Origin of the sequence: Pseudomonas sp. SMN5, assembly GCF_052041925.1 — a bacterium.
GTDB lineage: Bacteria > Pseudomonadota > Gammaproteobacteria > Pseudomonadales > Pseudomonadaceae > Aquipseudomonas.
The window spans coordinates 1-53,915 of sequence record NZ_JBKGGX010000033.1 but is presented as its reverse complement, the minus strand read 5'-3'; the positions used below and the strand labels follow the sequence as shown (position 1 = coordinate 53,915).

Genomic DNA, 53,915 nt, shown 5'->3' with positions numbered 1-53,915 from the left:
CCCCCCCCCCCCCCCCCCCCCCCCCCCCCCCCCCCCCCCCACAGGGGTTCAGCGTCGTACATCAGATTGATGACCACTGAAGATCCACTGTGGGAGCGAGCCTGCTCGCGATGAGGCCATCAGCCTCACCACTCCCTCAAGGTATGGCCCTGGCCGCCCCAAACAGACTCACCCGCACCAATTCTCCACTCTCTTCCTGCAACAGAATCGGCGCCGTGCCGCCCGGCATCACTACGCTGACCGGCCCCGCTTTCACCCAGCCCACCCGCCACGCGGCGCAGGCCACGGCGCTGGCACTGGTGCCCGAGGAGGCGGTAGGCCCTTCGCCGCGCTCGAACACTCGCGCCGCCAGTTGTTTTTCGTCTTCGCGCCAGACCCATTGCAGGTTCACCCCCAGCGGACAGGGAACCCCGTCGCCGCCGGGCGCGGCGAACGCGATGCGGGTCAGCTCCTGCAAGAGTGGCGCAGCGCCCATCTGCGCATTGGCCGGCAACGCCTCGGCATGCTCAACCAGCGTCACGCAGTGCGGATTACCCAGGTTGACGAACTGACTGTGGCCCCAGGCCGGGTCCAACTCACGGAGCGCAGGTACTCGACTGAGGTCTCGTTGATCGAAGGTCACACTGTCCACCCCTTGGGCACCCACCGCCTGCGGCCCGAACAGTGGCTGCCCCAGGTCCAGCCAGAAGCCTTGCAGGCCCTCGAACTCAGCGGCCCGCACCGAAGTCTGCAACGGTGAAAAGCCTTGGCGCTTGTCATGATGAACCTGTAGCACACATTCACCATCGTCCGGCATCAAGCCTTGCTCTCGCAGCGCCTGGGAGAAAATCGTCAGACCGTTGCCGCTGCGTTCGGCCAGCGTGCCGTCGGTGTTGACGATTAACACATCGAAAGGCGGTTCCTCCTGGAAGGGTCCGATCAACAGACCATCGCTGCGATGGTCCTTGGCTCCCACCGGTTTCCCGCCCGGCGCCCAGGCACAGAACGCCTGTATCGCCGCCGCGGCCCAAATTTCTCGTACCTGCGCGGCAAGGGTCGCCGTCGGCGGCAAGGCCACACCGCAAGCCCGCACCTGTTGAGGGGAAACCACCCCGTAGAGATTGCCGCGTGCATCATAGAACTGCGTCATGAATCGGGTCCGGAAGCTGCCAGATGAGCCGCCACTTTAAGGGCCCAGCCCCAGAAGCGCATCTCATACACGCAAAAACAGCGGTCGTAACCTGTCAGTTCCGACAGGTGCGCACCGACCGGAAGAACCCGTATTTTGGCTCTTCCAATCCCAGGCACAAGGACGCCCCCATGACCCGCAAAGCCTCCTCCAGCCCCATGGCCGAGCTCTACAACGAAGGCCGCAAACATTTCATCGAACTGGTGCCAGACGGTGGCGCGCGCCTCGATGCCCTGTTCCACACCGCGCCGGCGCTCGGCGAACTGGCGGTGGGCGTGGTGTACGGTCATCTGCAGAGTCGCCCCGGCCTCGATCCACGCTTGCGAGAAGGCGCAACGCTGGCCGCCATCGTTGCGGCCGGCATGGTCGGGCCGCCCCTGAGCGTACATTTCAGGACCGGGCTGGCGTCCGGCCTCGCACCGGGGGAAATCGTCGAACTGGTGGTACAAGCCTCGGCCTTCACCGGTTTCCCCAGGGCCGTTTCCACCGCCGATCAGCTCAACCGGTTGTTCGCGGAGATTGGCCTGGCTTCACCGCCGCCGCCCACCCCACGCGAGGTCGCCCTGACCTTTTGCGATAACGTGCGCAAAGGCCGGCCACCGATACCGGTGGATCCCGCCGTCAAGCGTGCGTTGCGCCGGGCCAAGCACTTGTCGGCCCATGCCACGTCGGCGCGAAGGGTGATCGTCGAATGCATCGATGAGCCCGCATCCCTGGCCGCCCTTCTCGCTCTGGATATCGAGGCGGACCAGGTGGCGCGCATCCAATTGTTCGAGGAACGCTAAAGCCACAGAATGCAAGGAGGACAAGGCGGCGTTCTGGCACCTTGGGGTCGCGGCGCGGTCAGTGGATATGCAAGCATAGGCCGCTACCCGCCTCACCGAACCGCACGAAACCAAGGACGTTGCATGACCGCCATTACGCCCCCGCCAACCTTTGCCCCCGGACGCCTGGAACAGATGTCCACCCGCATTGCCTATCTCATCGCTGGTGTCGGCATTGCCGCCTGGGCGCCATTGGTGCCGTATGCCAAGGTGCGGGCGAACCTGGACGAGGGCACCCTCGGATTGCTGTTGTTGTGCCTGGGGGTCGGGTCGATTCTGGCGATGCCGATTTCCGGCGCACTGGCGACGCGGTTCGGCTGCCGGCGGGTGCTCAGCGGCGGCACGATTCTGATTTGCCTGGCGCTGCCTTTGCTGGCAACGATGACGACGCTTCCCTGGCTGGTGGCGGCGCTGTTCGTGTTCGGCGCCGGGCTCGGCACCGTGGATTCGACGGTGAACTTGCAAGCAGTGATCGTCGAACGGGCCAGTGGCAAGACCATGATGTCGGGCTTCCACGGCATGTTCAGCCTCGGTGGCATCATCGGCGCGGCCGGTGTCAGCGCCCTGCTTGGCCTGGGCCTGTCGCCGCTGGGGTCGACGCTGGTGGTCAACGCGCTGTTGCTGGTGGCGCTATTCAAGGCCGCCCCGCATCTGCTGCCCTATGGCAGCGAAAGCTCGGGACCGGCGTTTGCCATTCCCCACGGCGTGGTGCTGTTTATCGGCATTCTGTGTTTTATCGTGTTCCTGGCCGAAGGCGCCGTGCTGGATTGGAGCGCGGTGTTTCTGGCCAGCGAACGTGGCGTGGAGACCGCCTACGCCGGGCTGGGGTATGCCGCGTTCGCGCTGACCATGACGGTGGGCCGGCTGACAGGCGACTCCGTAGTGCGTCGCCTGGGCCCCAAACGCATCATCATCTACGGCGGGACCCTCGCAGCGACGGGGTTCCTGCTGGCGACCCTGGCACCGATGTGGCAAGCGGCGCTGCTGGGGTATGCGTTGGTGGGGGCCGGTTGCTCGAACATCGTGCCGGTGCTGTACACCGCGGTCGGCAAGCAGACGCTGATGCCTGAGGCCATCGCCGTGCCGGCCATCACCACCATCGGGTATGCCGGCATCCTGGCCGGCCCGGCACTGATCGGGTTCGTGGCCCATGGCAGCAGCCTGAGTATTGCCTTCGGGTTGCTGGCGATATCGCTGGTGGCGGTCGCGGCCAGTGGGAAAGTGCTCAAGGTCTGAACCCTGCACAATCCTCCGGTGGCGAGGGAGCTTGCTCCCGCTGGGTCGCGAAGCGGTCCCAAAACTTGCTCGATCGCGACCACAGGTTCACGACTGCTTCGCAGCCGAGCGGGAGCAAGCTCCCTCGCCACGGGTTTGTATTTCATTTTCAGAATTATGGGCTCCTCCCCAGCGTCGTTCTCCGGGGTTACGGTGCAACTTCCGTCAGAACCCCACACTCGCCTGCACAAAGAACGTACGCGGCGCCCCTACATAGATACCCGAATTGTTGTCGCTCGAACGGGTGTAGTACTGGTGATCGAACAGGTTTTTCACCCCGGCGCCGATTTTCAGGTTCGACAATTGCTCACCGAAGTCATAGCCGCCGCGTACGTTCCACAACACGTAGCCGGGCATGTCGCCGTACTGCCCGTCGGCGGTGCCGTCGGTGATGTAGTCGCCACTGAAGCTGCCATCGGCGTTCACGCTGTTGCCGGGTGAGCGCTGCTTGGACTGGGCAAAGGCGTCGAGGTTGTAGGTCCAGCGGTTGACCTCGTAGCGCAGGCCCAGGTTAGCCACCTGGCGCGAGTAGAACGGCAGGTCCCGCCCCTTGAAGCTGGGGATCTGGCCTTCATAGGTCGCACGGGTGTAGGTGAACCCGGCACTGGCGGTCAAGCCTTCCAGGCGTGGGTCCAGCGCAGCCATGTCGTAATGCACCGAGGCTTCCAGGCCCTGGTGCTTGGTGGCGCCCATGTTGGTCCAGCCCACGTCGTTGCTGATGTATTGCAATTCATCGTCGAAGTCGATGTAGAACAGCGTCACTTCACCGCCCCACACGTCGTCGTTGTAGCGCGTGCCGATCTCGTAGGTCTTGGCCTTCTCAGGGCTCAGGCCGTTGGCGGTGTTGTTGCCGTCGCCGCCCTGGCCGAGCTGGAAGTATTGCAGGCTGCCGAATGAGGTCTCGTAGTTGGCGAACAGTTTCCAGGCATCGGACAGGTGATACATCACGCTCAGGGCCGGCAGCGGTTCGTTGCTGTCGATGCTGCGACGTTTTTCCTGCACAGGACGTCCAGTGGTATCGAGCACCGGGCGGTCGTGCCATTCTGTGCTGATGCTTTCGAAGCGCAGGCCAGGAGTAATGGTCCATTTGCCCACGTCGATCTTGTCATCGATGTAGACCGCGTGGGCTTCCGTGCCACCGGTACGGTCCTGATAGACGTGCCCGTCGGACCCCGGCCGCACCACCGGCTGGTTGTCCCGCAACGCCAGGCGGCTGGCCTCTTCGTGCATGCCTTCCTTGAGGTAGCGATAACCGACGCTGGCCTCTTGGGTCGTCGGGCCCAGGTCGAACACATGGGAGACCCGCGGCTCGATGCCGAAGGTGTAATAGGTGCGCGGGTAGGACACCAGGTTGCGTTGGTCCCGCGAAGCAATGGTGCTGCCGCGGTAGCTGTCGGAGTAATAGGTCAGCACTTCGGCCTGGGTGCGGTCGTCGATCTGGCGCAGCCACTTGAACGACACATCCTTGCGCCGGCCGCTGAAATTGTCCCAGTCGCGGTCGGACTGGAAAGGATCGGCATCGTACTGATTTTGTTTCAGCCCGCCGGGCATGTCGGCCTTGGCGTCGTAGTAATGGAAATTCAGCGAAAAATCGTCCACCTCGGTCGGCGCCCAATGGGTCTTGAGGATGACGTCGTCGATGTCGTTGTCGTTGTTGCTCTTGCGATAACCGTTGCCGTTGACGCCGGAATATAGCAGCGCCACGCCCAGGCCGTTATCGGCGGTCCCTCCGAGGAAGGCCGTGTCGATGTGTTTCCAGCCACCGCGCTGGGAGGTTTCCAGGGTCGAGCCGATTTCACCGGTGGCTTTTTCCGGAATCGCCCGGGTCACGAAGTTGATCACCCCGCCGACGTTCTGCGGCCCATAACGCACGGAACCGGCACCGCGCACCACGTCGATGCTGTCCAGGTTGCCCGAAGAGATCGGCGCCATGGACAGCTGGGGCTGACCATAAGGAGCGAAGGCTGCCGGTACGCCATCGATCAACACCGTGGAACGCGGCGACAGGCGCGAAGTGAGACCGCGCACGCCAACGTTCAGGGAGATGTCGCTGCCACCGGTGCCGTTGGCGTCCTGCACTTGCACGCCGGGCACGCGCCGCAGCACGTCGCCGACGTTCATCGCGCCCTGCTCCTGCATCGCTTCGCGGCGGATCACCGTCCGCGCGCCGGGATGATTCTGTACCACCTCGGCGTTGGCGTCGCCGAGCCAGTCACCGACCACCTGGATTTCGGTTGCGCCCAACTCTATCGGGCCAGCGCTGGACGCCGTTGGCGCCGGCACCACGGTGACCGAACCCTCATCGATCTGGTATTGCAGGCCGCTGCCCTGAAGCAACTGACGCAAAGCCGCTTCGGCAGACAGGTTACCGTCCACCGCCGGCGCTTGCTTGCCGGCCACCAGCTCGGGACTGAAGAACACCTGCAACGAGGTCTGCTGCCCCAGCTGGCTCAGGGCCTGGCCCAACGGCTGCGCCTGGATGTGGATGGAGGTCGCGGCCTGGTCGGCATAAACCGGGGCCGTCGCCGTGCTGACGGCCAGGGTCAGGGCCAGTGGCAACCAGGGTGCGGCGGTACGGTTGTTGTTTTTGGCGGGGGTTTTCACGTCGAACCTTGTCCTGTTGATCGCAAGAATACGCGTCTGTTAATGCAAACCAGTTGCAGTTGGACAAGAAGACGAAGAACTCGGAAAAAACCTGAATCTATCGCGCAATTATTTCCTGGCTGCCGTCATCCAGGGTACGAACGGCCACCGGGAGTATGTTCGGCAAGGCCTTGAGCAGTGCATCGGTGTTACCCACGCTGAACACGCTGGTCAGACGCAGGCTGCCCACTGCCGGGCTGCCGACGCGCAAGGGTTTGGCGCGATAACGGGAAACCTCTTCGGCCACCTCACGCAACGGTGCATCGTTGAACACCAGTTTGCCGTTGCGCCAGGCCGTGAGTTCATCGGCGTTGATCGCATAAGGGACGGCGACCTTGCCTTGGGCATCGATCTGGGTACCCAGCCCGGCCGTGAGTTTGACCGGCACGTCGCGGCCCTGGACCTTGACGCTGCCCTGCTCCACCGCCACCCGGGTTTTATCGGCGTCCCGGCGTACGTCGAAGCGTGTCCCGGTCACCGTCACCTGGCCGTTGCCGGCATCCACGGTGAACGGCCGGCCGGCGTCATGCTCGACACGGAACAACGCCTCGCCTTGCGCCAGTTCCACCCGGCGTTGACGGTGGGCGAACTGCACTCGCACCCGGCTGCTGCTGTTAAGGTCGATAACTGAGCCGTCCGGCAAGGCAATGTGCCGACGCTCGCCGAGCGCCGTGGCGAACTCAGCGCTGTAGTCGGCGGGCGAACCCAAGCCACTGAACAGCCCCAGGCCGACCGCCACCGTCAGGACACCGGCTGCCACCGCGTAGCGCAGCAGCGGACGGCGCTTGGGACGTTGGACCGGCGGTTCGCAGAGGGCTTGCAGACGTTCCCTGGGCAACAGGTCCGTGGCGCTCCAGATGCCTTGCAGCAACTGGATTTCATCGCGGTGGTTGGGATGTTCGTCCAGCCAGGCCTCGAAACGCTGGCGCTCATCGGCCCCCATGGCAGGCGCTTGCAGGCGTACGAACCACTGCGCGGCGTCATCGCGAACCCTGTCCTGCCCGCACGGGCATGCACGGCTGTCCATCATGGAAGGTCCTGTGGTTCGGGTGAAAAGTAGGCGCAGATCATGAGTCGGGTCCGTCCAGCCGATCACGCAGATGCCGCAGGGTGCGGATCATATACTTTTCCACCATGTTTTTTGACAGGCCCAGGCGCTCGGCGATTTCCGCCTGGGTCAGGCCTTCGATCTTCTGCCAGACAAACACCGTACGGCAATTGGCCGGCAGCTCGGCAAGCGCCCGTTCGATGGAGTCCGCCAGCTGGATCGCGTGCATGAAGTGCTCCGGGTCGCCCGACAGCGACTGACGATGGTCAAGGACCGCCTCCTCCATGGCTCCCCGTCGATCTTCGCGCCGATAACTGTCTACTGCAATATTACGTGCCGTCTGATGCAGATAGGCCCGCGGCTGCTGGACCGTCGCCGAATCGGACTCGAGCACCCGCACGAAGGTGTCATGGGCCAGGTCCTCGGCCTGTTCACGACTGCGCAGGCGACGGGTCCAGGTGCCGATCAACTCTTCGTAATGCTCGAAAAAGCCGGGCCTGCGGGGCAACTTGGGGGTCATCGCGGTGTGCTGCTGGGACGGGGCGGGAATAGTAATCTTTCCCATTAAGGGGAAGCAAACCTATTGCGGTGGCGATGCCAAAAGAATGCAGGAGGGAAGCCGACCTCAGGGGCGGCAACGCTGTTTTGTGGGAGCGGGCTTGCTCCGGGCGGCGATCCGACGAAAGCGTAGTGTCAGCCGCCTTGATTCTGACAGGCCTACCGCATTCGCGAGCAAGCCCGCTCCCACATTGGATATCTGTCGTATTCAGATCCGGAGGTTCATGCAACCCCCTGTGGGAGCGAGCCTGCTCGCGATAGCGTCGTGTCAGTCAACATCAACATTGCTGATCCAACGCTATCGTCGGATCGCCGCCCGGAGCAAGCTCGCTCCCACAGTTTTTTGGGTGGCGGTTAAACGGAACCTGGATACCAGACTATCGTGGAGGGCTCCCCGTGCCCCACTTCAACAGGTGAAACAATCAAGCCTCCGGCATCTTCCGAAAGCCCACCGCCAAACGGTTCCAGCCGTTGATGGCGTTGATGGCCACGGTGAGGTCGACCATTTCCTTGGGGGTGAAATGCTGGTTCAGCAGTTCGTAGTCGGCGTCCGGGGCGTGGGTGTCGCTCAGGCGGGTCAGGGCTTCGGTCCAGGCCAGTGCGGCGCGCTCGCGGCCGGTGAAGAACGGCGCTTCACGCCAGGCAGTCACGGCGTACAGGCGGCGTTCGGTCTCGCCATCCTTACGGGCATCGGCGGTGTGCATGTCGATGCAGAAGGCACAGCCGTTGATCTGCGAGGAACGCAGCTTGACCAGCTCCAGCAGGGATTTTTCCAAACCCAGTTTCGAGACGGCGGTTTCCAGTGCCAGCATGGCTTTGAAGGCGTCAGGGGAAGCGGTGTAGAAATCGATACGCGGTTGCATGGTGAACTCCAGAGCAATGTGGTGTGGCGCTACGTTAGCGCTGCGCTGGCGCACTACAAATAGCCAATTGTTGGGAAGTTCGGGTAGCCAATGGACCCATCGGTGCGGGTTTTGCGCAGGGGCCATGAACCCAAAAGGGCTGGCAAATATCGCCCCTGTGGCGAGGGAGCTTGCTCCCGCTCGACTGCGCAGCAGGCGCAAAGATTTTGGGGTCGCTACGCAACCCAGCGGGAGCAAGCTCCCTCGCCACAGGGGGTCGGATTCGACCTCGGAAGTTGCTCAAGCCCGGCTACGCAGCCATTGCAGGAAACGCTTCTTGGCCACCGGCTTGGGCGCTTCGCGGGTGAGGTTCTGGGCCAGGTGCATGCGGAAATCCAACAGGTTTTTCATCGCATCGTTGATATCGCGACGGGCATCCAGGCAGGGTTTGAGGTAGCTGTTTTCGATGCGATAAAGGGTGCAGAAGGTCTTGGCGGAAAAGTCCGCCAGGGTGGCCTGGTCGGCGACGATGCCCGCTTCGCCAATCACCTCGCCCGGTCCCATGCGCCCACCTTCCAGTACCTGGCCATTGCGCACCATCGTGACGCTGACCACCCCCGACTCAATGATGAACAGATGGTCGCTGACCTCCCCGGCCGGCAGGATCATTTCCCCGGCGCGGAAGGTCTGCAGGGTCATGTTCTGGCTGAAGGTCTCTTTCTCTTCCTGGCGAAGGGTGGAAAAGATGCTCGAGCTTTCCAGCAGCGCCCGAGGCCGCGAAAAGGCACTGGCCGACGCGCTTTCAGTAGTGGACAACAGGCTGATGCCTGACGCCCGCAGATGCCGGAATGCCAGGTCGAACAGCTGATTGCGCACGTCACGTTTCTGACTCATCGACGCCACGAAGCCACTGATTTCGTATTGCGCCCCGTCACTGCCGGAGCTTTTGAGCGTCACGCAGGGCGCCGGGCTGGCCAGCAGGCTCCGGCAGCCGATCATCGCCCGCTCCAACGCTTCGATGACTCTCTGCGGCCGGGCGTGCGGGCTGACCTGGACGCTGATGGACAAGCCGTGCACATCGCTGGGTCGGCTGAAGTTGACGATCTTGGCCTTGGCCGCCAGGGAGTTGGGAATGACCGCCATGCTGCCCTGGGAGGTCTGCAAGCGCGTGGCCCGCCAGTCGATGTCGGTGACCCGGCCTTCCGTGCCGTCGATGGAAATCCAGTCATCGAGTTGGTAGGGCTTGGTGGTGTTGAGCACGATCCCCGAGAACACGTCGCTCAGGGTGCTTTGCAACGCCAGGCCGACGATGATCGCCATCGCTCCGGAGGTCGCCAGCACGCCCTTGACCGGCAGATCCAGCACATACGCCAGCGCCGCGATGACGGCGATGAGGAAGATCACCGCACCGAGCAGGTCTTGCAACAGCCGCCCGGTGTGGCCGACCCGTTGCATCATCGCCGCGCCGATCATCACCGTCAGGGTACGTGCGGCGAACAGCCACCAGGCGATCTGCAAGCCAGTGGCGGCCAGGTGCCGCGGCACGTCGTCGGGCCACTGCGCCGGCACCATCGGGTTCAGACCCTCGTTGAACAGCAACATGCTGAACAGCGAGAAAATCACCAACCGCCCACCGATTTTCCAATAGGTCCGGCTGGCACTGACCAGCCGCCACATCAGCAGGTCGAGCACAAGCAGCACCAGGGCACAGAGCAACGGGTGGTCGGAGATCAGGGACAGCATCGGGACAGCTCCAGGAAGATCATCGACGGCTAGAGTGGCACAAGTTAAAGATACTGTAGATACACCATAAAACAGTGTGAGCGAGCCTACTCGCGATGGCGGTGCGACAGTCGCCCTATCTTTGACTGTCATGCCGCCATCGCGAGCAAGCTCGCTCCCACATTTATTTCGGCGTGGCTGGTTTCAGCCTTCCATCCGCCCAAAGCGACCCGAATGGAAATCGCTGAACGCCTGGTGAATCTCCTGCTCGCTGTTCATCACGAACGGGCCATGGCCGACGATGGGTTCGTCAATCGGCTCGCCGCTGAGCAGCAGCACCGCCGCGTCGTTGTTGGCTTGCAGACTCAACTGGTCGCCCGCTCGCTCGAACAGTGCCAGTTGTCCGGCCTCGACACGTTCGCGGTCATTGACCTGGACCGAACCTCGCAGCACCACCAAAGCGGTGTTGTGGCCCTCATGCAGGTCGAGTGTGAGGTTTTTCCCGGCATTCAGGCGGATGTCCCAGACGTCGATCGGGGTGAAGGTCTTCGCCGGGCCGTGCTGCCCGTCGAAGTCACCGGCGATCAATCGCAGGCTGCCGGCATCGTCCTTGAGGGCGATGTTCGGAATGTCAGCCTTGAGCAGCGTCTGGTAGCCCGCCGGGGCCATCTTGTCCTTGGCGGGCAGGTTGACCCACAGCTGGACCATTTCCATGAACCCACCCTGCCGGGCGAAGGCTTCGGAGTGAAACTCTTCATGGATGATGCCCGAGGCGGCAGTCATCCACTGCACGTCGCCCGGGCCGATCGTACCGCCGCTGCCAGTGGAATCACGGTGCTCCAGTTCGCCCTGGTAGACGATGGTCACGGTTTCGAAACCACGATGGGGATGTTGGCCGACGCCGCGACGCTCAGGAGTCGGTGTGAATTCGCTCGGGGCCGCGTGGTCCAGCAGCAGGAACGGACTGATATGCTTGCCCAGGCTGTCGTAGGAAAACAGCGTGCGGACTGGAAAGCCATCGCCCACCCAATGAGGCCGCGGGCTGGTGTAGAGGCCGATGATGTTTTTCATGCTGTGTCTCCAGATCAGGGTAGCGATGCTATGGACACAGCTTAAAACCGGCGTTTTTAACGCACTAGATCGCAAAAACCGATCTTAGCGTTCTATTTGCAGAACGCCCGTTCCCCACTCTACTGTGGGAGCGAGCCTGCTCGCGATAGCGGTGGGTCTTGCATGAGTGTTGAAGGTGCCGACGCTATCGCGAGCAAGCTCGCTCCCACAAGGGGATTTGTGATGATGAAGAATCTATAAACATCCGCCCCAACAAGCCTACAGATGATTACGCCTGGCAAACTCCGACAGCCCCACCAATGACTTCAAGCCGAGCTTCTCCAGCAAACGGGTCTTGTAGGTGCTGACGGTCTTGGGGCTCAGGAACAGGCTTTCGGCGATGTCTTTGCCGCGCATGCCCATCGACAGCATGCGCAGGATCGACAGCTCGCGGGTGGACAGGCTTTCCAGCGCCTGTTGTTCGGTGCGCTGCTGGAAATCGAGCCTGACCGACATCTGGGGAAAATAGGCATAGCCGGACTTCAACGCATGGATCGCCTTGATCAGCTCCTTCAGGTCGCTTTTCTTGGTCACGAATCCCCGGGCGCCGGCCGAGATGCAACGGTTGCAGAAGTGTTGCGCATCCTGGGAAGTGAACACCAGCACGCCGCAGTCAGGAAATTGCTCCATGATCCAGACCAGCAGGTCCAGGCCGTCGAAACCGTTCATCACCAAGTCCAGAATCACCAGATCCGGCGCGCCTTCCTTGATAAGGGTCCTGGCATCGGCCGCGCCACTGGCGTCGCGCACGCGGGTGAACCCTTCGTTCTGGCAGATGAGTCGCAATGCGCCTCGTATGACAGGGTGGTCATCCACGATCAATACGTCTTTCAAGGCAATTCCCCCGGTCGGTATCCATGGCACCGATGCCACGACGGCAGCGGACTCTTGCACAAATGTCCGGTCCGGCCACCTGTCAGGTCTGACAGTTCGGACCAACGGTGCGGCTCAGCTTCCATAAGCCTGCCGGAGCACTCGCGCCAGCGGTGCTTGCGACGCGTCGACCTGCACATCGACCCGCGCCATCAGCCCACGCAGTGACGCCAGGTCCGGCAGCGGGGCCAGGCTCCAGTGCATGCTCGACCGACGCCCGACAGGCACTGGTCGCACACCGGTCGCGGGCGCGTTATAGACCCATCCGTGACGAACCTGTGGGTTATAGATAACAAAATCGTGCAAGTCCAACGCCCCGCTCGCCATCCCGGCGTTGATCACCACCAGGTCGAATGGCTCGCTGCCATACTCCACCAGCGTCAACAATTCCTGCAGGTGACTCACGGGGACAATCCGGAAATAGCCCAGTTGATTGAACAGGCGCTCCAGCACCACTCGATGGGTATGTTGTGGGTCGGCAATCAGGATACGTAGTGCTTTGTTAGGCATCGGGGTATTCCAGTAGCAACGCAACGGGTAGGAAACTGGGGCGTCAGGCTAGAGGAAGGTTTTGAGAGGCGCTGTAGGACAAGTCCGAAAAAGCAGAAGGAAAAGAGTAATCCCGATCAAACGAGAGAAATCGTGTGGATGACCTGATCCTGTGGCGAGGGAACTTGCTCCCGCTCGATCGATGGGCTGGCGCTTCAGTGCGAGGCGTTCACAGACTTGGGCCTGCTGCGCAGTCCAGCGGGAGCAAGCTCCCTCGCCACAGGAGTTTGGGTGTTCTTGAGTCATTGCCCATCGGCCATGGTTTCCAGACGCTCTGCCAACTGCTCCATCGCCTGCTGCACATCCTCCACCGCCTGGCCGAGCGATACCCCTTCGGCTCCGCGACAGGCATTTTCCAGTGCTTCGCAGGCATTGACCAGGCGCCGCGCCTGGATGATCCGGGCGCCGCCCTTGATCCGGTGCGCCAAGTCCGCCAGGCCGGGCATATTGTGCTGGCTGAACAGGTGCCGCAGCCGGTCGGCATCTGCGGCATTGCTGCGCACCAGCTCCTGCAACAATTGCTGGATGGCATCGGTGCCGCCACCGGTCAGTTGTTCCAGGCTGCTCAGGTCGATATCGGCGCTGCCTGTCGCTTCAACGGCATCCGGCACGACTGAAGCCAGGCGCGCGCTCAGTTGCTTGAGGCTGATGGGCTTGAACAGGCAATCGTCCATACCGGCCTCGGCGCAACGCTGCTTTTCCTCAGGTTGGGCATTGGCGGTAAAGCCCAGGATCAGCCCCGGTGACAGGCCCTGGGCGCGCTCTTCGGCGCGAATGGCCCGGGCCAGTTCGTAGCCGCTCATCAACGGCATGTTGCAATCGGTGATGACCACATCGAAGTGCTCGCCGCGCCAGGTGTGCAGAGCTTCGACACCGTCCTGCGCATCCTGGACCCGGTGTCCCAGGTAATTGAGTTGCTGCGCCAGCAACAGGCGGTTGGCCGGGTAATCATCCACCACCAGAATGTTCAACGGCCGCAGCGGTGCGGGCGCCTCGTCCTCGGTTGGCGGCGGGTCTGCCGGCGTATCTGCCAAGGTGTCGAGCGTTGGCAGGCTGAGGCGGACTTCAACCTGGGTGCCCTGCCCCGGCACGCTGCTCAATGTCAGGCTGCCGCCCATCATTTCGCACAAGGTGCGGCTGATCACCAGCCCCAGCCCGGAGCCGCTGCGGGCCGACTGGCCGGCATGGCTGGCCTGGGTGAAAGGACTGAACAGGCGCCGCTGGTCTTGCGGCGAAATCCCGCTGCCGGTGTCCTCGATCCTCAGGCAGATACCTAGCTGTCCCTCCACCGCGCCCGTTTCGCCACGCACACTCAGGCGCACCAGGCCCTGGTCGGTGAACTTGATCGCGTTGCCCAGAAGGTTCGACACCACCTGCTTGAAGCGCAATGGGTCGATCAACACGTCGCGCCGAATTGACGCGTCCAGATCCAGTTGCAGATGCAAATGTTTCTGCCAGGCCAGGCCTTCGAAGATGCGTGCCACCGACTCGACCAATTCGTGCAGATTGGCCCGCTCCGGGGTCAGCGACAGTTTTCCCGATTCGATGCGGGCGATGTCGAGAATGTCGCCGATCAGGTCCAGCATGCCCCGGGCGGCCCCCGAGGCGACTTCAATGGCGAAACGGTCGACCACGCCCCGGTCGGCTTTTTTCAGCGCCAGTTCCAGCATGCCGATCACCGCGTTCATCGGCGTGCGGATCTCATGGCTCATGGTCGCCACAAAGGTGGTCTTGGCCCGGTTGGCCTGCTCGGCGTTCTCTTTTGCCGCCCGCAGTTGCGCCAGCAGACGCCGAAGGTACAGGCCCCACCCCAGCGTCACCAGCAGCAGCAACGCGGCGATGGCGAACCCCTGGACGATGGTCGTGCGGTTGCGCAGCCAGTAGCTGTCGTCGATCACCACCTCACTGCGCCAGCGGTTGGTCAGCTCGTCCATTTCTTCGGGGGAGATGCTCAACAGTGCCTTGTCCAGGATCGAATACAGCTCCACCGAACCGCGGGGGGTCGCCAAGGCGATGCGCGCCGGCAAAGTGCCGACGGTACTGGTGATTTGCAATCGGTCGCGGTACTGCCGAGAGATCATGTAGCGGGCGCTGATCAGCGAATTGATCGCGCCGTCCACCGTGCCCGCGGCGACCATGGCCATGGCCTCGGGGACGTTTTCGGCGGGCACCCGTTGTACCTCGGGAAAATGTTCTTGCAGGTATTGCTGCAGTACGTTGCCGCGCACCAGCGCCAGGCGCTTGCCGGCCATCTGGTTCAGCGTCAGTGGGGCCTGGGCATTGGGTGGCGCCACCAGCACGAACGGGTTGGTCAGGTACGGGCGGGTAAAGCGCAGCGCGTCTTCATCGTCCGATTCGGTGCTGACGGTGATGGCCGCCAGCATATCGGCCTGGCCGCTCTTGACCTGCTCGATCAGGTCGTACACCGACTTGCCCCGCTGGATGTCGAACTTCAGGCCGGTGCGCAAACCGATCCTGGCCAGCACATCGGCGCTGATGCCGCGGAACTGGCCTTGCTGGTCGATGAATGTCAGGGGCAGGAAGTTTTCGTCGATCACCACCCGGATTCGCGGATGGGTATCCAGCCAGCGTTGCTCGTTGACGCTGAACTGCAACGCTTGCTGTCCCGGCATGCTCGCCCCGCCCGCACTCCAGCGGCGCAGGATGTCCATGCGTTCGCCGGCGGGAATGGCTTGCAGCGCGGCGTTGACGATGCGCAGCAAACGCAGGTTGTCGCGGCGCAGGGCAAAAGCGAAGGGTTGGACCTCCATGCGCGAGAAGTCCGCCAGTTGCACGTTGTTCAGGTAGTTCTTGCTGATCAGGTAATTGGCGCTGATCGAGTCCCCGAGGTATACGTCGGCCTGCCCGAACGCCACAGCGCCGATGGCGTTGAGGGTCGAGGGGTACAACTGCAAGGTGGCCTCGGGATAAAAAGCCTTCACCGTGTCCGGGGGCAGGTAGTGATAGAGCATCGCCACTCGCTTGCCCGCCAGGTCCGAGGGCAAGTCCTGGCTGTCGTCAATACGCGCCACCAGGGTGGGCAGGTCATCGGCGTAGGCTTGGGACATGCTCAGGTCCGGCTCTGCGGCTTCGAAACCGTTGGCGGTGTCGAGCAAGTCGATCTCGCCGCTGCGCAGGGCCTCGAGCGATTCGGCACGGGATCGATAGCGCTGCACCTGTACTGAGACGTGCAGCAGTTGACCGAGCAATTGCGCGTAGTCGGCGGTCAGGCCTTCATAGTCGCGGCCATTGCCAGTGATGCTGAACGGTGCGTAGTCCGGCGCCGAGGTGCCCAGCACAAGCGTGCCCTTTTGCCGCAGCCAGGCCCAGTCAGCGGCGCCCAGTGACGCCGCATAGTCATCCACATGGGAACGCCCGAGCACCTGCAACGTCTCGGGGGCTCCGGCCACCGGCGGCGACATACTCAATGAGCCCAGCAACAGCACCGCCAGGCCTGCGCATAAAGACAGCTTCATCGGGTTCAAGTGTTGCGCTTGGCGTAATCGGCCCGGAACACCACCGACTGCATTCAGCCAGGGCAACCGGCGGATGGGTTCAAACTGCCAATGCGAGGGAACAGCGAACCGTCAAAGCCTGCCGAACCGTGGCAGGCGTGAGATGAGTGTAGGAAATTTCTGAGGAATTGCCTGAAGAACTCACAGGGGCTCGGGGTTGAACAGAAAAATTTTATTTACCCCGGACTCATTGTGGGAGCGAGCCTGCTCCCACAGGATCCGGGTGGGTCAGGACATTCGGGCTCTACACCGCAGCCAACAACTGGTCACGCACCGTACGCCCCTGGCCGCGAAGCTTGCCGTGCTCATACAGCGAGCCGGCGATCTCATCGGCGCGTACTGGCAGGATCGACAGCAGCGTATCGCTCAGGCCGTGGCTGGCCTGGCAGAAGCCCTGCATGTAGATCGCGGCCTTGCAGCGCTCGTCGGTGATCAGCTTGTAGTGACGGTCCACTTCGAAATCCCCCAGGTACTGGGCGAGCGGTTCCAGCAGGGTACGGTGCATGTGCCGCTCGTAACCGGTGGCCAGCACCACCGCATCGTAGCGGCGCACCGTCAATTCGCCGGTCGCATTGTTGCGCACGGCCAATTCGACGCCGGCTTCGGTGGCCGTGGCTTTCTCCACCGTGGTCAAGGTGCGGAACGCATGGCGGGCGATGCCGGAGACTTTCTGGCGATAGAAAATCCCGTAGATGCGTTCGATCAAGTCAATATCCACCACCGAATAATTGGTGTTGTGGTACTCGTTGATCAAGCGCTCGCGCTCCCCGTGGGGTTGCTGGAACACCAGGTCGGTGAACTCCGGCGAGAACACTTCGTTAACGAACGGGCTGTCGTCCGCCGGCTTGAGGGCCGAACCGCGCAGGATCATGTCGACTTGCACCGAAGGGAAACTGTCGTTGAGGTCGATGAACGCCTCTGCCGCGCTTTGCCCACCGCCGATGATCGCGATGTTCATCGGTTGCCCGTTCACACACGGCTGAGTCGCCATGCGCTCCAGGTATTGGGAGTGGTGGAACACCCGAGCGTCATCCTTCAGCGCCTTGAATGCCTCGGGAATGCGTGGCGTGCCGCCGGCACTGACCACCACCGAACGGGCGGTGCGCACGAATTCTTCGCCCTGGCTGTCGCGGGAAATCACCCGCAGGGTTTCCACCTGCTGGTTATGCAGGACCGGCTCGATGCGCAGTACTTCTTCGCCATAGCGGCTCTGCTCGGCGAACTGCGCGGCGACCCAGCGCAGGTAGTCGTTGAACTCCATACGGCACGGGTAGAAGGTGCCCAGGTTGATGAAATCCACCAGGCGGCCGTGGTGCTTGAGGTAATTGACGAACGAATAAGGACTGGTGGGATTGCGCAGGGTTACCAGGTCCTTGAGGAAAGAAATCTGCAGTTCGCTCTGGGTCACCAGGGTGTTGCCGTGCCAGCGATAGTCGGCCTGCTTGTCGAGGAACAGCACATCCAGTTCGCCCTGCACGGGCCCTCGTTCTTGCAGCGCGATGGCCAGCGCCAGGTTCGAGGGGCCGAAGCCGATGCCGATCAAGTCGTGAACGATGGGCGCTGCAATTGCCTGTGTCATGTCCAGTGTCCTCTGGAAAAGCCCCTCAACAGGGCGCGAAAAGCCTGGGTGACCTACCGACGCCGTGGCGGTAGGTGCCCGGGGCGGTCAGTCGTCTGTTGAGAGGAACGAGGACAGTGAAAAAAAATTTACCGCCGTGGGACCGGCGGGAGATAAATCAGCATGCGTCCCACTGTCGCACGCGAACGCGGCAATGTTTCATGGCGTTGACGATGTGTTTTTCCACCAGCGCTCGGGAAATGCCCAGCCGCTCGGCGATCTGCGGGTGGGACAGGCCTTCGAGCTTGCGCAATAGAAAGCTCTCGCGGCACAGCGGCGGCAATTCGGCCAGGGCCCGCTGCAGCATGTCCAGGCGCTGGCCATGATCGAGGCTGGTGTGGGGCGACGGCGTGAAGAAGCGCTCTTCGTTATCCAGCACGTCCAGGGATTCGACCTGGCGCAGGGTATTGCGTCGATGCCCGTCGATCACCAGGTTCAGCGCCGTGCGGTACAAGAAAGCCCGCGGCTGTTCGATGGGCGTGTCGCTGGCGCGCTCCAGCACCCGCACATAGGCGTCATGCACCACATCCTCGGCCGCCTGGCGGTTGCCGAGCCTGGCGTTGAGGAAACACACCAGTTCGCGATAGTAGTTTTCCAACCTGACTCCCGTGCGCAGTGCCTGCGACCGCTATCCCTGTGCCCCTCGGCGTGCCTGGATTCGGCAGTGGCACGATGGTGGCAGCATCAATCGCGTAATTTATAGTAATTCTCATATAGATTTAAAGCTTTCCTTTATCTCAGCGTTCGCCCCGCAATAAATGGCGCGACACAAAGCCCCTGTGGCGAGGGAGCTTGCTCCCGCTGGGGCGCGAAGCGGCCCTCATCTGCAGCTCCATCTCGACAGCGCTAACGGCGGCGCCTGCCTTGGGCCTGCTGCGCAGTCCAGCGGGAGCAAGCTCCCTCGCCACAGGGGCCATCCTGTCCCTGGGTAGCGATCCTGCTACCAAGTGTTTCAACCAGTAAATTCCCGCCCAAAGCGCTCGTTTACCAGAACAGCCTCCCGTCCCCGACACGCGTGCGACGGGCTCGATACCACCGGCCGGAACCCTGCATGAAACCTCCCCGCCCTACCCGACGCGCCTGGCTCATGACCTTCGCCTTGCTTCCGGCTGTCGCCTTCGCGGCCTGGCAAGCCGTGGCCCCCAACCGCGAAGCGCCGGCCACCGCGCTCGTCACCCGCGGCGATATCGAAAACAGCGTGACGGCCCTGGGCACCCTGCAACCGCGACGCTATGTCGACGTCGGGGCTCAGGCGTCCGGGCAGATCCAGAAGATCCACGTCGAAGCCGGCGACGAGGTGCGCGAGGGCCAGTTACTGGTGGAGATCGACCCTTCCACCCAAAAGGCCAGGCTCGACGCCGGACGCTTCTCCATCGAAAACCTCAAGGCGCAGTTGCAGGAGCAAAGGGCCCAGCACGACCTGGCGCAGCAGAAATTCCAGCGCCAGCAACAACTCAAGGCCGGCGGCGCCACCCGCGAAGAGGACGTGCAGACCGCCCGCGCCGAGGTCCGGGCGACCCAGGCACGCATCGACATGTTCCAGGCCCAGATCCGCCAGGCCCAGGCCAACCTGCGCAGCGACGAGGCCGAGTTGGGCTACACGCGGATCTACGCGCCGATGAGCGGCACCGTGGTCGCGGTCGGCGCCCGGGAAGGCCAGACCCTCAACGCCCAGCAACAAACGCCGCTGATCCTGCGCATCGCAAGGTTGACCCCGATGACCGTCTGGGCCGAAGTCTCGGAAGCGGACATCGGCCACGTCAAACCCGGGATGAACGCCTATTTCACCACCCTGGCCGGCGGCGCCCGACGCTGGAGCAGCACCGTGCGCCAGATTCTCCCGGTGCCGCCGCGCCCGCTGGAGGCCAGTCAGGGCGGCAATCCCAACGGCGGTCGCAGCGGCAGCGAACGGGTGGTGCTCTACACGGTGTTGCTCGACGTCGACAACGCCGACCGCGCCTTGATGACGGACATGACCGCCCAGGTCTTCTTCGTCGCCGCCCAGGCCAAGGATGTGCTGAGCGTGCCCAGCGCCGCATTGCAGGAAGCCACCGGCCAGGTCCGGGTGCTGGCCGACAACGGCGAGGTCCAGCCACGGGCCGTTCGCACCGGCGTCAGCGACCGTTTGCGCACCCAGGTGCTCGATGGCCTGAACGAGGGCGAGCGGGTGCTGATCGGTCCGGCCGCCGGAAACGGAGGCTGAATGAACACACCGCTGATCGAACTGCGCGACATCCGCAAGGCCTATGGCGGCGGCGACAGCCCTCGGGTCGAAGTGCTGCGCGGCATCGACCTGTCGATCCACGCCGGCGAGTTCCTGGCGATCGTCGGCGCGTCCGGCTCCGGCAAATCCACGCTGATGAACATCCTCGGTTGCCTCGACCGCCCCACCAGTGGCGAGTACCGTTTTGCCGGCGAAGACGTCGCTCGCCTGGGCAGCGACGAACTGGCCTGGTTGCGCCGCGAAGCCTTCGGGTTCGTGTTCCAGGGTTATCACCTGATTCCTTCCGGCACCGCCCAGGAAAACGTCGAAATGCCGGCGATCTACGCCGGCACCTCGGCGGCCGAGCGCCACGCCCGGGCCAGCGCCCTGCTCGCACGCCTGGGCCTGGCGAGCCGGACCGGTAACCGACCGCATCAATTGTCCGGCGGGCAACAGCAACGGGTGTCGATCGCCCGGGCCTTGATGAACGGCGGCCACATCATCCTCGCCGACGAACCCACCGGTGCCCTCGACAGCCAGAGCGGCATCGAGGTTATGGCGCTGCTCGATGAACTGGCGAGCCAGGGCCACGTGGTGATCCTGATCACCCACGACCGCGAGGTGGCGGCCCGGGCCAAGCGCATCATCGAGATCCGCGACGGGCTGATCATCAGCGACAGCGCCGTGGCCGATGCGCAACCCTCGGCGGTCAATCCGTCAGCCTTGCAAGCGGTGGACCTGCGCCAGCGCCTGAGCGCCGGCAGCGAACACAACGGTGCCTGGAAAGGCGAGCTGCTCGACGCCGTGCAAGCGGCGTGGCGATTGATGTGGATCAACCGCTTCCGCACCGCCCTGACCCTGCTGGGCATCGTCATCGGCGTGGCTTCCGTAGTGGTGATGCTGGCGGTGGGCGAAGGCAGCAAGCGCCAGGTCATGGCCCAGATGGGCGCCTTCGGCTCCAACATCATCTACCTCAACGGCACCGCGCCCAACCCGCGCGCGGCCAAGGGCATCATCAGCGAACAGGACCTGGCGGCCCTCGCCGCCCTGCCCGAGGTGCAGCAGATCATGCCGGTCAACGGTGCCGAAGCCAGCGTGCGCTTCGGCAACCTTGACCACACCAGCTACGTGGGCGGCAACGACACCCACTTTCCGGCCATTTTCAATTGGCCGGTGGTCCAGGGCAGCTACTTCAGCGACGCCGACGAACGCAGTGCCGCAGCGGTGGCGGTGATCGGCCACAAGGTCCGGCAGAAGCTGCTCAAGGACGTCGCCGACCCCATCGGTCGCTACGTGCTGATCGAAAATGTGCCCTTCCAAGTGGTCGGCGTGCTGGCCGAGAAGGGCGCGAGTTCCGGCGATTCGGACGCCGACAACCGCATCGCCGTGCCCTACTCCGCCGCCAGTGTACGGCTGTTCGGCAGCCGTCATCCCGAGTACGTGGTGATCGCCGCCCGGGACGCGGGCAAGGTCCGGCAGGCCGAGCAAGCCGTCTCCCGCACACTGTTGCGCCTGCACAACGGCAAGCAGGATTTCGAACTGACCAACAACGCCGCGATGATCCAGGCCGAAGCGCGGACCCAGGGCACGCTGTCGCTGATGCTAGGCGCCATCGCGGCGATCTCGCTGCTGGTGGGCGGCATCGGCGTGATGAACATCATGCTCATGACCGTACGCGAACGGACCCGGGAAATCGGCATCCGCATGGCCACCGGCGCCCGCCAGCGCGACATCCTGCGCCAGTTCCTCACCGAAGCGGTGATGCTCTCGGTGGTCGGCGGACTGGCCGGCATCGGCCTGGCGCTGCTGGTGGGCGGTGCGCTGCTGCTGGGCAAGATCGCCGTAGCGTTCGAATGGCTGGCGGTGTTCGGTGCCTTCGGCTGCGCCCTGGTCACCGGAGTGGTCTTCGGTTTCATGCCGGCCCGCAAGGCGGCTCGCCTCGACCCGGTCGCGGCCCTCACCAGTGAATGAATCGCACCCTATGAAAGCGCACCTGACCCTTCTGGCCGCGAGCCTCGTGCTGGCGGCCTGTGGCTCGCCGCTGCCGAAACCGGACAGCGGCATCGAACCGCCGCCGGCCTGGCAAAATGTCGAAACGCCAGGCGCTCGCACTGACAACCAGCAATGGTGGACGCACTTTGGCAGCCCGCAGTTGAACCGGCTGATCGAACAAGCGCGCCTGGACAGCCATGACCTGGCCGCCGCCATGGCCCGGGTTCGCCAGGCCCAGGCCAGCGCGGTGATCGCCGGTGCGCCACTGTTGCCGGAGATCAAGGCCGGGCTCAACGGCAATCGACAAGAGTTGCTGCGGGGCAAAGGCTACAGCCAACTGGACGTGAGTCGGGAAAGCCGCACCATCGATTACTACGACGCGAACCTCAGCGCCACCTATGAACTGGATTTCTGGGGCGGCAAACGGGCGGCGCGGGACAGTGCATTGGGTAGCCTGTCGGCCAGCCAGTTCGACCGGGCGACGGTGGAGCTGACGCTGCTCAGCGGGGTTGCCAACAGCTATACCCAGGCGTTGTCCCTGGGCGAACAGCAACGCATCGCCGAATTGAACCTCGCCAACGCCCAAAGCGTGCTCAACCTGGTTCAGACCCGCTACGACGCCGGCAGCGCCACGGCGTTGGAACTGTCCCAGCAGAAAAGCCTGGTGGCGGCCCAGCAACGCCGATTGCCCCAGGTGCAGCAACAAGCCCGGGAAGCACACATCACTTTGGCGACGCTGCTGGGGCAGCCGGTGCAATCGCTCAACCTCGCCGATGAACAGTTCGACCGCGTGCACTGGCCCGCCATCGAGGCCGGCGTGCCCAGTGAACTGCTGCGTCGCCGCCCGGACATCGCCGCCGCCGAAGCGCGCCTGACGGCGGCCGAGGCCGACATCCGCGTGGCCCGCGCCGCCCTGTTGCCCTCCGTCACCCTCGGACTGAGCCTGGGCACCGGCGCCGACATCGCCGACCAATTGCTGCGCAACAACGTCTACAACCTCACCGCCGGCCTGACCGCACCGATCTTCAACAACGGCCGCCTGAGAGCCGAACGGGACAAGGCCCGTGCCCGCCAGGAAGAACTCCTGGAGCTGTACCGCGCGGCCATCATCAACGGCTTCGCCGACGTCGAAAAAGCCCTGAGCAGCATCCGCGGAATCGACCAGCAACGGCGGTGGCAGACCGAAGAACTGCAACAAGCCCAGAACGCCTTCGACATCGCTCAAAGCCGCTACCAGGCCGGCGCCGAAGACCTGCTCACCGTGCTCGAAACCCAACGCACGCTTTATGCGGCGCAGGATATGAATGTGCAACTGCGCCTGGCACGGGTCCAGGCGAGCGTGGCGTTGTACAAGGCGTTGGGTGGGGGTTGGCAAGTCAACTAAGCCGCCCTTCCCGCACTGATGCGGATCCGGACTAACCCCCGTGGCGAGGGAGCTTGCTCCCGCTCGGTTGCGCAGCGACCGCTAGATTTTGGGGCCGCTTCGCAGCCCAGCGGGAGCAAGCTCCCTCGCCACATTGGATCTGCTTCAACCCGAAACCGGCTCCACCCCAGCCCCCCTGTGGGAGCGAGCCTGCTCGCGATGGCGGCGTATCTGTCACCGCGATGTTGGACGTGCCGCCGTCATCGCGAGCAAGCTCGCTCCCACAGGTTTTTCTGTCGTTCGCCAAGCCTGAGCGCGGCGCCCATCCACTGTGGAAAGGGCCGGCTCAAGTTTTGTTAACGCTGCAACGTAGAACGCCGCTCCCCCGTTAACCGCACCCAAGCCAAGTGCCACCTGTGGCGAGGGAGCTTGCTCCCGCTGGACTGCGCAGCGGCCCCCAGCTTTTTGCGGCTGCTGCGCACCCGAGCGGGAGCAAGCTCCCTCGCCACGGTGGATCTGCGTCAACCCAAACCTGATTCCAACACCGTCCCCCTGTGGGAGCAAGCTTGCTCGCGATGGCGGTGTCTCTGTCACTGTGATGTTGACTATGCCGCCGTCATCGCGAGCAAGCTCGCTCCCACAGGGTTTTCGGTCGCTCATCAAGCCCGGGCGCGAAACCCTGAACGGCCTGGGATTACCCCGCCGCCGCAGGCACCTTGATCGCGGCCGTGGCGAGGTCAATCAGTGCTTGGCTGTCGGCCACATCCACGTCGCTGTCGCCATCGATATCCCCGTGCACCGAAACCTTGTCGAATGGGCCTTCCGGCTTGGTCCTGGTCACGCGTACGCCGTAGGAGGAGATGATCGAATCGCGAAACTCATTGTCGGGGTTGTCATCGACAAAACCCGTCATGCGGGTCACGAAGTCGATTTCCACTGCCCGGTAGGTTTGTCCGGTTTTCTCGGTGAGAGTGATCAACACGCCTTTGCTGGTTTCCATGGCAAGTCCTCATTGCAGATGAGTCGCTGGCATTGGCAGCAATCTATCCCCAGCGACGAGCAGCGTCTCCTGTAAGAACTAACAGGTGCACACCGCGCGTCAAACCGGCTTGGCCTTGAGATTGCGCGCATACCATGGCCGTTGCGGCACGCGGCGAAACAGTTCGGAGAGTTTCTTGTCATCGTTGCCGAAGGTGATGCGCAGGGCCAGTTTCATGGTCTCCGGGTCCATTTCCACCGAGCGCCCGGCCTGTAGCCCCGGCGTGGTGCTGCAGCCATGGGTGTCCGGACCCAGCCACGGGTCGGCGATTTCCACCCAGCGGCCAGGGGCGAACCAGGGCACGCCGTTGACCGTCAGCCGGCTCACTTCGCCGGGATGGAAACGTTCGTGGGCGCGGAACCAGTCTTCGAGGCGGTCGTCGATCCAGCCGTGGAAGGCCCAGAACACCGGGTTGACGTGGGATGAGAACGGGTCCCCGAGAAAGTCGTTTTCCGCCGCGAACCAGCGCTGGGCGAAGTCGGCGGGGTCGCGGGCGAATGGCACCGGATGGCCGTTGGACGGATCGCGAGGCACCGAGGCCCAGCGCATGTGCAGCCAGTCGTGAAGCCCCAGCTCCACTTCCGAACCGAACTGGCCCAGGGTCAGTTTCGACAGATAGCGTGGGTCACGGTAGCGTGATTCCCAGACCTGGAAATTGCTGTGGTAAGTCTCAGCCGTCTTGATGTCACTCACCCACTGGGCGTATTGCTCGTCGCCATCGGCCAGCCAGGTGGGCGGCAAAGCGGTGCCATCGTGATTATCGAAATACCGGGCGAACCCGAGGCGATCACGTTCCAGCTCCGGTTGCGGCAACGGGAAGCGCGGCCACGAGGGCAACGCCTGGAACGAACGGGCCGTACCGAGCATGTGCCGGTGCATGAAAAAGAAATCGATGCCCGAGCCGTTGCGGTCCTTGCGCGGACCGCGGGCATCGCGCTCCTGATCCCGCGGGCCGGGCTGCCAGCCGATGCCGCGCAGGGCGTTGCGCTTGTCTTCGTCCAGGGTGTGCCACTTGTCCCGCGTGGCATGCCAGAGCTGGTGAAACAACCGATGCTCAGGCGACACCAACCAGGCCAGCAGTGCCGGGCCCAGCGGCGTACGCTCCCGAGCCTCGGGAAAGCGCTGCTTGACGGCGATCACCTGAAGGTCCTGCTCAGGCAGGGCCAGCGGACGATCCAGACGCAACACCCGACCGCTGAGGGTCGCGCTGCCGGCATTGCCGAAACCGGCCCAGACTTCATCCAGGGTCATGATGAACTCGTAATCCGGCACACCGTCCGCAGCCCCAGTGCCGATCAGCCGCCAACTCACCTGCTGGGGGTCTGTCCCGGCCAGGTCTCCCAACACCCGATAACGCGGCTCATCCCCACCGCGCAGCCGCTCGGCGGTGTCGAGATACCCCACCAGGCCACGGCCCTTATGGGCGATGTCGAGGAACAGTTGCAGACCTTCATCCGGCAAACCGTCGAGGGCCGTTGCGCCTCCAGTGAAGCGAATAGACCAGATCCCCCGCAACGTATCCGCCCGGCGCTGCCCCGCCACATCCGCCACCTCGAATGAAGCCTCGCCAGGGGTGATGGTCGGATCCGGCCGCGTCAACTCACGATGCCCGTAAAACACCGCCGGCACAGCGGCACCGGTCAGCGCCAGGCCTGCCATGAACCATCGTCGAGAAATCGTCATTGCCTTACCTGTGTCAGCCTTTGAGGGTGGGCTTTATCCAAGCTAGGACGAGGGGTGGGTTGGCAAATTTAGGGGGTGCCTGTGAAGACGCCATCGCGAGCAGGCTCGCTCCCACAGGTGGATTGGGTATGGCCGGGAGAGATGGGTCGGCTGGCAGGCCGCCTTCGCGGGCAAGCCCGCTCCCACAGTTGGATCGGGACAACACCGGAGATATAGGTCGGCTGTCAGGCCGCCTCACTTTTGCTTTGCTTTTGCTTTGGCTTTTGATCTCGGACGCCCCATCAACCACAAGGGCCGAACGCAGGCATTGCGTAGTGGGCAACCCGGCATGGATGCCGGGTTAGCCGCGCAGGGCCATGGATGGCCCATCGAGGCGGGCCCACGGAGCAATGCCGGAGTGAGGGAACACCGAGCGTAAGCGAGGTGCCCAGTGGTGGGGCAAGAGCGTTTTGCTTACTTTTGCGCTTCTCAAAAGTAAGCCGCCGTAAAGGCGGAACCGTAAGAAGCCGTTATCGCAGCAACGGATATACCCCCAATCCACAACCCCACACCGCCTAAATTTCCCCGCCATCTACTCGTCCTCCCCACATAGCAAAGCCCCCCACGCCCGGCAAACCTGACTGAGATCGGCAATGACAACACGACGTTCGAAAAAAGCGCTACTCACCGGCGTGCCCCTGGCCCTGGCGCTGGTGATCGGCGGCAGCCTGGCAGCCTGGGACCACTGGTGGCGAGACAACCCCGGCTACCCAGTCAAAGTCATGAAACAAGCCAAGGCCCTGCACGACCGCCTGCTCTCCTTCGACAGCCACATCACCGTCCCACTGGATTTCGGCACCGCCGGCCACGAGGCCGACAAGGATGGCAGCGGCCAGTTCGACCTGGTGAAAGCCAACCGCGGCCAATTGTCCGGCGCCGCCCTGACGATCTTCGGCTGGCCCGAGCTGTGGAACGGCCCCAACGCCCCGCACAAACCCACCGCCGGGTTCGTCGAGGAGGCGCGCAACCAGCAAGAGGTGCGCTACAAGATCATCAGCGGCCTGGTCCGCGATTTTCCCAACCAGGTCGCCATCGCCTACACCCCGGAGGATTTCCGCCGCTTGCACGGCGAAGGCAAGTTCGCGATTTTCATCAGCATGCTCAACGCCTACCCCCTGGGCCACGACTTGAGCCTGCTGGACCTGTGGACGGCGCGCGGCATGCGCATGTTCGGATTCAGCTACATCGGTAATAACGACTGGGCCGACTCGTCCCGCCCGCTGCCATTCTTCAACGACTCACCCGACGCGCTCGGCGGCCTGTCGGACCTGGGCAAGCAAGCGGTGACCCGCCTCAACGATCTGGGGGTGATCATCGACGTGTCGCAGATGTCGAGCCAGGCCCTGGAACAAGTCGCGCAGCTGAGCCGCACGCCGCTGGTGGCGTCCCATTCGGCACCACGGGCGATGGTCGACATCCCGCGTAACCTCAGCGACAAGGAACTGCAACTGATCAAGCGCAGTGGCGGCGTGGTGCAGATCGTCGGCTTCTCCCAATACCTGCGCCCGCTGACGCAAAAGACCCAGGACAAACTCAATGCCCTGCGCCAACGCTTCGACCTGCCGCCGCTGCCCAACCTGGCCATGGCCCTGATGCCGGGCGATCCGATCATCGCCGCGTGGCCGGAGCAGAAGTTCGGCGAATACGCCGCGCAGCTCTACGGCATTCTCGAGGAAGAACCCAAGGCCAGCCTCAAGGACCTGGGGGACGCCATCGATTACACCGTGCGCAAGATCGGCATCGACCACGTCGGCATCAGCTCGGACTTCAACGAAGGCGGCGGTGTGAAAGGCTGGGAGAACGTCGGCGAGATCCGCAACGTCACCGCCGAATTGCTTACCCGCGGCTACTCCGAAGCCGACATCGCCAAGCTCTGGGGCGGTAATTTCCTGCGGGTCTGGGACCAGGTGCAACAAGCCGCCCGCCCCCCGGTGGCCTCGGCCCAGCAGGTCAGCCAGCCATGAATGAACGCCGCACCTTTCTCAAGCAGGCCGGCATCCTCGCGGCCAGCCTGCCCCTGGCCGCCAGCCTGCCCGCACAGGCAAGCACCAAGCCACTGCCATCGCTGTCCCGAGACAAATGGGCGCAGTTGCGCACGTTGTTCGACCAGGATCCGGACTATCTGCACTTCTCCAACTTCCTGGTCACTACCCACCCACGCCCGGTGCGCGAGGCCATCGAAAGACACCGCGCCGCCCTCGACCAGAATCCGGGGCTGTTGATGGACTGGGACCTGGGTGTGACCGAGGAACGCGAAGAGAACGTACGGACCTGGGCCGGTCGCTACCTGCAAGCCAGCCCCCAGCAGATCGCCCTCACCGGCAGCACCACTGAAGGCCTGGCGATGATTTACGGCGGCGTGCAAGTACGCGCCGATCAGGAAATCCTCACCACCGCCCACGAACACTACGCCACCCACACCATTCTCGATCTGCGCACCCAACGGGACGGCACCCGGGTACGCAAGATCAAGCTGTTCGAGCAGGCCCACGCCGCCAGCCACGACGAAATCCTCAGCGCCATCGACCGCAGCATCCGCCCCGAAACCCGCGTGCTGGGCATGACCTGGGTGCATTCGGGCAGCGGTGTGAAGCTGCCGATTGGCAAGATCGGCGCGCTGGTGGACAAACACAATCAGGGCCGTAGCGATGAACAGCGGATCATCTATGTGGTGGACGGCGTACACGGTTTCGGCGTCGAGGACCTGAGCTTCCCCGAGATGAACTGCGACTTCTTCATCGCCGGGACCCACAAATGGATGTTCGGTCCGCGGGGCACCGGCCTGGTGTGCAGCCGCAGCGCAGAACTCAAGTACGTCACGCCGATCATCCCGACCTTCTCCGAAGCCACGGCATTTTCCACGGTCATGACGCCCGGCGGTTTTCACGCCTTCGAACACCGCTGGGCGGCGGACGAAGCGTTCAAGTTGCACCTGCAACTGGGCAAGGCCGAGGTCCAGGCGCGCATCCATGCCCTCAACAGCTACCTGAAAAAACAGCTGCTGGCCAAGCCACAGATCGAGCTGGTCACGCCGTTGAGCCCGGAGCTGTCGGCCGGCTTCACCTTCTTCCGGGTCAAAGGCCGCTACAGTGACGAGATCGCCGGCTACCTGATGAAAAACCGGGTGATCGCCGACGCCGTGCATCGCGACGCCGGGCCGGTGGTGCGCACCGCGCCGGGGTTGCTCAATACCGAAAACGAGATCGATCGCTTCATGGGCCTGCTGACCCAGACACTCTGAACCTGACTTTACGAGAAAGAACGATGAACAGTTTTCCATCGATGCTTGCGGCGCTGTTCCTGGCCGCCCTGCTGCCCTCCGGCGCCCACGCCTCGCAACCGGGCCAGGTGTTGCGCGACTGCAAGGACTGCCCGGAAATGGTCGTACTGCCCACCGGCACCTTCCAGATGGGCACCCCGGAAGACGAAGTGGGACGCGAGCCCGACGAAGGCCCGGTGCACCCGGTGACATTTGCCCGTCCGGTGGCGATCAGCCGTTTCCAGATCCTCAAGAGCGAGTGGTTCGCCTACCTGCGGGACACCGGCTACACCATGCCCGATGGCGATGAGCGACCGGGGCGGGCGTGCAAGGCCGGCATCCCGGACTACCAGGGCAGCGACCCGCGCAAGCAATACACCGACCGGCACCCGGCGGTGTGCATGGATTTCGCCGAGGCCAACGCCTACGTGGCATGGCTGTCGAAAAAAGCCGGCAAGCCTTACCGGCTGGTCAGCGAGTCCTTGCGCGAGTACGCGGCACGCGGCGGCAGCACCGGCCCGTTCCCCTTCCCGTTCGACGAGGGCAAGGACTACAGCATCGCGAAGCACGCCAACACCTACGGCGCCGCCGACGGCTACAACTTCACCGCCCCGGCCGGCAGCTTCGCACCCAATGCCTTCGGCGTGTACGACATGCACGGCAACATCTACGAGTGGACCGCCGACTGCTACAACGAAAACTACCTCGGCGCCCCGAGCGACGGCAGCGCCTGGCTGACCGGCAAGTGCGAGTTCCGCCGGATCCGCGGCAACGATTGGGGTGAGGCGCCGGTGTTTTCTCGCTCCGGCAACCGCAACGCGCTGGTGCCCAGCGTGCGTGGCGACTGGATCGGGTTCCGGGTGGCGCGGGATATGTAACCCGAGTTTGCATGGTTCAGGGGAGCTTTCCGTGGCGAGGGAGCTTGCTCCCGCTGGGCTGCGAAGCGGCCCCCAGGTTTTGCGGCCGCTGCGCGCCCGAGCGGGAGCAAGCTCCCTCGCCACAGGTGCTTTGTTCGCCTGGGCCTACCGAGTCAAGCATCCTTAAATCCCCTCCCCCACCAAACGTCTAACAGACGGGCGCGATCCAACCGGCGCACCTGCGTCCCCGGCAAATGCCCCCGATGCCTCCGCCCCTTTTTCCATCCAGCAGGGACCCCCTCCATGAGCCAACCAAAACGCGGTGTGATCCATGAATTGTTCACCCTGCTCAAACCCTTCCGGCTGATTGTCATCGGCGCCATCGTGCTGGGCATGGTCGGCGGCCTGAGCGTCACCGTGCTGCTGGCGACGATCAACCAGGCGCTGCACGCCGAAGGCGGTCTGACCCACACTGTGGTGGGTGTCTTCGCCGGGTTGTGCCTGCTGGCGCTGGTCAGTTCCATCTGCTCGGACATCGGCACCAATTATGTCGGCCAGAAAATCATCGCCCGGTTGCGCAAGGAGCTGGGGGAAAAAGTCCTCTCGGCGCCCATCGAGCAGATCGAACGCTACCGCAGCCACCGGCTGATCCCGGTGCTGACCCACGACGTCGACACCATCAGCGACTTCGCCTTCGCCTTCGCCCCCCTGGCGATCTCCCTGACCGTCACCCTCGGTTGCATGGGTTACCTGGCGCTGTTGTCGTGGCCGATGTTCCTGCTGATGCTGGTGGCGATCGTCATCGGTACCGTGGTCCAGTACATCGCCCGCGGACGCGGGATCAAGGGTTTCATGGCGGCCCGCGATGCGGAAGACGAACTGCAAAAGCACTACAACGCCGTCGCCGAAGGCGCCAAGGAACTGCGCATCCACCGTCCGCGCCGCCAACGCATGTACGTCTCGGGCATCGAGCGCACCGCCGACCATATCTGCGATACGCAGATCCGTTCGGTGAATACGTTCGTGATCGCTAAGACCCTGGGCTCGATGCTGTTCTTCGTGGTGATCGGCCTCGCACTGGCCCTGCAATCGCTGTGGCCGAGCACGGACCAGGCGGTGATGAGCGGCTTCGTGCTGGTGCTGCTGTACATGAAAGGCCCGCTGGAACACCTGATCGGCACGTTGCCGATTGTCAGCCGCGCCCAGATCGCCTTCCGCCGCATCGCCGAGCTGTCGGAACAGTTTTCCTCACCGGAACCGCATCTTTTGCTCAGTGACCAAGGGCGCCCACAAACGACGGTGCAAGGCCTGGAACTACGCGACGTCTCGTACGCCTTCCCGGCGGCCGAAGGCGCCCGGCCGTTCCGCCTCGGGCCGGTCAACCTGAAGATCGACCAGGGCGACATCGTGTTCATCGTCGGGGAAAACGGCTGCGGCAAGACCACCCTGATCAAGCTGCTGCTGGGCCTGTACGCCCCGCAACAAGGAGAAATCCGCCTCAACGACCAGGTGGTGAGCGCCCTGACCCGGGATGACTACCGCCAGTTGTTCACCACGATTTTTGCCGACTACTACCTGTTCGACGACATCGTGCAGGGCGACACCCACATCCCGGAGGACGCCAACAAGTACCTGCAACGCCTGGAAATCGCCCACAAGGTCAGCGTGCGCGAGGGTGCTTTCACCACCACCGACCTCTCCACCGGTCAGCGCAAGCGCCTGGCGCTGGTCAACGCCTGGCTGGAAGAGCGCCCGGTGCTGGTGTTCGACGAATGGGCCGCCGACCAGGACCCGACGTTCCGGCGGATCTTCTATACCGAGCTGCTGCCGGACCTCAAGCGCCTGGGCAAGACCATCATCGTGATCTCCCACGACGACCGTTACTTCGACGTGGCCGATCAACTGGTGCGGATGGAAGCCGGAAAAGTGGTCACCGAACTGCAGCCTGCGTAAATAGTCACGATTCTCATTTCCGGTTTTGCGACGGTCGTGCGTCCTAATTAGGAATTGCTCACAACTACATCCACTTAACACCTGCAAGAGTGAAACACTGATGCCAGCAACTCCGGGGATTCCACGTTTTACCAAGGCACTGATCATGCGTCGCCTGCTGCAACCGGGCTTTAGCGCCACCGCGTTCAGCATGGCCCTGGCCTTGCCGTTCAGCGCACAGGTCCAGGCCCAGGAAATCGACTTCAACATTCCTGGGCAATCGCTGGCGAGTGCGTTGCAGGCGTTGAGCACGCAGTCGAGCCTGCAAGTGCTGTATAGCGCCGACGACGTCCAGGGGCTGCGTAGCCAACCGGTCAACGGGCGGTTGTCGCCGACCCAGGCGCTGTCACAGATGCTGGTGGGGACCGGCGTCGTGTTCACCGTCGAAGGCAACACCGTCACCGTGCGCTCCAGGGCCCCGGGCGATTCACTGGAACTGGCGCCGACCACCATCAGCGGCCGCACGGCGGAATCGGCATATGGCCCGGTGGACGGCTACGTCGCCACCCGCAGCGCCACCGGCACCAAGACCGATACGCCGATCCTGGAAATCCCGCAGACCATCAACGTCGTCACCGCCGACCAGATCGCGACCCAGGGCGCCCGCAACCTGACCCAGGCCCTGCGCTACACGCCGGGGTTGAACACCGGCGGCTTCACCGATCGCAACGCCATCGCCGACGAAATCACCAGCCGCGGCTTCTCGCCGACCCCGCTATACCTGGACGGCGCCTACCTGCCCTACGCCGGCAGCCTGGGCGGCGCGCCGCAGATCGATCCGTACACCCTGGAGCGCATCGAAGTGCTCAAGGGCCCGTCGTCGGTGCTCTACGGGCAGAACCAGCCGGGCGGCCTGATCAACATGGTTTCCAAGCGGCCGACCACCGAACAGCGCAGCCAGATCAAGCTGGGCGCCGGCAGCTACAACCGGGTCAACGGCGCGTTCGACACCAGTGGTCCGATCGACGACCAGAAGGAATTCAGCTATCGCGTCATCGGTTTGGCGAAAAAAGGCAACCAGCAGGTCGACCACACCCACAGCGAACGCATGCTGCTGGCGCCGAGCCTGACCTGGGCGCCCAACGAAGACACCTCCCTGACCTTGCTGGCGCAGATCCAGAAGGATGACGGCCTGGAAGACTATCAGGCGCTGCCGCGGATCGGCTCCCTGGAACGCGGCCCGAACGGCCAGCGCATCGACCGCAATTTCTTCTCCGGCGACACCCGCTGGAACGACTACAAGCGCGACCAGTTCATCCTCGGCTACGACTTCAGCCATAACCTGACCGATGACCTGAAGTTCCGCTCAACGGCGCGCTACACCGACGTGCGAGACCAGTACAAGGGCTTCTACCTGCGCAGCTTCGTCACCAGCGGCGGCGTGACCGACCAGACCCGGGCCAACCGCGTGAAACTCGATTGGCGGCAGCACAACACCGCCTACACCATCGATAACAACGTGGAGTACAAATTCAACACCGGCGCCCTGGAACACACCACCCTGGCGGGCCTGGATTATCGCCATTTCAATCGCAAGTACGACGGCTACAACGCCTACAACGTGGTGCCGATCAACCTGTACGGCAGCAACAACAACTATGACACCGGCAGCGTGACCCCGACCCTGGACACCAAGTGGGACAACACCGTGCGCCAGACCGGCGTCTACTTCCAGGACCAGATCAAGCTGGACAAGTGGATCCTGACCGTGGGCGGCCGCCAGGACTGGGCCGAAGTGGACAACAAGGACCTGCTGGCCCGCAGCGTCTCGCAACTGCGTGACAACAAGTTCACCGGTCGCGTGGGCCTGACCTACGTCACCGACTTCGGCCTGGCACCGTACATCAGCTATTCCGAGTCCTTCCTGCCGACCGTGGGCACGGACGCCGCCGGTGATTCGTTCAAGCCGACCGAAGGCGAGCAGTACGAAGTGGGTGTGAAGTACCAGCCGTTCGACAAGACACTGATCACCGCCTCGGTGTTCGAGATCAAGCAGAAGAACCTGGTCACTGCCGACCCGGCCGATCCCGCCAACTCGATCCAGTCCGGGGAAGTCCGTTCCCGTGGCGTTGAACTGGAAGTCAAATCGGCCATCGACAACGTCGAGGTCATGGCAGCCGCATCCTACCTCGACTCGTTCTACACCAAGGACAACTACGGCAACGAGGACAACCGCAGCGAGCAACAGGCACCGGTTTCCGCCACCTTGTGGGTCGATTACCACTTCACCCAAGCCAACCTCAACGGCCTGACCTTCGGCGCGGGTGCACGCTACACCGGCCGCAAGCCGGGCGACGCGGCCAACTCGTTCGACGTACCGGCCTTCACCGTCTTCGACACCACTGTGCGCTACGACCTGGGCAAGATGACCCCGAGCCTGCGTGGCGTCAGCACCAGCCTGAACGTGCAGAACGTCTTCGACCGCGAATACGTGTCCCACTGCAACTACTCGTTCGGTTGCTACTACGGCCAGGAACGCGTGGCTTCGGTGGATGTGACTTACGACTTCTAAGCGACACCGCAGTAACAGGAAACCGGGCCTTGGCCCGGTTTTTTTATCTGCCCCAAACCCGGTGGGAGCAGCTGTGAATGCAGACTTATAGACACCCAGTACCCCCGGTGGGAGCGAGCCTGCTCGCGATAGCGGTGTATCTGTCGTTGTGATGCTGAATGTGCCGCCGTCATCGCGAGCAGGCTCGCTCCCACAAGGGCCTTGTGTTGTCTTAAGGATTCAGCGCAGCCCGAAGCGCTTCGCTCAACTGCCCATACACCTCATCGATCTCCGGCACCACGCTCTGCAAGCGCAGGAAATCGTGGATCAATGCGCTGTACTCGATCACCTCCACCGCCACACCCTGCGCCTGCAAGTGCCGGGCATAGGCGCGGCCTTCATCGAGCAAGGGGTCATGGCCGGCCAAGGCGATCAGCGCGGGGGCCATGCGTGGGTGGGCCGGGGCCAGCAACGGTGAAAAACGCCAGTCCAGGCGATCGGCCGGCTCGTTGGCGTAGTGCCGGTAGAACCACTCCAGGGTCTGGCTTTCCAGCAGATAGCCTTCGCCGAACAACTCGGTGGAAGGGCTGCTGGCCGAGGCGTCGGTCACTGGATAACACAACAGTTGGAAGCACGGCGTGATCGCCAGCGTGTCCGGCTCCAGCGCCGATTGCAGCGCCAGCACGGTCGCCAGGGTCGCGCCGGCACTGTCGCCGCCCAAGGCCACGCGGCTGATGTCCAGGCTTTCGGCGCCGGCCTGTTGCGCAAGCCAGGCCAGGGCGTCGGCGCCGTCGTTCAGTGGCGTCGGAAACCGATGCTCGGGGGCCAGGCGATAGCCCACCGACAACACCGCACAGGGTGTTCGCGCACAGAACTCGCGGCAGACACCGTCATGGGAATCGAGGCTGCCGACCACGTACCCGCCGCCGTGAAAATACACCAGCACCGGCAACGCCTGGGTAGTCGCCGTGGCAGGTCGATACAACCGCAGCGTCAATGACGCACCGTCCCGTGCGAGACATTCGTGGGCCGCGCACTGCACATCCGCCGGGGCGCCCCAGCGCAGTTGTACGGTGGTGCGCTCGAACGCTTCACGGGCCTGGGCCGGCGTCGAGAGGTAAAACGGCCCGGCACCGTCCACCTGGCTTTGTTCAGCAAGGTCGAGGAAGGCGTTGAGTTCCGGATGCAAGGACATCACAGTTTCCTTATGAAATAGCCATGGGTGAAAAATGAGCCAGGATCGACACATCCCTGTGGCGAGGGAGCTTGCTCCCGCTCGGCTGCGCAGCAGCCGCAAAAAACCGGGGGCCGCTTCGCGCCCCAGCGGGAGCAAGCTCCCTCGCCACAGGGATGCGCCTGGCAGTGCCATAGGTACTGCGCCTGGCAGTGCCACAGGTACTGCGCCTGGCAGACTCCTGGTTAAACAATAAGCCCGCCCCGGAATTCAGGCCGCCTGCTCCACACAATGCTCGATCAGCGTCTCCAGCTCCGCCTGGTACTCGCGCATCAGGCGCTCGACAGTCTCGGCCCGATAACGGCGTTTGCTGAACACACAGCGCAGGGCCAGTCGCCCGTCATACACCTGCCCCACCACTTCCAGCCAGTTGCCCAATGCGGCGTGGGGGCTGTAGCAACTGCCGTAGCTTTCGGCGGCCGGCACCAGCAGCGCCTTGTCGTCGAAGCTCTGGTCGAATTGCCCCAGGTAGTTGAACGTCACCCGGGCCTGTGGCGCCCGGCCCAAGGTATCGGCCATCTGCTCACCGCTCATGTGTCGCAACACCCCATACCCCAGCCCCTTGTTCGGCACGGCGGCCAACTGCCGTTGCACCGCACGCACCGAGGTGCCGATGTCGGCTTCAGGGGACGGGCTCAAACGCACCGGGAACATGCTGGTGAACCAGCCCACCGTCCGACTCAAGTCGATGTCCTTGAGCAGGTCCTCACGACCATGGCCTTCGAGCTGGATCAGCACCGAAGCCTGCTCGCTCCAACGGCACAGCACTCGGCTCAGCGCCGTCAGCAGCACGTCGTTGATCTGCGTCTGGTAGACCGCCGGCACCTGTTTGAGCAGTTGCTGGGTGTGCAATTCAGACAGGTTCAGGTACGCCACCGACTGGAACTGCACCTGGTCCTTGCCACGGGGGTTGTCGCACGGCAATTCGTTGCCCGGTTGGTCGAGCTGCGCCAGCCACCAGGCTTTTTCCTGCGCATCGAAGTCCGCCGCGTAGGCACGCAGCCCTTCGGCCCAGGCCCGGTAGCTGCTGGTGCGGATCGGCAGATTCGGCGCACGGCCATCGCTGTAGGCCTCATAAGCGCTCTGCAAGTCTTGCAGCAGCACACGCCACGACACCGTGTCGATCACCAAGTGGTGAATGACCATCAGCACGCGGATCTCACCATTGCCCAAGGTCACATGAGCGGTGCGCCACAGCGGCCCGTTGCACAGGTCCAGGCTGCGTTGCACCTGCTCGGCGTACAGCTCAAGTTCGGCCTCATCCGCCACCTGCTGCTGCCACAGCAAGGGTTCGCCAGCCCATTGCGCCTGGCTCTCGGCCAGCGGCTGATAATGCTGCAGGTAGCGTCCGCCCACTTCGCTGAAGCGCAAGCGCAGGGCGTCGTGTTGCTGCATCATGCCCCGCAGCGCCAGTTCCAGCGCCGTCAGGTTCAAGGCCTGGCGGGCCCGCAACATCAATGCCTGGTTGTAATGATGCGGCTCGCTCATGTGTTGGTCGAACAGCCATTGCTGGATGGGGATGAGGTTGAACTGCCCTTCGACCGCAGCCTGGGTCACGTCCTCGACGACCGCCGAAACCGTGCGCTCGCGCTGCTGGAAAATCGCCTCGATGGTCTGGCCGCGCATCAGGTCGCGCAACTTGAGGTCCATTTTCAGTTCCGAGTGGTTGCGCACCCGCGACACCACCTGCAGGCTGAGAATCGAATCACCGCCCAGCTCGAAGAAGTTGTCGGTGATGCCGACCCGCTCGACCTGCAACACGTCCGCCCAGATCTGCGCCAGCAGTTGCTCGTCGCGAGTGCGTCCGGGCACATACTCGGCGCTCTTGAATTCCGGCTCCGGCAGCGCCCGGCGATCCAGTTTGCCGTTGGGGGTCACCGGCAGCGCGTCCAGGCAGATGATCTGCGCCGGCACCATGTAGTCCGGCAACTGCGTGCGCAGGTCAGCCTTGAGTTGGTCGCCGATGGCCACGCCGTCGGGGGTCACCACGTAGCCGATCAATTGCTTGCCCGAGGCGCTGTCTCGGGCGATCACCACTGCATCGGTGACGCCTGCCTGTTGCCGCAGGCTGGCCTCGACCTCGCCCAGCTCGATACGGAAACCGCGCACCTTGATCTGATGGTCGATGCGTCCCACGTAATCGAGCACCCCATCGGCCCGCTGGCGCACCAGGTCGCCGCTGCGGTACAGCCGGTCACCCGGCTGGCCGAACGGGTCCGGCACGAAACGCTCGGCACTCAAATCGGCCCGACGGTGATAGCCACGAGCGATGCCCTGGCCGCCGATGTACAGCTCGCCGGCAATCCCCGGCGGCAGCGGGTTGAGGTGCTCGTCCAGCACATACAAGGCTCGCTCGCCGACCGCCCGCCCAATGGGGGCGTAGGCCGCTTCGCAGTGTTGGCTCACCGGTACCTTCCACAGCATTGGCGTGACCACGGTCTCCGTCGGGCCGTAGCCGTTGGTGAAGAACTGCGGACGCAGCGCGGCTTTCACCTGCTCGAAAGTCTGCTCCGGAACCGCGTCGCCACCAAAGCAGTACACCCGCACCGGCGGCGACGCCAGACGACTGTCGGCGGCGTATTCGGCCAACTGCTTGAGGTACGCCGGCGGGAAACAGGCGATGGTGATGCCATGTCGGTGCAAGGCGGCGAAGGTCTGCTCCGGCGTCCACAGCGCCCCGTCGCGAATCACCAGGGTGCCGCCGCTCAACAGCGTGCTCAGCCAACGCTCGTGAGCCCCGTCGAAGGCGAACGACATGAAATGCAGCTCGCGGGTGTGTTCGTCCATGTCGTACAGCCCGGCGATGGCCTGGCAATGCATGCTCATCGGACCGTGGGCGACCGCCACGCCTTTGGGACGGCCAGTGGAACCGGAGGTGTAGATCAGGTAGGCCAGGTTGTCGCCGAGCACACCGCTGCGCGGCGCTTGTGCGCTGTAGCCATGGCCGTCGAACGTGTCGATGGCCAGTTGTGTCAGGCCGTCGACATTCGGCAGACGCGCCTGTACCTGACTGTGGCTCAGCAACAGCGCCATGGCCGAGTCGTCGATCATGAACGCCAGGCGTTCAGGGGGATAGTCGATGTCCAGCGGTACATAAGCCGCGCCGCTTTTCATCACCGCCAGCAGCGCCACGACCATTTCCACCGAACGCTCCAGGGCCACGCCGACCACCACTTCCGGGCCGGCGCCCAGCTCGATCAAACGGTGCGCCAGGCGATTGGCCCGCCGCTCCAGCTCGCCATGGCTCAAAGTCTGCTCGCCACACACCAGCGCCGTGGCCTGCGGTCGTGCCAGCGCGTGACGGCTGATCAGTTCCGGCAGCAACTGCGCCTGATAATCGGCGCCGGGCGCCGCGCTCCACTGTTCGAAGGCTTGCCACTGTTGCGCCGACAGGCGTTGCAGGTTGCCCAACCGCGTCCGGGGCGCTTTGATCATCGCGTCCAGCGTGTCCTCCAGACAGCGCCGGATCTGCTCCACGCCTTGCACGCTGAAGGCGTTGCGCAGGAACAGGTACTCGATGGACAATTGCTCGCCGAGGTTGACCGCCAGGTCCATCGGGAAGTTGGTCACGTCGTGGTTACGCGACTCGCCGAAGCTCAGCCCGCTGTCCTGTTGCTCCCCAAGGCGCTCGTCGATCGGGTAGTTCTCGAACACGATGATGCTGTCGAACAACCCTTGCCCACCCAGCCCGGACCAACGCTGGATATCCGCCAGCGGCGCATGGGCGTGTTCACGCAGGTCCAGGTTGTAGGCCTGCAACTGCTGCAACCACTGATCCAGGGGCTGTTCAGGATCCAGGGTCTGGATCACCGGCAGCGTGTTGATGAACAGACCCAGGATGTTATCGGCATTGGCCAGCCCCGCCGGCCGTCCGGCGACGGTCGCGCCGAAGACCACGGTGTCCTGCCCGGTGAAACGTTGCAACAGCAACAGCCATGCACCCTGGATCAAGGTGTTGGGCGTGATGTGCAAGGCCCGGCAGGCTTGCTGCAAGCGCTCGGTCTGCCCGGCGTCCCAATGGGAATATAGCGCCTGATGCCCCTCCAGCGCCTCGACGTGGCGCGGGTACATCGCCTGAGTGAGCGAGGTCGGTTGCTCCAGCGCCTGGAGCCGGCCGCGCCAGAAACCTTCCAGCGCGCCCTGGTCCTGGCGTTGCAGCCACTGGATGAACTCGCGGTAACGCCCGTTACGGCTTTGCACCTGCCCATGGGCATAGAACTGCAGCACCTCGCCGAACAACCGCGAGCTGCTCCAGCCATCCATCAGGATGTGGTGACAGGTCCAGATCATCTGGTAGCGGTCATCCTCCAGGCGCAGCAACAGCACCCGTTGCAGCGGTGCCTGGCTCAGGTCGAAACCGGCCAGGTAATCGGCGGCGGCGCGTTCGCTGATGGCCTGCTCGATCACGGCCTGCTCGCTGGTGTGCCGCGAGCGCCAGTCCTCGACCAGCAACGGCAACTCGACCTGACGATGAACGATCTGCACCGGCGCGCCAAGGCCATCCTGCCAGTGGAAACTGGTGCGCAGGATATCTTCGCGCTCGATCACCGCGGCCCAGGCACGGGCGAAACGTTCGGTGTCCAGGCCATGCACCGGCAGGCTGATCTGATTGACGTACAGGCCACGGCTGTCGTCGGCCAGGGTATGGAACAACATGCCGTCCTGCATCGGCGACAGCGGGTAGATGTCCTCGATCTGCGCCACGGGCACCGGCAGTCGGTCCAGTTGCGCCTGGGTCAGGCGGGCCAGCGGGAAGTCCGAAGGGGTCAGGCCCCGGGGCGCCTCGCAGCAGCAATGGTCGATCAGTTTCTGCAACGCCACAGCGTAGGCATCGGCCAGTTGCTGGAGCGTGGCTTCGTCGAAGACATCGCGACTGAAGGTCCAGTCCAGGGACAGTTCGCCGTTGAACACCCGACCGTTGATGGTCAGCCAATTGCTCAACGGGACGTCATCGCCATGACCGGCGCCACTGCCCTCTTCGCTCGGCACGAACAGCGCCTGCTCATCGAAACTCTGGTCGAACTGCCCAAGATAATTGAAGGTGATTCGCGCCTCGGGCAGCTTCGCCAGGCGCTGCTGGCTTTCGTCAGTGCCCAGGTAACGCAGCACGCCGTAGCCCAGGCCCTTGTTCGGTACTGCGCGCAGCTGCTCCTTGATCCGCTTGATCGAATCGCCCAGGTCGGCCGATGGGGTCAGCATCACCGGGAACAGGCTGGTGAACCAGCCCACCGTGCGGCTCAGGTCGACGCCGTCGAACAGCTCCTCGCGGCCATGGCCTTCAAGCTGCACCAGGCACGCCGGCTGCGAGGTCCACTGGCAGATCACCTGGGCCAGGGCGCACAGCAACAGGTCATTGACCTGGGTCCGATAGGCCGTCGGTGCCTGTTTGAGCAGGCGCTGGGTCTGCCCGGCGTCCAGCCGCGTGCTGACCGAACGGCCATATCGCGAGGCCTGACTGCCTTCGGGGCGGGCCCGTGGCAAGGGCGGCAAGGGTTGGTCGAGTTGCCCGGTCCAATAGGTCAGTTCCCGCTGCAACGGCTCGCTGCGCGCATAGTCCTGCAACTGCGCGGCCCAGGCCTGGAACGCGGTGGTCTTGGCCGGCAGGGCAACCGGTTGCTGGGCGAGCAGTTGCCGGTAGGCGCTTTGCAAGTCTTCCAACAGCACCCGCCACGACACCCCGTCCACCACCAGGTGGTGGATCGCCAGGTGCAGGCGCGAACTGCCGTCCTGCACCGCGATCAGGCTGCACCGCAGCAACGGCCCCCGCTGCAGGTCGAGGCTGCGTTGCGCCTGTTCGGCGATGGCCAGGATCTCATCGGCGTTCTCTGCGCTGCGCAGCCAGATGTCCGGCGCTTGCTCGCCCAGCGCCTGGTGGCTGGCCTGCCAGCGACCGTCGCTCGCCTGAGTGAAACGCAGGCGCAGTGCATCATGCTGGGTCATCACATGCTCGAGCGCCTGGCGCAAGCAGGCCACGTCCAGCGGTTCGCGAGGCGTGAGCAGCACCGATTGGTTCCAGTGCTCGCGGTGCGGGATGTCGCTGGCGAAGAACCAGTGCTGCATCGGCAGCAGATGGCTGCCACCGGTGACCGGACCTTGGTCGGTGGTGGTGCCGTCGTCGGCGGCGATGGCGATCCGGGCCAAGGCCTGGATGTTCTGGTGCAAGAACAGGTCTTTGGGTGTCAGGCCGATGCCTTGTTGCCGCGCCCGGCTGACCACCTGGATCGCGTTGATCGAGTCGCCGCCCAAGGCGAAGAAGTTGTCAGCGGTGCCGACCCTGGCCACGCCGAGCACCGCCTGCCAGATCTCCACCAGCGCTTGTTCAGTGGCGTTGACCGGCGCCGTGAAGTCCTGTTGCAACGGCGCCAGGTCCGGGGCCGGCAACGCCTTGCGGTCGAGCTTGCCGTTCGGGCTCAGCGGCATCTGGTCCAGCAGGCTCAGGTGCGTCGGCACCATGTGCTCTGGCAGGTTCTGGCGCAGATGGGCCAACAGCGCTTCGCGCAGCTCGGGCCAGCCGCTGGGCTCGCTCGCGCTGCCGACCACGTAGCCGCTCAGGACCTTGCCGCTCGGGCTGTCCTGAGCCACCACCACCGCTTCCCGCACCCCGGCGTGTTCCAGCAGACGTGCTTCGATTTCCCCCAGTTCGATGCGGAAACCGCGGACCTTGACCTGATGGTCGATGCGGCCGATGTATTCGATCACACCGTTGGACCGATAGCGCGCCAGGTCACCGGTGCGATACAGGCGCTCGCCCGCCGCGAACGGGCTGACGACGAAACGCTCGGCCGTCAGCTCGGGGCGCCGGTGGTAACCGCGCGCCAGCCCCTGGCCGCTCAGGTACAGCTCGCCATTGACGCCGCTCGGCACCGGGTTCAGTTCGTCGTCGAGGATGTAGGTCATCAGGTTGGCGATCGGCTCGCCAATCGGCACCGCATCGCGACCTTCGTCGCGGCAGGTCCAATGGGTCACGTCGATGGCCGCTTCGGTCGGGCCGTACAAGTTGTACAGGCTGGCCTTCGGCAATTTGGCGAACACCTGCTGCTGGGCATCCACCGGCAGGGCTTCGCCGCTGCAGACGATGCGGGTCAGGCTGGTGCAACGGCTGACGCTGGCGTCGAGCATGAAGGCTTGCAGCATCGACGGCACGAAATGCAGGGTTGTGATGTTTTCGCGCTCGATCAGGCTGACCAGCTTCTGCGGATCGCGATGATCCCCCGGTGCCGCGACCACCAGGCGCACGCCGGTCATCAACGGCCAGAAGAACTCCCAGACCGACACGTCGAAACTGAACGGGGTCTTTTGCAGGACACTGTCGCCGCCACGCAGTTGGTAGGCCTGTTGCATCCAGCACAGGCGGTTGGTCAACGCCCCATGGCTGTTGCCGGCGCCCTTGGGCCTGCCGGTGGAGCCTGAGGTGTAGATCACATAGGCGAGGTTCTGCGCCACCGCCCGGGCCGGTGGATTGTCGGTGGGATAGTCCCGCAGCCAATCGTCATCCCCATCCAGCACCAACGTCTTAAGACCACCCTCTGTGGGAGCGAGCTTGCTCGCGATGGCGTCGGCACATCCACCATCATCATTGACCGGACCACCGCCATCGCGAGCAAGCTCGCTCCCACAGGGGTCAAGCAACGAACGCTGGGTCAGCAGCCATTCGATGCCACTGTCCTCGATCATGTAGGCCAGGCGCTCCGGAGGATACTCCGGGTCCAGCGGCACATACGCACCGCCGGCCTTGAGGATTGCCAGCAGCCCGACGACCATTTCCACGCTGCGGTGCACGCAAATGCCCACCAGCACATCCGGACCGATGCCGCGCTCGATCAGGCCATGTGCCAGGCGGTTGGCGCGGGCGTTGAGCTCGGCGTAACTCAACGCTTGCCCTTCGAACACCAGCGCCTCGGCCTGCGGCGCGCGCTCGACCTGGGCTTCGATCAACTGATGGACCGGAATGTGATTCGGATAATCGGCCCAGGTATGGTTCCAGTCCTGGACGATCAGCCGCCGCTGCGCCCCGTCGAGCATCGGCAGTTCGCCGATGCGCTGGGCCGGGTTGGCGACAATCGCCCGCAGCAGGTTCAGCCAGTGCGCTGCGAGGCGGGCGACGGTGGCGGGTTCGAACAGGTCGCTGGCGTAGGTCAGCGCCGCACCAAGGCCTTCGGCGTACTCGAAGGTGTCCAAGGCCAGGTCGAACTGCGCCGTGCCGCTGTCCCAGGTCAATTGCTCCAGGCTCAGGCCGGGCAATGCCGCGAGGTCGCGGCGGACCTCGCTGGCATGGTTGAACATCACCTGGAACAGCGGTGTGTGGCTCAGGTTGCGCGCCGGGGCCAGCAACTCCACCAGTTGCTCGAACGGCAGATCCTGATGGGCCTGCGCGCCCAGTGCCCGTTGCTTGACCTGACGCAGCAACTGGTCGAAGCCGAGGCTGCCTTCGATGTCGGCCTTGAGCACCTGGGTGTTGACGAAGAAGCCCAGCAGACGCTCGGTTTCCACGCGATTGCGGTTGGCGACCGGCACGCCGACGCGAATATCGTTCTGGCCGCTGTAGCGGTGCAGCAATGTCTGGAAGGCCGCGAGCAGCAGCATGAACAATGTGCTGCCGTGCTGCTGGGCCAGGCGCTTGAGACCGTCGGCCAGGGCTGGCTCGATGACGATGGGCAGACGGGCGCCGCGATAGCTCTGTTGCACCGGACGCGGCCGGTCGGTCGGCAACTCAAGGATCGGCTGTTCGCCGCCCAATTGCGCGAGCCAGTAGTCGAGTTGACGCTGCTGCTCCCCCTCCTCCAGCCATTGCCGTTGCCAGTGAGCGAAGTCGGCGTACTGGATCGGCAACGGTGCCAGCTGCGGCGTCTGGCCCTGGCTGAACCCGGCGTACAGGCGCAGCAGGTCGTCGACCATGATCTGCATCGACCAGGCATCGGAGACGATGTGGTGTTGGGTCAGGATCAACACGTGATGGTCGGCTGCCAGTTGCAGCAACTTGACCCGCAGCAAGGGCCCGCGTTGCAGATCGAACGGCTGTCGCGTCTCGGCCTCGATCAGGCCACGCAAGACGTCCGCGTCGAGGGCCGCCGGCGCCGGTTCGATGACCAGCGGCACAGGCGAAGGTGGATCGATGCGTTGCACTGGGCGCTCGTTGTCGAGCAGGAACCGGGTGCGCAGGCTCTCGTGACGCGTCACCAACGCGTCGAAGCTGTGTTGCAGGGCCTCGCGGTCAAGGCTGCCACGCAGGCGCAGTGCCGCAGGAATGTGATAGGCGCTGCTGGTCGGTTCCAGCTGCCACAAAAACCATTGGCGTTGCTGGGCGTAGGACAGGGCCAGCGGCTGCTCCCGGGCGATCCGCGGGATGCCCGACTCCGCGCTCGCCGACGCGCTGTCCATGGCTTCGACAAAGCCTTGCAGGCTGTCGTGGGCGAACAGCAGACGCAAGGGCACCTGGAGCTGCAACTGCTGGCGGATGCGCGACGTCACTTGGGTGGCGAGCAACGAATGCCCACCCAGGTCGAAGAAATTGTCTTTCAGGCCGACCCGAGGCACCTTGAGCACCTCGGCCCAGATCGCCGCCACGACCTGCTGCCGGGGCGTGACCGGGGCGACATAGGTTTTCTGCCATTGACTGGCATCGGGCCGGGGCAGCTGTTTGCGGTCCAGCTTGCCGTTGGGCGTCAGCGGGAAGCGTGGCAACAACATCAGGTGCGTCGGCACCATGTAGTCGGGCAGGTTGACCTTGAGCCGGGCGATCAGGCGGTCACGCAGGGCGCTTTGCTGGTCGGGGTCCAGGGCGTCTGGTGCAACCGTCGGCACCACGTAGCCCACCAGCACCGGCCCACCGGGCGCATCCTGGGCCAGCACCGCGGCCTCACGTACGTTGTCCTGTTCGAGCAGGCGCGCTTCGATTTCACCCAGTTCGATACGGAACCCGCGGATCTTCACCTGATGGTCGATGCGTCCCAGGTACTCGAACAGCCCGTCGGCTCGTTGACGCGCCAGGTCACCGGTGCGGTAGAGCCGCTCGCCGGCGCGGAAGGGATGCGGGACGAAGCGTTCGGCGGTCAACGCCGGGCGCTGGAAATAGCCACGGGCCAGGCCCTCGCCACCGATCAGCAGCTCACCGGCGACACCCTGGGGCACCGGCATCAGGTCGGCGCCGACGATGTACAGCGAGGTGTTGGCAATCGGCCCGCCCAGCCACGGTTGCGCATCCGCGCTGCGCAGCGGGTGCAAAGCCGACCAGATGGTGGTTTCGGTCGGGCCATAGAGGTTCCATACCTCGCCACCGAGCGCGAGCAGGCGCACCGCCAGGTCCCGGGGCAATGCCTCGCCACCGCACAAGCACTTGCAGCCGCGCAGGCCATCGGCGTTTTCGTTGTCCAGCAGCATGCGCCAGGTCGATGGCGTGGCCTGCACCACATTGACCTGCTCGGCCTCGATCAACGCCAGCACCGCATATGGGTCCTGGGCCACATGTTGCCCGGTCAGCACAATGCACGCGCCGACCATCAACGGCACATAGATTTCCAGGCCGAAAATATCGAAAGAGAACGTGGTCAGGGACAAAGCCCGGTCTTCGGCCGCCATGCCCGGTGCCTTGGCCATGCTCGCGACAAAGTTGCCCAGCGCGCCATGGCGCACCATCACGCCCTTGGGCTTGCCGGTGGAACCGGAGGTGTAGATCGCATAAGCCAGGTGCTCAGGATCAAGGTGCGTCGCCAGGTCGTCACAGGCATAGCCATCGAGCCAGTCACCGTCCTGGTCCAACACCAAGGTGCTGACGCCAACACCGGCCCCTGTGGGAGCGAGCCTGCTCGCGATGGCGTCGGCACCTCCAACATCATCATTGCCTGAACCACCGCTATCGCGAGCAGGCTCGCTCCCACAGGGTGCAGAGAATGGGTCAAGCAACGAGCTCTGGGTCAGCAGCCACTCGATGCCACTGTCCTCGATCATGTAGGCCAGGCGCTCCGGGGGAAACGCCGGGTCCAGCGGCAGATACGCGCCGCCGGCCTTGAGGATCGCCAACAGGCCCACCAGCATGTGAGCGCTACGCTCCACCGAAATGCCCACCAGCACGTCGGCGCTCACGCCCAGGGCCTGGAGTTTTCTCGCCAGTTGATTGGCCCGGGCATTAAGCTGCCCATAGCTCCAACGCTCGCCGTCAATCACCAGTGCCGGCGCATCGGGAGTGCTCAACGCTTGCGCTTCGAACAGTCGATGGACGAAACCAGCCTCGGCTGCCGGCGCGATGGCCCGGTTCCAGTCGTGGAGCTGCGCCTGTTGTTGCGCGGCATCGAGCAACGGCAATTCGCCAATGCGCTGGCTCGGATCGGCCACGATTGCCCGCAACAGATTCTGCCAATGCCCGGCCATGCGCGCCACCGTGCTGGCCTCGAACAGATCGCTGGCATAGATCAGCGCAGCCGCAAGCCCTTCGCTGTGCTCCACGGTTTCCAGGGTCAGGTCGAACTGCGCGGTGTGGCTGTCCCAACGCAGCCCTTCGACTCGCAGTTCACCCACCGGGCCCTCACCCGCCGGGCCCTGGGTCCGGTGATTGAACATGACCTGGAACAGCGGGCTGTGGCTCAGGTTGCGCTCAGGTTGCAACGCCTCGACCAGTTGCTCGAACGGCAGGTCCTGGTGGGCCTGGGCGCCGAGGGCGGTGTGCTTGACCTGTTGCAGCAAGACGTCGAAGGTGTCCTGGCTCTGCACGTCGCTGTCGAGCACCTGGGTGTTGACGAAAAAGCCGATCAGGCGCTCGGTTTCGACCCGGTTGCGGTTGGCCGTGGGCACCCCGACGCGGATGTCGTTCTGGCCGCTGTAGCGATGCAGCAGGACCTGAAACGCGGCCAGCAGAATCATGAACAGACTGACGCCTTCACGCTGGGCCATCTGCTTGAGGGCGCGAGCGAGTGCATTGTCCACCGCCAGTTCCAGGCGTGCGCCGCGGTAGCTCATTACCGCCGGCCGGGGGAAATCGGTGGGCAGTTCCAGCACCGGTTGCCGACCGCCCAGGCGTGCGGTCCAGTACTGCAACTGGCGCTCGCGCTCACCGGCCTCCAGCCAGTGCCGCTGCCAGATGGCGTAGTCGGCGTACTGGATCGGCAACGCCGGCCATCGCGGGACCTGGCTCTGGCTGAAAGCGGCGTAGCCTTGGACCAATTCCTCGACCATCACCTGCATCGACCCGCCGTCGCTGATGATGTGGTGCAGCGTCACGATCAGCACGTGATCGTCGGTGGCCAACCGCAACAGGCGCGTGCGCAGCAGCGGCCCCTGTTGCAGGTCGAACAGCTGACGGGTCTCGTCTTCGATCAGCCGACGCAACTGCATCTCGTCCGGCATTGACTCCAGGACCTCGGCCTGCAACAGCAGCGGCGCCGCGTCCTGAACCTGCTGCACAACGCGCTCGCCCTGGTTCACGAAACAGGTGCGCAAGCTCGGATGGCGCGCCACCAGCGCACTGAAACTCTGCTCCAGCGCGGCGATGTTCAGCGGCCCACGCAAGCGCAGGGCCGTGGGCATGTGATAGGCCGCGCTGTCGGGATCCAGTTGCCAGAGGAACCACTGGCGCTCCTGGGCAAAAGACAGCGGCAAGCTGTCGAACTCGGCACTGACAGGCGGGATCGGCAGGTTCGCCGGGGAAACGTTCTCTTCGAGCATTTTCTGCAAGTACAAGCGACGTTTTTCCAGCGGCAGCGTTATGAAGCGCCTGGCAATGCGTTGTGCGACAGCGGTGTCCATCAAACCTCCTCAAATTCATCGAGCAGCGCTTCAAGCTTGCTCAATTTCGACGTATTCATTTGCTCGTTGGCAGGCGCCAGTTGCGCCACGAACGCGCCGAGCACCGGGTATTGGAAAAGCAGCTGGGGCGTCAAGGTCAGGCCCAGCTCCAGTTGCAGGCGCGACACCGCATTCACCACCAGCAGTGAATGCCCGCCCAGTTCGAAGAAGTTGTCCCCCAGCCCGACCTGCTCGACCTTGAGCACGTCCTGCCAGATCGCCGCGACCTGGCGCTCCAGCTCGCTTTGCGGCGCCAGGTAGGCGCCATGCAGCACGCGACTCTCCGGCGCCGGCAGCGCCTTGCGGTCGAGCTTGCCGTTGGTGGTCAGCGGCAGGCGCTCAAGAAACACCAGTTGGCTCGGCACCATGAAGTCAGGCAACTGCTCAGCCAGGCGCGCCTTGAGCCGTTCACCCAGGTGAGCCTGGCGTGTCGCGTCGAGCGAGGCTTCGTGGCTGACGAGGTAGGCCACCAGTTGCGCACCGTTCGCGGTTTCCCGCGCCAGCACCAGCGCGTCGCGCACCTCAGCCTCGGCTTGCAGGCGCGCCTCGATTTCGCCCAGCTCGATGCGCAGGCCACGGATTTTTACCTGATGGTCGATCCGGCCGAGGTACTCGATCACACCGTCCGCGGCATGGCGCGCCAGGTCACCGGTGCGGTACAAGCGACCGCCGGGGGTTGGCGCGAACGGGTCGGGAATGAAACGCTCGGCGGTGAGTGCCGGGCGCTGGTGATAGCCGCGGGCCAGGGAACAACCTGCGATGTGCAACTCGCCCACCGCGCCCGGAACACAGGGTTGCATGGCGGCGTCCAACACATAGGTGCGCACGTTATCGATGGGCCGGCCGATGGCGATGATTCGCCCGGTGTCGCCCTCGATGGCGCGCTCCACCCGGTGGCTGCTGGTGTCGATGGTCGCTTCGGTCGGGCCATACAGGTTGCGCAGTTCGCCATCGAACAGCGCCAGCACCCGGTGCGACAAGTCCGCGCTGAGCGCTTCGCCACCGCACAACAGCAGGCGCAGGGAGGCCAGTTGGTCGCGGGTCGCCAGCGGTATCAGCGCTTGCAACAGCGACGGCGCCATTTGCAGCACGCTGACGCGCCAGCGCGCTACTTCAGCCCACAAGGTGGTCAGGTCCAGGTTCAGTTGCGCCGGTGCGAGCACCAGTTGCGCGCCGTTCATCAGCGGCAGCCAGAATTCCCAGACCGAGGCATCGAAGCTGATAGCGGTTTTCTGCAGGACCCGGTCGGCGGCCGTCAGTTGCAGGCACGCCTGCATCCAGTTCATGTGATTGCTCAAGGCCCCATGGCGGATGCCCACGCCCTTGGGCTTGCCGGTGGAACCGGAGGTGTAGATCAGGTACGCGAGGTGTTCACCGTCAACCGCCACGTCGGGGTCGCGCTCGCTGTAGGCGTCAAGCCATTGCTCAGGCATATCGAGTGACAGGCAGGTCACCGTGGCGCATTCGAACAACGGCAGGACCTGGCTTTCGGTCAACAACAAGGCAATCGCGCTGTCCTCGACCATGTACGCCAGGCGCTCCTGTGGATAGGCCGGGTCCAGCGGCACATAGGCGCCGCCGGCCTTGAGCACCGCCAGCAAGCCGACGACCATCTGCACCGAGCGGGTCATCGCCAGCCCCACCCGCACCTCTGGGCCGACGCCGCGCTCGATCAGGCCATGGGCCAGGCGATTGGCCCGGGCGTTGAGCTGGGCGTAGGTGAGTGTCTGTTGCTCGCAGACCAGCGCCACTGCGTCGGGCGTGAGTCGGGCCTGGGCTTCGATCCACTGGTGGACATGACGATGCTGTGGTGCCTCGACCGAGGTGGCATTCCAGTCGTGCAACACCCGCTGGCGCGTCGCCTCGTTCAGCCATTGCAGGTCGCCTACGCAGCCGTCGACCGGCAGGCTCACCATCTGCGCGAGCACGTGTGCCACCTGCTCAGCCAGACGCTCGACGGTGTGTGTAGGAAAGGCAGCATGGGCATAAGTGAAGTGCAGGCTGAGGATGTCAGTTAGATTGACGGCCAGGGTCAACGGGAAATTAGTCTGTTCCTGGTTGGCCACGGCGCCGAAGCTCAAGCCCGAGGGCGCCTGCTCCTGCAAAGCCTGGGACACCGGGTAGTTTTCGAACACCAGCAAGGTGTCGAACAATCCCTCGCCGCCCTGCCCGGCCCAGCGCTGGATCTCGAACAACGGCGTGTGTTCGTGCTCGCGCAAGGCCACGTTCTGCGCCTGGATCTGCTGCAACAGGCTGCTCACCGATTGCTCCGCACGCGCACCGGCGATCACCGGCAAGGTGTTGATGAACAGGCCGATCTGCTGCTCGACGCCCTTGAGCTCCGTCGGACGCCCGGACACCGTGGCGCCGAAGGCCACCGTGGCGTGCCCGGTGTAGTGTTGCAACAGCAACAGCCAGGTCGCCTGGACGACCGTGTTGAGGGTGACTTTCTGCTGGCGGGCGAACTCGATCAAGCGTTGGGTCTGGGCCGCGCTCAGCAACTGATAGTGGCTTGCATGGCTGGGCTGCACGGTCGCCTGGACGGCCCCGAAACGCGGGTCAGCCAGACGAGTCGGCGCGTCGAGCGCTTGCAACTGCTCACGCCAGAAGGTTTCGCTGGCGGCGGCGTCGCGCCCTTGCAGCCAGGCGATGTAGTCGCGATAGCGCCCAGCCGGACGCGCCAGGGCCTGGCCGTCGTAGCGCTGCAGCACCTCGCCGAGCAACTGCGAGTTGCTCCAGCCGTCCATCAGAATGTGGTGATGGGTGTAGATCAGGTGGTAATGCTGCGGACCGGTCTTGACCAGCACCAGGCGCAGCAGCGGCGCGCACGCCAGGTCAAATCCCTGCTCGCGTTCGCTGCCCGCCCGCTCGACCAGCGCCTGGGCGATATCGGCCCGAGTGCTCCAGTCCAAAAAGGTGAATGGCACGCGCAGCTGTTTGTGCACCACCTGCAACGGCCGTTCGCCCTGTTCCCAGACGAAACGGCTGCGCAGAATGTCATGGGCGTCGACCGCCGCCTGCCAGGCCGCTTCGAAACGTTGTGGATCGAGGCCTTCGATGTCCAGGCACATCTGGTTGATGTAATGACCGCTGCCGTGTTCGTACAGGCTGTGGAACAACATGCCCTGCTGCATCGGCGCCAGCGGGTACAGGTCATCCACCGAGCGCGCCGACAGTTCCAACCCGTCCAATTGCGCCTGGGTCAGCCCGGCCAGCGGGACGTCCGACGGGGTCAGCCCCTGGTTCAGCGGGTCGCAGCAATGGGCAATCAGGCCGGCCAGTTCGCTGGCGTAGTCATCGGCCAGTCGCTGGATCGTCGCCTGCTCGAACTGCTCGCAGCTGAAGGTCCAGCCCAGCCGCAACGCACCGTCGAACACCTGACCGTTGAGGGTCAGCCAGTTGCCCAACGGGCTCAGCGGGCTCTGTTCGTCGCCGGGGCTTTCCGGGGCCGGGCTGAACAAGGCGCCTTGGGCCTGATCGAAACTGGCGTCGAACTGCCCCAGGTAGTTGAACGTCAGGCGCGGCACCGGCAGGCGCTCCAGGGCAGCGCGGCTGGCGTCGTCGCCCAGGTAGCGCAACGCACCGAAGCCCACGCCTTTGTCGGGAATCGTGCGCAGGGCCTGCTTGATCGACTTGATCGAATCCGCCAGCCCGGCGGCAGGCGACAACTTGACCGGGAACAGGCTGGTGAACCAACCCACGGTGCGCGTCAGGTCGAGGCCGGCGAACAGTTCTTCGCGCCCGTGGCCTTCGAGCTGGAGCAACAGGCTGTCGTCGCCGGTCCAACGGCACATCACTCGCGCCAGGGCGGTGAGCAACAGGTCGTTGACCTGGGTGCGATAGGCCGCTGGGGCCTCTTGCAGCAGTTGCCGGGTCAGTTGTCTGTCCAGCCGCGTGTGCACGGTGACCGCCTGACGGTTCTGCGCGCGGGCGTGACGGTCCAGGCACGGCAAGTCGGCCGGCGCGTGTTGCAACAGGTCCTGCCAGTAGCCCAGTTGCTGTTGCAACGCGGCGCTGCGGGCGTGGACCTGCAACTGTTCGGCAAAGGCCTTGACCGAGGTGCTCCTGGCCGGCAGTTGCAGCGGCTGTCCGGCGAGCAACTGGCGGTAGGCGGTTTGCAGGTCGTCGAACAGAATCCGCCACGACACACCGTCCACCGCCAGGTGATGGACCACCAGCAACAGGCGCTGGCTACCATCGGCCAATGTCGCCAGAAGCCCGCGCAGCAACGGGCCGTCTTGCAGACCCAGACTGCGCTGGGCCTGATTGGCGAGCGTCTCCAGCGCCGCCGCATCGGCCACTTCGCCGGTCCACAGCAAAGCGTCCGCCGTCCAGGCCTGGCGTTGCACCGACACATCGCGGTGGCGGGCATTCCAGCCAACCTCGGTCTGGGTGAACGACAGGCGCAAGGCGTCATGATGCAGCACCAACGCTTGCAAGGCTTGCTCGATCCACGCGGCCTGCAACGGGCTCGACGGTTTCAGCAACACCGACTGGTTGTAATGGTGACGCTCGGCAATCGCCTCGGCGAAAAACGCCTGCTGGATCGGCAGCAGCGGCGTCGGTCCCTGTGCCGGAGCCTGATCGATGAGGTGTGCTTCACCGCCGGTCTGGGCCACGTTGGCCAGCGACTGCACGGTCTGGTGCTGGAACAGGTCTTTCGGAGTAAAACCGATACCCGCCTGACGGGCGCGGCTGACGACCTGGATCGAGACGATGGAATCGCCGCCGAGCTCGAAGAAGTTGTCGTTCAGCCCTACCCGCTCAACCTTGAGCACGTCCTGCCAGATTGCTGCGAGCTGTTGCTCCATCTCGCTTTGCGGGGCCAGATAATCCTGTTGCACCTGACTGGCGTCCGCTGACGGCAAGGCCTTGCGGTCGAGCTTGCCGTTGGCGGTCAGCGGCCATTGATCGAGGAACAACAGGTGCGTCGGCACCATGTAGTCCGGCAGGTCGGCCTTGAGCCCGAGCTTGATCTGTTCGCGCAGGCTGGCGGGGTCGACGGCGCCCGCTGTCGGGATCACATAGCCCACCAGTTGTTGGCCGCTCGGTCCTTCCTGGGCCAGCACCCGCGCTTCGCGCACCGGCTCCAAGGCGTTCAGGCGAGCTTCGATTTCCCCCAGTTCGATGCGGAAACCGCGGATCTTCACTTGATGGTCGATCCGTCCGACGTACTCGATTACGCCGTCGCTGCGGTACTGCGCCAGGTCGCCGGTGCGGTACAACCGTGCGCCGCTGTCGCCA

The 53,915-nt window shown here is 64.2% G+C and carries 27 protein-coding genes; 10 read left to right on the top strand and 17 right to left on the bottom strand.

From position 1 onward, the window contains the following. Window positions 1-136: 136 nt before the first annotated feature. The gene (locus tag ACLEJR_RS24420) at window positions 137-1,129 is read right to left on the bottom strand and encodes a diaminopimelate epimerase (protein WP_440817121.1); all 993 of its coding nucleotides are present in this window, start codon (window positions 1,127-1,129) and stop codon (window positions 137-139) included. Window positions 1,130-1,299: 170 nt separating this feature from the next. Here ACLEJR_RS24420 and ACLEJR_RS24415 point away from each other — a divergent pair, with 170 nt between their 5' ends. Both ACLEJR_RS24415 and ACLEJR_RS24410 read left to right on the top strand, forming a co-directional pair. Next, a complete protein-coding gene (locus ACLEJR_RS24415; protein WP_440817119.1) occupies window positions 1,300-1,953 on the top strand; it encodes a carboxymuconolactone decarboxylase family protein in 654 nt (217 codons plus the stop codon). Window positions 1,954-2,076: 123 nt separating this feature from the next. Further along, window positions 2,077-3,228 (top strand): MFS transporter, encoded by a 1,152-nt coding sequence (locus ACLEJR_RS24410; RefSeq protein ID WP_440817117.1) that lies wholly within the window; start codon window positions 2,077-2,079, stop codon window positions 3,226-3,228. A gap of 204 nt (window positions 3,229-3,432) precedes the next feature. Here the strand turns inward: ACLEJR_RS24410 and ACLEJR_RS24405 are convergent, their stop codons facing one another. The 11 genes from ACLEJR_RS24405 to ACLEJR_RS24355 all read right to left on the bottom strand — a co-directional run bounded on the left by ACLEJR_RS24405 (window position 3,433) and on the right by ACLEJR_RS24355 (window position 18,343). Beyond that, on the bottom strand, window positions 3,433-5,871 hold the full coding sequence (locus ACLEJR_RS24405) for a TonB-dependent siderophore receptor (protein ID WP_440817115.1): 2,439 nt from the start codon (window positions 5,869-5,871) through the stop codon (window positions 3,433-3,435). A gap of 97 nt (window positions 5,872-5,968) precedes the next feature. After that, window positions 5,969-6,940, bottom strand: a complete 972-nt coding sequence (locus ACLEJR_RS24400) for a FecR family protein (RefSeq protein WP_440817113.1) — start codon at window positions 6,938-6,940, stop codon at window positions 5,969-5,971. A gap of 37 nt (window positions 6,941-6,977) precedes the next feature. Then, complete coding sequence (locus ACLEJR_RS24395) at window positions 6,978-7,478, bottom strand: sigma-70 family RNA polymerase sigma factor (RefSeq protein WP_245143994.1); 501 nt, start codon at window positions 7,476-7,478, stop codon at window positions 6,978-6,980. Between the two features lie 460 nt (window positions 7,479-7,938). After that, entirely contained in the window at window positions 7,939-8,379 is a 441-nt protein-coding gene (locus tag ACLEJR_RS24390; protein WP_440792639.1) for a carboxymuconolactone decarboxylase family protein, read from the bottom strand. A 279-nt stretch (window positions 8,380-8,658) separates the two neighbouring features. After that, on the bottom strand, window positions 8,659-10,101 hold the full coding sequence (locus tag ACLEJR_RS24385; RefSeq protein ID WP_440792637.1) for a mechanosensitive ion channel domain-containing protein: 1,443 nt from the start codon (window positions 10,099-10,101) through the stop codon (window positions 8,659-8,661). Window positions 10,102-10,284: 183 nt separating this feature from the next. Continuing rightward, complete coding sequence (locus tag ACLEJR_RS24380; RefSeq protein WP_440817105.1) at window positions 10,285-11,151, bottom strand: pirin family protein; 867 nt, start codon at window positions 11,149-11,151, stop codon at window positions 10,285-10,287. Window positions 11,152-11,409: 258 nt separating this feature from the next. Continuing rightward, window positions 11,410-12,024: a response regulator gene (locus tag ACLEJR_RS24375; RefSeq protein ID WP_440792634.1), complete on the bottom strand. Its 615-nt coding sequence runs from the start codon at window positions 12,022-12,024 to the stop codon at window positions 11,410-11,412. A 114-nt stretch (window positions 12,025-12,138) separates the two neighbouring features. After that, on the bottom strand, window positions 12,139-12,573 hold the full coding sequence (locus ACLEJR_RS24370; protein WP_440792632.1) for a response regulator: 435 nt from the start codon (window positions 12,571-12,573) through the stop codon (window positions 12,139-12,141). 281 nt (window positions 12,574-12,854) lie between these two features. After that, the gene (locus ACLEJR_RS24365; RefSeq protein WP_440817102.1) at window positions 12,855-16,088 is read right to left on the bottom strand and encodes a transporter substrate-binding domain-containing protein; all 3,234 of its coding nucleotides are present in this window, start codon (window positions 16,086-16,088) and stop codon (window positions 12,855-12,857) included. 283 nt (window positions 16,089-16,371) lie between these two features. Further along, complete coding sequence (locus tag ACLEJR_RS24360) at window positions 16,372-17,706, bottom strand: lysine N(6)-hydroxylase/L-ornithine N(5)-oxygenase family protein (RefSeq protein ID WP_440792629.1); 1,335 nt, start codon at window positions 17,704-17,706, stop codon at window positions 16,372-16,374. 157 nt (window positions 17,707-17,863) lie between these two features. After that, window positions 17,864-18,343: a sigma-70 family RNA polymerase sigma factor gene (locus ACLEJR_RS24355; protein ID WP_440792627.1), complete on the bottom strand. Its 480-nt coding sequence runs from the start codon at window positions 18,341-18,343 to the stop codon at window positions 17,864-17,866. Window positions 18,344-18,796: 453 nt separating this feature from the next. Here ACLEJR_RS24355 and ACLEJR_RS24350 point away from each other — a divergent pair, with 453 nt between their 5' ends. From ACLEJR_RS24350 to ACLEJR_RS24340, 3 genes are read left to right on the top strand one after another with little or no spacing between them, the layout of a single operon-like run. Further along, window positions 18,797-19,948: an efflux RND transporter periplasmic adaptor subunit gene (locus ACLEJR_RS24350; protein WP_440817099.1), complete on the top strand. Its 1,152-nt coding sequence runs from the start codon at window positions 18,797-18,799 to the stop codon at window positions 19,946-19,948. Continuing rightward, window positions 19,949-21,919 (top strand): MacB family efflux pump subunit, encoded by a 1,971-nt coding sequence (locus ACLEJR_RS24345; protein WP_440817098.1) that lies wholly within the window; start codon window positions 19,949-19,951, stop codon window positions 21,917-21,919. It abuts the gene before it with no gap. Window positions 21,920-21,929: 10 nt separating this feature from the next. Next, a complete protein-coding gene (locus ACLEJR_RS24340) occupies window positions 21,930-23,324 on the top strand; it encodes an efflux transporter outer membrane subunit (protein ID WP_440817096.1) in 1,395 nt (464 codons plus the stop codon). Between the two features lie 673 nt (window positions 23,325-23,997). Here the strand turns inward: ACLEJR_RS24340 and ACLEJR_RS24335 are convergent. Both ACLEJR_RS24335 and pvdP read right to left on the bottom strand, forming a co-directional pair. After that, window positions 23,998-24,303: a hypothetical protein gene (locus ACLEJR_RS24335; RefSeq protein WP_440817095.1), complete on the bottom strand. Its 306-nt coding sequence runs from the start codon at window positions 24,301-24,303 to the stop codon at window positions 23,998-24,000. Between the two features lie 99 nt (window positions 24,304-24,402). Next, on the bottom strand, window positions 24,403-26,025 hold the full coding sequence (pvdP, locus tag ACLEJR_RS24330) for a pyoverdine maturation tyrosinase PvdP (protein WP_440817092.1): 1,623 nt from the start codon (window positions 26,023-26,025) through the stop codon (window positions 24,403-24,405). A gap of 632 nt (window positions 26,026-26,657) precedes the next feature. Here pvdP and pvdM point away from each other — a divergent pair. From pvdM to ACLEJR_RS24305, 5 genes are all read left to right on the top strand, one after another. Then, window positions 26,658-28,028: a pyoverdine-tailoring dipeptidase-like protein PvdM gene (pvdM, locus tag ACLEJR_RS24325; protein ID WP_440817090.1), complete on the top strand. Its 1,371-nt coding sequence runs from the start codon at window positions 26,658-26,660 to the stop codon at window positions 28,026-28,028. Next, on the top strand, window positions 28,025-29,305 hold the full coding sequence (gene pvdN / locus ACLEJR_RS24320) for a pyoverdine-tailoring periplasmic protein PvdN (protein ID WP_440817088.1): 1,281 nt from the start codon (window positions 28,025-28,027) through the stop codon (window positions 29,303-29,305). The genes pvdM and pvdN overlap by 4 nt, the downstream gene beginning before the upstream one ends. 23 nt (window positions 29,306-29,328) lie before the next feature. Then, the gene (pvdO, locus tag ACLEJR_RS24315; protein WP_440799563.1) at window positions 29,329-30,201 is read left to right on the top strand and encodes a dihydropyoverdine dehydrogenase; all 873 of its coding nucleotides are present in this window, start codon (window positions 29,329-29,331) and stop codon (window positions 30,199-30,201) included. A gap of 282 nt (window positions 30,202-30,483) precedes the next feature. Continuing rightward, on the top strand, window positions 30,484-32,133 hold the full coding sequence (locus ACLEJR_RS24310) for a cyclic peptide export ABC transporter (protein ID WP_440817086.1): 1,650 nt from the start codon (window positions 30,484-30,486) through the stop codon (window positions 32,131-32,133). A 100-nt stretch (window positions 32,134-32,233) separates the two neighbouring features. Further along, window positions 32,234-34,684 carry a TonB-dependent siderophore receptor gene (locus ACLEJR_RS24305; protein ID WP_440817083.1) on the top strand — a complete coding sequence of 817 codons (2,451 nt, stop codon included), beginning with the start codon at window positions 32,234-32,236 and terminating at the stop codon, window positions 34,682-34,684. Window positions 34,685-34,895: 211 nt separating this feature from the next. On the opposite strand, the gene ACLEJR_RS24300 is transcribed toward ACLEJR_RS24305, so the two are convergent. From ACLEJR_RS24300 to ACLEJR_RS24290, 3 genes are all read right to left on the bottom strand, one after another. After that, window positions 34,896-35,858: an alpha/beta hydrolase gene (locus ACLEJR_RS24300; protein WP_440817081.1), complete on the bottom strand. Its 963-nt coding sequence runs from the start codon at window positions 35,856-35,858 to the stop codon at window positions 34,896-34,898. Window positions 35,859-36,107: 249 nt separating this feature from the next. Continuing rightward, a complete protein-coding gene (locus tag ACLEJR_RS24295) occupies window positions 36,108-48,632 on the bottom strand; it encodes a non-ribosomal peptide synthase/polyketide synthase (RefSeq protein ID WP_440817079.1) in 12,525 nt (4,174 codons plus the stop codon). Then, window positions 48,632-53,915, bottom strand: a 5,284-nt coding sequence (locus ACLEJR_RS24290) for an amino acid adenylation domain-containing protein (RefSeq protein WP_440817077.1), incomplete at its 5' end; no start/stop codon positions are given. The genes ACLEJR_RS24290 and ACLEJR_RS24295, both read right to left, overlap by 1 nt.

Excerpts from the sequence above, each read along its gene's own strand:
- ACLEJR_RS24420 (WP_440817121.1), bottom strand. The coding sequence starts at position 1,129 with ATGACGCAGTTCTATGATGCACGCGGCAATCTCTACGGGGTGGTTTCC.
- ACLEJR_RS24415 (WP_440817119.1), top strand. The coding sequence starts at position 1,300 with ATGACCCGCAAAGCCTCCTCCAGCCCCATGGCCGAGCTCTACAACGAA.
- ACLEJR_RS24410 (WP_440817117.1), top strand. The coding sequence starts at position 2,077 with ATGACCGCCATTACGCCCCCGCCAACCTTTGCCCCCGGACGCCTGGAA.
- ACLEJR_RS24400 (WP_440817113.1), bottom strand. The coding sequence starts at position 6,940 with ATGATGGACAGCCGTGCATGCCCGTGCGGGCAGGACAGGGTTCGCGAT.
- ACLEJR_RS24395 (WP_245143994.1), bottom strand. The coding sequence starts at position 7,478 with ATGACCCCCAAGTTGCCCCGCAGGCCCGGCTTTTTCGAGCATTACGAA.
- ACLEJR_RS24390 (WP_440792639.1), bottom strand. The coding sequence starts at position 8,379 with ATGCAACCGCGTATCGATTTCTACACCGCTTCCCCTGACGCCTTCAAA.
- ACLEJR_RS24385 (WP_440792637.1), bottom strand. The coding sequence starts at position 10,101 with ATGCTGTCCCTGATCTCCGACCACCCGTTGCTCTGTGCCCTGGTGCTG.
- ACLEJR_RS24380 (WP_440817105.1), bottom strand. The coding sequence starts at position 11,151 with ATGAAAAACATCATCGGCCTCTACACCAGCCCGCGGCCTCATTGGGTG.
- ACLEJR_RS24370 (WP_440792632.1), bottom strand. The coding sequence starts at position 12,573 with ATGCCTAACAAAGCACTACGTATCCTGATTGCCGACCCACAACATACC.
- ACLEJR_RS24365 (WP_440817102.1), bottom strand. The coding sequence starts at position 16,088 with ATGAAGCTGTCTTTATGCGCAGGCCTGGCGGTGCTGTTGCTGGGCTCA.
- ACLEJR_RS24360 (WP_440792629.1), bottom strand. The coding sequence starts at position 17,706 with ATGACACAGGCAATTGCAGCGCCCATCGTTCACGACTTGATCGGCATC.
- ACLEJR_RS24350 (WP_440817099.1), top strand. The coding sequence starts at position 18,797 with ATGAAACCTCCCCGCCCTACCCGACGCGCCTGGCTCATGACCTTCGCC.
- ACLEJR_RS24345 (WP_440817098.1), top strand. The coding sequence starts at position 19,949 with ATGAACACACCGCTGATCGAACTGCGCGACATCCGCAAGGCCTATGGC.
- ACLEJR_RS24340 (WP_440817096.1), top strand. The coding sequence starts at position 21,930 with ATGAAAGCGCACCTGACCCTTCTGGCCGCGAGCCTCGTGCTGGCGGCC.
- ACLEJR_RS24335 (WP_440817095.1), bottom strand. The coding sequence starts at position 24,303 with ATGGAAACCAGCAAAGGCGTGTTGATCACTCTCACCGAGAAAACCGGA.
- pvdP (WP_440817092.1), bottom strand. The coding sequence starts at position 26,025 with ATGACGATTTCTCGACGATGGTTCATGGCAGGCCTGGCGCTGACCGGT.
- pvdM (WP_440817090.1), top strand. The coding sequence starts at position 26,658 with ATGACAACACGACGTTCGAAAAAAGCGCTACTCACCGGCGTGCCCCTG.
- pvdN (WP_440817088.1), top strand. The coding sequence starts at position 28,025 with ATGAATGAACGCCGCACCTTTCTCAAGCAGGCCGGCATCCTCGCGGCC.
- pvdO (WP_440799563.1), top strand. The coding sequence starts at position 29,329 with ATGAACAGTTTTCCATCGATGCTTGCGGCGCTGTTCCTGGCCGCCCTG.
- ACLEJR_RS24310 (WP_440817086.1), top strand. The coding sequence starts at position 30,484 with ATGAGCCAACCAAAACGCGGTGTGATCCATGAATTGTTCACCCTGCTC.
- ACLEJR_RS24305 (WP_440817083.1), top strand. The coding sequence starts at position 32,234 with ATGCCAGCAACTCCGGGGATTCCACGTTTTACCAAGGCACTGATCATG.
- ACLEJR_RS24300 (WP_440817081.1), bottom strand. The coding sequence starts at position 35,858 with ATGTCCTTGCATCCGGAACTCAACGCCTTCCTCGACCTTGCTGAACAA.
- ACLEJR_RS24295 (WP_440817079.1), bottom strand. The coding sequence starts at position 48,632 with ATGGACACCGCTGTCGCACAACGCATTGCCAGGCGCTTCATAACGCTG.